The sequence below is a fragment of the Hydrogenophaga sp. OTU3427 genome (assembly GCF_038440225.1).
Lineage (GTDB): Bacteria > Pseudomonadota > Gammaproteobacteria > Burkholderiales > Burkholderiaceae_C > Hydrogenophaga.
In genome coordinates, this window is sequence record NZ_JASATI010000027.1 from 1 (window position 1) to 55163 (window position 55163).

The window sequence follows — 55163 nt, forward strand, 5'->3', positions numbered from 1 at the left end:
CCATCCCGAAAAGGCACTTGCGTGACCTCGTTCAGATCATGAACAGGCTCTGGACCGTTCTTGAAGCGCGATGGGCAGGGCCAGCAGCAGGAAGCCGAAGGACTTGCCGTGCGCATCGAGGTTGAGCGAGGCGTTGACGCCGCCCTCCAGCGCCTCGTGGAAGACGAAGTTGAGCCCGTGCAGCCCGGGCAGCTCGTGGCGTTCGATGGCGCCGTGCCACAGCGCGGGGTGGGCGGCCTTCAGGCGCTCCACCGTCAGGCCGGCCTTGACGTCCTCGTAGTCGCGCGGGTCGTAGACCCAGACCGAGACGTTGGAGATGTTGCCCTTGTCGCCCGAGCGGGCCGAGGCGATCTCGCGCAGGGTCACGGTGCGCGGTGGGTGGGTGGTGGTGTTCATGACAGCAGCAGCTCGGTGCGCACGGTGATGGTGTCGCGGTCCACGTAAATCGGTTGCGTGGTGACCGCGGGCGTGATGTGGCCGCGGTAGCCGCCGCCGCCGGCCGGGCCGCCCAGCCACAGGCTTTCCACTTCCTCCAGCAGGTTCTCGGCCATGTCGCGCGAGGGCGTGCGCAGCGCGGCGCGCAGACGCACGTCGGTGCACTGCTCGGCGTGGGCGGGCAGGCCGTGTGAGGCGGTGGCGTGCAGGGCGCTCAGGCCGATCAGGTCCAGCCGCAGCGCCTCGGTGTGACCGTGCACCTCGCGCATGCGCTCGCGCACGATCTCGGCCGCCAGCTGTGCGCGGCCGGCCGCACCGGGCCCGGCGTAGCTGATCTCGCCTTCGGCCAGGAAACCGCCGTCGAAGCCGACGATGGCCTTGAGCTGGGCCGGCCGCGCCCGGCCGACGATGCCCGCGATGGCGACCCGGTCGGGCCCCTGCTGAACCACCCGTGCCTGCGAAAAATCGGCGCTGACGTCGGGCGTGAGGTAGGCGCGCGGGTCGTGCACCTCGTACAGCAGCTGCTCCTTGACGGTCAGCTCGCTCACCAAGCCGCCGGTGCCGTCGAGTTTGGTGACCACGGCGCTGCCATCCGCCTGCACCTCGGCCAGCGGAAAACCCAGGTGGGCGATGCCGGGCACCACCTTGTGGGGCGGATCGGCGAAGTAGCCGCCCGTGACCTGCATGCTGCATTCGAGCAGGTGGCCCACGGCGGTGCCGGCGCCCAGCCGTGCCCAGTCGTCCTGGCGCCAGCCGAAGTGGTGCACCAGCGGCGCCAGGAACAGCGAGGGATCGGCCACCCGGCCGGTGATCACCAGGTGGGGTTGTTCGTCCAGCGCCGGCAGCAGGGCTTCGATCCCCAGGTAGGCGTTGGCGCCCACCACGCGCAGGCCATGCGCCTGCACCGTCTGGCCGATCTCGGGCAGCCAGGTGCCCGGGACCACGCTGGCGGTGATGTCGTCACCGGTGACCACGGCGATGCGCAGTTTCAGGCCCAGGCGCTGCGCCAGCGCCACGGCCGCGCGGCCGGCGGCGGCCGGGTTGGCCACGCCCATGTTGGTGACGATGGTGGTGCCGTTCTTCACGCAGGCCGCCAGCACCGCGCCCAGGCGCTTGTCCAGCAGCGGGTGAAAGCCCTTGTTCGGGTCGGCCGCGCGCTGCAGGTGGCCGTAGGCCAGGGTGCGCTCGGCCAGGCACTCGAAGGCAATGCAGTCCAGCCGGCCGCGTTCGGCCAGATCGCGGGCGGGGGCGATGCGGTCGCCGGCAAAGCCGGCGCCGGCGCCGATGCGCAAGGTCATGCCTGTGTCACCTGAGGTGGCGCTGAAGCGGTCAACCGTAACATTTTGCAGCGGCTTGTTGCATTTGGGGCCGTGTGCCTATGATGGCCGTTTGCCTTCAACCCGCTGACGCCCATCCGCCATGACGTCCCATCGCGCCCTGTTTTCGCGCGCCCCACGGCTGCTGCACCGGTGGTGCCTGTGGCTGCTGCTGTGCTGGGGCGTGCCGGCCTGGGTCGGCGCACAGGGTGCGCCGCTGTTGGTGCTGGGCACCGACGCGCGGGCGCAGGCCCTGTGGCCCCACCTGAGCCGCTTCGAGGGCGAGACCGTGCCCCGTGACTGGACCGAGGCGCGGCACCAGCGCGAGCGTTTTGTGCCGCTGGCCGGCCGCCACGCCACCCTGGGCCTGCAGGCCGAGCCGGTGTGGCTGCACCTGGACCTGCAGGTGGATTCGGCCGCCGCCGGCGCCCGGGTGCTGGACATCGACTACCCGCCGCTCAACGACGTGCGGCTCTACCTGACGCGCGATGGCGCCCTGGTGCAGCAGGCGCAGATGGGCAACCTGCTGCCGCCGGCGCAGCGCCCGCTCTACAGCCGCTCGCTGGCCACCGACCTGAACCTGCCCGCCGGTCGCTACGAGCTGTGGTTGCGGGTGCAGACCGCCGGTGCCATGGTCCTGCCCATCACCCTGAGTCCGCCCGCCGTGTTCCACGGGCGTTCGCTGGACGAACAACTGCTGCAGGGCCTGCTCACCGGCCTGGCCCTGTGCCTGCTGGTCTACAGCGTGGCGCAGTGGCTGACGCTGCGCGACAGCCTGTTCCTGAAATACGCGGTCCTGACCACCGGCAGCCTGTGGTTCTCGCTGCTGCTGTTCGGCCTGGGCAGCCGCTACCTGTGGCCAGGCTGGACCTGGATGGAGCAGCACGCGGGGGGCTTCGCGGCGCTGATGGCCGCCTGCGGTTCCTTCCTGTTCATCGAACATTCGCTGCGTGCCCCGGGCGTGGCCCGCTGGTGGAGCCGGCTCATGCGGGCCGGCGCCGCCCTGTGCGCCACGGTGGCCACCTTGTACGCGCTGGACCTGCTGGCCAGCCGCACCGTCACCGGCGTGATGACCCTGCTGGGCGTGGCCCCGGCCCTGCTGGGCATGCGCGGCGCCTACCGGCGTGCCCGCGCGGGTGACGAGATCGGCCTGACCTTCCTGGCCGCCTGGTTCGTCTACGCGGTGGCCACCGGCGTGGTGATCGGGGTCATACGCGGCTGGATGCCGGTGAACTTCTGGACCCTGCACGCCTTCCAGTTCGGCGCCACGCTGGACATGCTGCTCTTCATGCGGGTGCTGGGCCTGCGCACCCGAGCCGTCGAACGCGCGGCGCGCGAGCTGTCGCGCGAGCGCGATGTGTTGCAGTCGCTGGCCCACACCGATCCCCTGACCGGCCTGGCCAACCGCCGCGGCCTCAACGCCGCGCTGTCGGCCGCGCTGCCGCAGTGTGGCCCGCAGCGGCTGCTGGCGGTCTTCGCGCTCGACCTCGACGGCTTCAAGCCGGTCAACGACCGCCATGGCCACGACGTGGGGGACGAACTGCTGGTGGCGGTGGCCCAGCGCCTGCGTGCCCACATCCGCTCCAGCGACGTCGTGGCCCGTGTCGGCGGCGACGAGTTCGTGCTGATGGCCGAGGGCCTGCCCGACGAGTTGGCCGCCCACGAGCTGGGGCTCAAACTGCGCGATGCCTTCAACACGCCCTTCGAGGTGCAGGCGGCGCCGGTGCAGGTGGGGCTGACCCTGGGCTATGCGCTGGCCCCCACCGACGGCCGCGCCGCGGTCGACCTGCTCAAGCGCGCCGACGCCGCCATGTACGCGGGCAAGCAGGCCGGCAAACACCGCCTGGTGCGTGCGGGCGTCCCGGCCTGAGGGCCTGCTCCAAGCCTGTTGCGTTCTCCAACAAGGCCCTGAGCCGGTGCCAGGGCCGGACGATCGTTTTTCAAGGCTTTTATTCTTGCTATTTTAGAAATAGAACATTCGCCATGAGGTTGTTTATCTTGTGATTCAGACGGAATACAGTTCATCCCATCGATGAGACGAACCCAACACTGACTCACCGAAGACGGGCAGCAAGACGCAAGACTGGCGTTCCAAAGCCCGAAGGAACCACCCTACACCTTCAAGGAAACACCATGAACACGACTTCGAAACTGACCACCGCCATCGCCCTGACCTTCGCCGCCCTGGCCGCCGGCAACGCCGTTGCCGCCGAAGCCGGCGACCGTGGCCTGAACCTGGTCAACGACTTTGGCCACCCGGTCCAGGCCGCCGCCAGCAACACCAGCCGCGACGCCGTGCGCGCCGAGTACCTGCGTGCCGCCGCCGCCGGCGAAGTGGTCGCCAGCGGTGACCGCGCCAGCCGCCTGGCCGCGCCCACCGTGGCCCAGGCTTCGGGCACCACCCGCGAGCAGGTCCGCGCCGAATACTTCCGCGCCGTGCGCACGGGCGACATCGTGCAAAGCGGCGATGTGGGCAACAAGCTCAACGACATGTTCCCGACGCAGTACCAGCGTTTTGACCGCGCTGACCGCGTGGCCAGCACCGGCAACGCCGCCCAGCTGTAATCGCACCCCCTCGCTGACGGGGCGGGCGTGAACCGCCCACCGCCAGTCCACGCCCACGGCGCCGGCCACCCGGGCGCCGTGGGCGTTTGTGCGCCTGCCCTGCCGGGATGCCCAACCCGTCCGCAGCGCCGCTTCATGTGGGCGTTGTTGTCCCCAGCGCGGCCTGCAGCATGTCGATGAACACCCGCGTCTTGGCCGGCATGAGCTTGCGTCCGGGAAACACGGCCGATGCCGTCTGGCTCGGCAGGCACCAGTCGGGCAGCACCCGGCGCAGGTGGCCCTGGCGCACCTCGGGCTGGGCGAAGTGGTCGGCCACGGCGGCGATGCCCGTGCCGGCGCGCGCCAGCCGGATCAGCAGCTCGGGCGAGTTGGCCGTGACCCGCCCGGGCGGCAGGCCTTCCCAGCGCTGGTCGCCGTGGGCCAGCGTCCAGGGCATGGGCTCGCCGTTGCCGCCCAGCATGCGCACCGCCTGGTGCTGCATCAGCATCTCGGGGTGGCTGGGTTGGCCGAATTCCGCCAGGTACTGGGGCGAGGCGTAGAGGCCGGCGGACAGCTCGGTCAGGCGCCGCGCCGCCAGCAGGCCGTCGCTGGGCAGCGGGCCCATGCGCAGGGCGAGGTCGAAACCCTCGCCCAGCAGATCGACCCGGCGCGGCGACAGGTCGATGTCCAGCGTGATGCCGGGGAACATGGCCGCGAAGGCCGCCAGCGATTCGGCCAGCAGCACGTTGGCGATGTCGCTGGGCATGGACACCCGCAGCCGCCCGCTGGGCGCGGCCTGGCGGCGCTCGCTCAGGGCCGCCACCGCCTCCACCTCCAGGGCCACCTGGCGGGCGTGTTCCAGCAGTTCTCGGCCGAATTCGGTCAGCGTCTGGCGCCGCGTGGTGCGCAGCAGCAGCCGTTCGCCCAGGCGCTGCTCCAGCCCCGCCAGACGCCGCGACACGGTGGACTTGGGCCAGCCCAGTTTCTCGGCCGCGCGGCTGAAACTGCCCAGCTCGGCCACGCTGGCGAAGATGAGCAGGTCGTTGGGGTCGATGCCCACATCGTTTGATTGTTCCATGATGGCAACAATCATATCCAGATCAGGGGATTCTCAGGTGGATTGGTCCGTCATAAAGTACGTCCATCCCAACCACGTTTCAGGAGATTCACCATGAACAAGCCCACCCTCAACACCCTCGACCTCGTCGGCCGCCTGCTGCTGGTCGCCCTCTTCCTGCCGGCCGGCATCGGCAAGCTGACCGGTTTTTCCGGCACCGTGGGCTACATCGCCTCGGTCGGCCTGCCGCTGCCCACGCTGGGCGCCGCGTTGGCCGCCGTGGTCGAGATCGCCGGTGGCCTGGCCCTGCTGTTCGGCTTCGGCACCCGCATCGCCGCCCTGGTGCTGGCCGCCTTCACCCTGGTCGCGAGCTTCTTCTTCCACGCCTACTGGGCCGTGCCGGCCGACCAGGCCTTTGTCCAGCAGCTGCTGTTCTTCAAGAACATCGCGGTCGCCGGTGGCCTGTTGAGCCTGGCCGCCCACGGTGCCGGCGCCTGGAGCCTGGACGCCCGGCGGGCTTGAATTTGCACCCCCCGCGCCGCCTGCGGCGTCCCCGGCGGGGGCATCACATCGCACCGAACGCGGCGCCTTGAGGCGCCAATTGGTTTCACCCACAAGGAGATTCACATGAGCACACACACCGAACTCGGCCGCGTCACGTTGTCCCGCACGGTGGAGCGCCTGGTTGCCGGCCAGGCCACCTCGGACGGCGCGGGCGTCAAGCTCAACCGGGTGCTGACGCAGAACCTGCAGCGCCGGCTCGACCCCTTCCTGATGCTGGACGCCTTTGGCAGCGACAACCCGGACGACTACATCGCCGGCTTCCCCGACCACCCGCACCGCGGCTTCGAAACCGTCACCTACATGATCGCCGGGCGCATGCTGCACCGCGACAGCGCGGGCCACGAGGGCCTGCTGCAAAACGGCGGCGTGCAGTGGATGACGGCCGGCAAGGGCGTGATCCATTCGGAGATCCCGCAGCAGGAGGAAGGCGTGATGGAGGGTTTCCAGCTCTGGCTGAACCTGCACAGCAGCGAGAAGATGAACGCGCCCTGGTACCGCGACTTCCAGGCCGCCGAGCTGCCCCGGCTGACCACGGCCGAAGGCGTGGACGTGACGGTGATCGCCGGTGAAAGCCACGGCGTGGCGGGCGCGGTGACGCGCGACATCACGCGGCCGACCTACCTGGACCTGCACCTGCCGGCCGGCGCGCGCTTCGAGCAGGCGCTGCCGCCCACCCACAACGCCTTTGTCTACGTGTACCGGGGCGAGGTCACGGTGGCGGGCCAGGCGGTGCCGGCCGGGCGCATGGCCATCCTCGCCAACGACGCGCAAGCCGACGGCGTGGTGATCGAGGCCGGCGCCGACGCGAAACTGCTGCTGATCGCGGGCCAGCCGCTGAAGGAGCCGATCGCGCAGTACGGCCCGTTCGTGATGAACACGCAGCAGGAGATCTACCAGGCGGTGAGCGATTTCCGCGAAGGGCGCCTGGGCGAGTTCGCCCACTGATGCCCGGGCCGGGGCCTCAGCTGCCCCAGCGTGTCACGGCCAGGGCCACCATGCTGCCCACGGTGTCCAGCGCCAGCAGGCACCAGGCCGCTGCCCTGCCGCGTGGCTGGCCGGGTCGCAGCGCCTGCCGGCCGGCACCCACGTAGACCAGCAGGAGCAGCAGCTTGGCCGCCAGCCAGGGCTGCGCCGGGCCCGGGTACTGGCCGCTGGCCACCATCAAGGTCAGGCCGGCGGCGAGCAGCAAGCTGTCGTTCAGGTGCGGCAGCCAGCGCAGCACCGGCCAGCGCCTGCGCCAGTCCACCCCGCCCAGCCCGCAGCCGCCACGCAGCACGAACAGCGTGATGGACAGGGTCACGCAGGCGATGTGCAGATCGCGGATCAGGAGGTAGGGCAGGGCCATGGCGCGGAGACCTTTTCAGCGGTGGATGCGCATGCCCGGCAGCCGCCAGTCGCGCCACATGGCCAGCAGGCGCAGCGCGGTGGCGCCGGCCGCGCCCAGCGCCAGCGCGGCGGTCTCGGCCAGGCCCAGCCACTGCGCGCCCACCACCAGCCAGCCGCCCACAAAGGCACACACGGCGTAGGGCCGGTGGTCGCGGAAGGCCGAGGGGATTTCGTTGCACACGATGTCGCGCAGCACGCCGCCGAAAACGGCGGTCATCACCCCCATCAGCACCGCGATCAGGGGCGGCATGCCGGCCGCCAGCGCGATCTGCGTGCCGCTGGCGGCGAACAGGCCCAGGCCCAGCGCGTCGGGCCATTGCATGGCCTGCTGCGTGGGCGCCAGGTGGTGGCTGCGCAGCCAGGCACCCGTGCCCAGGCACAGCACCAGCACCGCCCACGCGTACCAGCTGTGCTCGACCCAGAAAAAGGGCCGGCGGTCCAGCAGAACGTCGCGCAGCGTGCCGCCGCCAAAGGCGGTGGCGAAGGCCACCACCGTCACCCCCACCACGTCCAGCCGCTTGCGCACCGCCTCGACGATGCCGGACAGGGCGAAGGCTGCCGTGGCCGCGATCTCGATGGCGGTCTGTGTCGTCGACAGCGTCTGGGTGACGAGCGGGTTCAGGGGCATGTCAGGCCGCAGCGCCGGGCTGCCCCCAAGCCAGGCCGTGCCCCTCGGTGGGCAGCGAACACGCGCAGCGAGGAGCGTGGGGGCCCATCTCAGACGACCATGGGGGTGAGTGCTCCGTCCATGGACAGGATGGCGCCCGTGACGTAGCTGGCGCGCGCCGACGCCAGGAACAGCACCGCGTCGGCCACTTCCTCGGGGCGCGCGATGCGGCCCAGCGGCAGGCGGGCGTTGATCTGGGCCAGCGCCTCGTCGGTGTCCACGCCCTTGAGCCGGGCCTCGGCTTCCAGGCCCTGCTGCAGGCGCGTGGTGTGGGTCTGGCCGGGGTTGACCGCGTTGACCCGCACGCCCCGGGCGCCATAGGCGTTGGCCAGGCCGGCGGTCACCAGCATCAGGGCGGCGTTGGCCGCGCCGCCGGGCAGGTGGATGGGGCTGGCCACCTTGCCGCCGGCGCCGACCACGTTGACGATGGCACCGCCCTCCCGCTGCGCCATGCGCTTGACCAGCACGTCCATGGCGTGGATGTAGGTGAAGTACTTGGCCTGCATGGCGTCGGCCCAGGCCTGGGGCGTGAGTTCGTCGGCCGGTGTGCGGCGGGCGGCGCCGGCCGAATTGACCAGCACCTGCACCGGTCCCAGCGCGGCCTCGGCGGCGTCGATCGCGGCCAGCGCCTGCGCCGGGTCGCGCAGGTCGGCGCCCTGGGTGCCCACCCGTTCGGGCGCCACGCCGCCGGCCAGCAGCATGGCACGGGCCGCCGCCAGGGCGCTCAGGTCGCGCGCCACCAGGGTGACACGCGCGCCTTCGGCCAGGAAACCCTGGGCGCAGGCCAGGCCGATGCCCTTGCTGCCGCCGGTGATGAGCACATGGTGGTCGCCGAGTTCGAGGTTCATGGGGCGCGATGGTAATCGGGGATGACCACGCCGGGGCTTTGTTGCCAGACGTGGAAGGGGATGTGGGTGTCCATGACGAAGCGGTCGCCCCGGTACCAGAAGCGGCCGGCCAGCACCACGCGGCCGTCGGTGTCGAGCACGTGGCGTGTCATGTGGGCGATGGGCGTGGCAAAGGGGCAGTCCAGTTCGGCCGCCAGGGTCAGGTCGGCCGGTGCCACGCTCAGCGTCTGCCGCACATCCTGCATGCGTTCGCCGGCGTGGCGGTTCAGCAGCCAGGCGATCTTGTGGCGGCGTTCGGCACCGCGCGGGAACAGGGCGCGGATCTCGCTGGCGACAAAAATCTCGACCAGGCAGAAGACCTCGCCCCCGTGCAGGTGGCGCTTGCGCACGAAGTCGTAGGCCGGGTAGACCGCGTGGCCCTGGCGCAGCGCCTCGGGCAGGGGCTCGCGGCGGCGTTGTGCCAGCAGCTCCATGCGCAGGTCCTCGCTGCCCGGGTCGTTGATGGCGGCGCGCAGCCGCGCGTCCACGGCCGGTCCGCGGCTGGCCACGCCCTCGGCGACGAAGGTGCCGCGCCCGCGCGCGCTGGTCACCAGGCCGTCGCGCGCCAACAGGCCATAGGTCTGGCGGGCGGTGATGCGGGCCACGCCGTGCTGGCTGGCGAGTTCGGCCACCGTGGGCAGGCGGTCGCCGGGGCGCAGCGTGCCGTGGGCGATCTGGTGGCGCAGCACGCTGGCCAGGCGCACGTACTGCGCCACGCCCACGTCCTGTTCGCGTTGCTGCATCACATCTCGATGTTGAGGCCACGCACGAAGGGCACCCAGCGCGCGCGTTCGGCCTGGCCGAAGCTGTCGGCCTGGGCCGGCGTGGTGGGGCCCAGCGCTTCGGACGCGCCCTGGGCCAGCCGCTCCTTCACACCGGGCTGGGCCAGGGCGTGGTTGAGCGCGGCGTTGAGCCGCTCCAGCGCCGCCGGCGGCGTGGCGGCGGGCGCGAACAGGTTGTTCCAGGTGTAGGCCTGGTAGTCGGGCAGGCCCGACTCGGCGAAGGTGGGGACCTGCGGCCCCATGGGGCTGCGCTGGGGCGAGGAGACCGCGAGGATCTGCGCCTTGCCCTGCTGTGACAGCGGGTTGGACGAGAGGAAGCCGTCGAACAGCAGGTCCACGTGGCCGCCGGCGAGATCGGCCAGCGCCGGACCGTTGCCCTTGTAGGGCACATGCAGCAGCGAGATGCCGGCGGCGCGCGCGAAGGCCTCGCCCACGATGTGGCTGATGGAGCCCGGGCCCCCCGAGCCGTAGGTGATCTTGCCGGGCTGCGACTTGGCCAGCGCGATCAGCTCGGCCAGGGTGCGTGGCATGCGGGTGCTGGCCACCAGCACCATGCCCGTGCGCGACACCAGGCCGATGTTGCGCAGGTCACGCTCGACGTCGAAGGGCAGGCTTTTGTAGAGGCCGATGTTCATCACCAGCTGCGAGCTGGTGCCCAGGCCGATGGTGTGGCCATCGGGTGCGGCCTTGGCCACCACGTCGGTGCCCACCGAGCCACCGCCGCCGGGCCGGTTCTCCACCACCACGGGCTGGCCCAGGGACTCGCTCATGTAGCGCGCCAGTTCGCGGGCGATGAGGTCGTTGCCGCTGCCGGGCCCGAAGGCCACGACCAGCCTGACGGGCTTGCTGGGAAAGGCCTGTGCCCAGGCGGCGGGGGCCAGGGTGGTGGCAAGCAGGGCGGCGAGGCTTTGACGGCGGTCCATGGTGTTGTCCTTTAGAGGAGATGGGGGGGCACACGAACGGGGATAGACAACAGGATCTGCGCCATGCCCTTGCCCAGCGGGTCGTTGCGCAGCGAGGCCATGCCGCCGCCGCCCAGCGCCTGTTCGCAGACGAAGTTGAAGGCGTGGATGCCGGGCACCTCGAAGCGTGTCACCGGCCCCTGCACCAGGTGGCCCAGCCACTGCGCCACGCGTTCGGCCGTGAGCTGGGCGCGCAACAGCGGCAGCAGCTCGGGGCGGCGGGCGATGACGCCGATGTTGGAGGTGTCGCCCTTGTCGCCGCTGCGGGCCCAGGCCAGGCGCACGAGCGGCAGCTCGACCGCGTCGGCGCCCACGGCCAGCAGGTCGGTACCGGGGACGGGCGCGGCGGGCGTGAACGCTTCACCGGCGGGCACGGTGATGCCCAGGGTCTGGCCGTCGACGTGCACCTGGGGCGCGACCCTGGCCTTGGGCATCAGGAAGGCGTACTGCCGGATCGAGGGCGAGACCGTGGGCCGGCCGCTGGCGCCGGTGGTGCCAGGCGCCCACGAGGTGCCGGCCGGCGCGATCTCGCGCGCGAACAGCTCCAGCGCCTCCTTGCGGGGGTGGGTCACGGTCAGGCGCAGCACCGCTTCGCGGGTGCCCTCGGCGCGGGCGTGTGGGCCGTAGCAGGACTCGGCGCCCAGCACCTCCAGGTGGTGGGCGGTGTAGGGGCCCAGGCCGGCGGCCGCCAGCATCTCGCCGGTGCGGATCAGCACCGCCTCGCCGGTGCGCCGCGCCTTGGCCACCGCGTCCAGGCCGACGATGGTGAGTTGGGCCGAGCAGCGGTGGCCGGCCATGTAGGTGGCGCTGACCTTGTAGTGGGGCGTGGGCGCGCGGCCGCGGGCGCCGCTCACGTGCACGCGGTGTTCACCGGCCTGCGCGATGCGCACCTGGCTGAAATCGCACACCACGTCGGGCAGCAGGTAGGCCGTGGGGTCGCCGATCTCGTAGAGCATCTGCTCGGCCACCACGGCCGGTGTGAGCAGGCCGCCGGTGCCGGCCGGCTTGGTGACGGTGAAATCGCCATTGGCCGCGCATTCGACGATGGGGTAGCCGATGTGCGCCCAGTCGGGCACGCGTTCCCAGTCGGTGTGCAGGCCGCCCGTGCCCTGGGCGCCACACTCGATGATGTGGCCGGCCAGCGAGCCAGCGGCCAGCAGGTCGTGCTGTTCGGGCGACCAGCCGAATGCATGCATCAACACGCCCAGCGTCACGGCAGAATCGACACAGCGACCGGTGATCACCACCTGCGCACCGGCGTCCAGCGCGGCCTTCACCGGCAACGCGCCCAGGTAGGCGTTGGCGGTCAGCAGCTTGTCGGGCAGCGGCGCGCCGCTTTGTATCTCGCGCACCGCGGGCACGGCCTCGCGCAGGGCGGGCAGCTGGGGCATGAGGTCGTCGCCGGTGACCACCGCGATCTTCAGCGCGATGCCCTGTTCCGCCGCCAGTGTGGCCAGCGCGTCGGCACAGCCCTGCGGGTTGACGCCACCGGCGTTGCTGACCACGCGGATGCCCTTTTCCACCACCTCGGCCAGCACCTGTTTCATGGCCACCGACACGAAGTCGGTGGCGTAGCCCAGCTCGGGTTTCTTGAGCCGCGCGCCGGCCAGCAGGGACATGGTCAGCTCGGCCAGGTAGTCGAACACCAGGTAATCGATCTGGCCGCTGCGCACCAACTGGGGCGCGCCCACGGCGCTGTCGCCCCAGAAGCCGGAGGCGCCGCCTATGCGTATGGTTGGGGTCATGAATGGTCTCCCGCCGGGCCGCCCCAAGGGAGGCCAGCGCCCCCCTGGGGGGCAGCGAATACACGAAGTGATGAGCGTGGGGGCAGATTCATCGATGGTCTCCCGCCGGGCCGCCCCCAGGGAGGCCAGCGCCCCCTGGGAGGGCAGCGAACACACGAAGTGATGAGCGTGGGGGCAGGTTCATTGGCCTGTCCAGTTGGGTTTGCGCTTTTCGCGGAAAGCGACCTGCCCCTCGGCCGCGTCCTCGCTCAGCGCGAACAGCGCGATCTGGCTTTCGGTGAAGGCGATCGATTGTTCGAAGGTCATGTGCTCGGTCTGTTTCATGGTGTAGAGGCCGCGGCGGATGGCGGCCGGCGACTTGTCCAGCAGCCGGTCGAGCAGCGCCTGCAGCGCCTCGTCCACGTCATCGGCCACGCCGTTGATCAGGCCCACGGCGTGCGCGCGCTCGGCGCTGACGGGCTCGCCGGTCAGGCACCACTCGGTCAGCACACGCCGGGGCAGCAGGTCGCCCAGCACGCTGAGCACCTGGGCCGGGAACACACCCACCTTCACCTCCGGCAGGCCAAAGATGGCGTGGCGCGCGGCCACCGCCATGTCGCACATGCCCATCAGGCCCATGCCGCCGGCCATGCAGGCGCCGTTGACGCGCGCGATCAGGGGCACGTGGCTGGCGCGGGCCTGGCGCAGCAGGTTGGCAAAGGTCTGCGTGGGCTCGGAATGGTCGAACTTGAACGACTGTCCGGTCTGCAGGTCGGCCCCGGCGCAGAAGGCCTTGCTGCCGGCGCCGGTGATGACGATGGCCTGGGCCTCGCGGGTCCGGTTGACGCGGGCGATGGCCGCGGCGATGCCGCTCAGCACGGCCGGGTTCATGGCGTTGCGGCGCTCCTCGCGCTGGATGGTCAGCCACAACACGGGGCCGCGTTGTTCTTCAAGCAGTTCGGGGGTGGTGCTCATGGTCGGGGGCTCGGGTTGGAAACAGGGGGCGCTCACTCGCGCACGGCGCCGGACGCGATCAGGGCGGCGATGCGGGCCTCGTCGTAGCCGGCCTCGCGCAAGACGCCTCGGCTGTGTTCGCCGGCGCGTGGCGCGGGGGTGGCGGGGCCGGGCGGCGTGCCCGACCACTCGCTGGGCACGGCGGTGTTGCGCACCGTGCCCACCTGCGGGTGCTGCAGCTCGTTGAAAAAGCCGATGTCCCGCAGGTGCGGGTCGTCCAGCACCGATTCGAAGGTGTGCATGGGGAAGACCGGGATGTCGGTGCCGGCCAGCAGCGCCTGCAGCTCGGCCGTGCTGCGCTGTGCGATCTCGTCCGAGACCCACTGGTACAGCTCGGAGATGTGGCGGGTGCGGGTGCCGATGTTGGCCAGACGCGGGTCGGTGGCGAAGGCGTCGGGCTGGCCGATGGCGCTGAGGAACTGGCGCCACTGTTGATCGGTGTAGATCAGGCAGCACACGTGGCCGTCACGGGTGGCGTAGGGCCGGCGTTCGGGCGAGAGCAGGCGTGGGTAGCCAAAGCCGCCTTGCGCCGGCACGAAGGTCTGGCCGTAGAGGTGGTCGCCCAGCACCTGGGGCAGCAGGGTCTCGAACATGGGCACGTCCACGCGCTGGCCACGGCCGGTCTTTTCGCGGGCGTAGAGCGCGGCGCAGATCACGCCAAAGGCGTGCTGGCCCACCAGACGGTCGGCCAGCGTGAAGGGCACGTAGCGCGGGATGTCGCCGCTGCCCTGGCCCACGGCCTGGGGCAGGGCGCAGGCGGCCTGGATCAGGTCGTCGAAGGCCGCCTGGCCGGCGTAGCGGCCGCGCTCGGAGAAGCCGAACATGCCGACGTAGATGAGGCGCGGGTGGAGGGCCGCCAGCGTCTCGAAGTCCAGCCCCAGCCGGCGCATGGCGGGTGGGCGCACGTTGTAGGCCAGGACGTCGGCGTCGGCCAGCAGGTCCAGCAGGGCCTGCCTGCCGTCGGCTGCCTTGACGTCGAGCACGATGCTGCGCTTGTTGCGGTTCAGCCCCAGGAACAGCGGCCCCAGGCCCTGCGCCCCTTGTGGGCCTATGCCCCGCACCACATCGCCGCCAGGCGCCTCGACCTTGATCACGTCCGCCCCCAGATCGGCCAGCATCTGTGTCGCCGACGGCCCCATGAACACGGCCGTCATGTCGATGACACGAACGCCTGCGAGCGGGCCGGAACGGGGTTTGTCTGTGGAGTTCAAGTTTGCACCTAAAAACCTATTGATAGGTTTAATGGGTGCATGGTAGGCCGACAGCGATGGTTGCGGGATGGGGTTTACCCTGGCGGCGTCAAGGTGCCGCCAGGGAACGGGCTCACCGCTCCGCGATGTAGTGCGACATCACCACGTTCTCGCCCTCGGCCAGAAAGGCGCGGACCTCGGCTTCGAGGGCGTGGTCGGCCACGGTGGTGCGGGCGCGCTGGTGCAGGTAGTCGGCCCAGGATTCGACGATGAAGCGTTCGACGTAGCGCGAGGGTTCGCCCAGGTCCTTGTAGACGCGCCAGAAGGTGGCACCGTCGCGCCGACGCGGGGCCTTCATCTGGCTGACCGCGTCGAGGAAGGCGGCGTCGCTGCCGGGGCGGATGCGGTAGCCCATCTCCACCGCCACCGGACCGGCCTCGGGGCTGGGTTCGGCCTCGATGAACAGCTCGTCCCAGGGCGTGCCCTGGGTCACCTCGTGGGCCTCGCCCACGCGCAGCGGAAAGGGCCGGGCCAGCAGCAGGCCGGCGGCCATCAGCACGGCGGCCGAGACCAGGGCCGCGCTCAGGCCGACCAGGTCGGACACCGCGCCCCAGAAGGCCGAACCCAGGGCGTAGGCACCCAGCGCCGCCACCATGTGCATGGCCACGGCGCGCGAGCGCACCCAGGGCGGCGCGCTGGCCTGGGTGGCGCTGTTGAAGATGGACATGGCCGTCATCCAGGCGCCGCCACCGCAACCCATGGCGATGTAGATCATCCAGGGCACCCGCACCGTGGCGGCCAGCAGCAGCACCAGCGCAAAGACGCCACAGGCGACGGCGACGATGGCGTCCAGCCCGAAACGCGCACGCACGCGTCCCACCACCAGGCCCGCGCACACCGCGCCGGTGCCCATGCAGCCCATGAGCAGGCCGAAGCCTTCGGCGCCCGAGCCCATGCGCTGGGCGATGGAGGGCAGCAACGCCCACAGGGCCGAGCCGGCCGCGCCGTAGGCCATCACCCGCACCAGCTGCGCCAGGATGATGCGCGAGTGCCAGGCGAAACGCAGCCCGCTCAAGGTGCCGCCCCACAGGCGTTCGGCCGGCAGGCGCGACGGCGGGTGGGCGCGTGGCGGCCAGCGGCGGGTTGACTGCCACATGACCACGGTGGTCAGCACGGTCACGGCAAATACCCAGCCCGCCCCCAGGCGCACGAACAGCAGGCCGGCCAGCGTGGGGCCGACGGCGCGCGCCGCGTTGTAGGCGATGCTGATGACGGTGATGGCCTGTGGCCATTCCTCGCGCGGCACGGGGTCGACCACGGACGAGTTCCAGGCCGGGGTGAGCACGGCGATGCAGCAGCCGCAGACGAAGACCAGGAACAGCACCGAGGCCGGCCCGCCCCAGCCGCCCAGCACCAGCAGCGCCAGCAGCACACAGGCGATCAGCTGGGCGATCAGCGCGCCCGAGATCAGGCGGCGGCGGTCGGTGGTGTCGGCCAGCACGCCGGCCGGCAGGGCCAGCACGAACATGGGCAGGAAGATGGCGGTCTGCACCAGCGCCGCCAGGAAGGACGAGCCGGTCAGCTCGACCATCAGCCAGGCCGCGGCCATCGCCTGCATGCCGTTGCCGATGAAGAAGGCGCCGCCGCAAAACCACAGCCCGCGGAAGGCGGGCTGTTTCAGGGGGCTCCAGATGGAGGGGGAGGGTGGCATGGGCACATTATTGCCCCACTGCCCGGCCCCTGCGCGGGGCGGGGTTCAGCGCTGGGCGGGCGCGACCGCCATGTGGGCCTGCTGCAGGTCCAGGATGGCCTCGGGGTCCTGCGACTCCTGTTGTGTCGGGTGGTCCAGACCCTGGTGCAGGCGCTGCATGTCAAGGTCGCCGGTCCACTTGGCCACCACCAGCGTGGCCACGCCGTTGCCCACCAGGTTGGTCAGCGCGCGGGCTTCCGACATGAAGCGGTCGATGCCCAGGATCAGGGCCAGGCCGGCCACCGGCACGCCGCCCACCGCCGACAGTGTGGCCGCCAGCACGATGAAGCCGCTGCCGGTGATGCCGGCCGCGCCCTTGGAGGTCAACAGCAGCACGGCCAGCAGGGTCAGCTGCTGGGTCAGCGACATGGGCGTGTCGGTGGCCTGGGCGATGAACACCGCCGCCATGGTCAGGTAGATGGAGGTGCCGTCGAGGTTGAAGGAGTAGCCGGTGGGAATGACCAGGCCGACCACCGACTTGCGCGCGCCCAGGTTTTCCAGCTTTTCCATCATGCGCGGCAGCACCGATTCGCTGGAGGAGGTGCCCAGCACGATCAGCAGCTCTTCCTTGATGTAGCGCACGAACTTGAACACGCTGAAGCCGTGCAGCCGGCTGATCAGGCCCAGCACCACGAACACGAACAGCAGGCAGGTCAGGTAGAACGCGCCCATCAGCTTGCCCAGCGAGAACAGCGAGTCGACGCCGTACTTGCCGATGGTGAAGGCCATGGCGCCGAAGGCGCCGATGGGGGCCACCTTCATGATGAAGCCGACGATGTCGAACAGCACGTGCGAGAACTTCTCGATGAAGTCGAACACCAGGGTGCCGCGGCCGCCGAACTTGTGCAGCGCGAAGCCGAACAGCACCGAGAACAGCAGCACCTGCAGGATCTCGCCCTTGGCGAAGGCGTCCACCACCGAGGTCGGGATGACGTTGAGCAGGAAGTCGGTCGTGCCCTGCATCTTGCCCGGCGCGGTGTAGGCGGCGATGCCCTTGGTGTCCAGCGTGGCCGGGTCCACGTGCATGCCGGTGCCGGGCTGCAGCAGGTTGACCACCACCAGGCCGATGATCAGCGCCAGGGTGGAGACGACCTCGAAGTACAGCAGCGCCAGGCCACCGGTCTTGCCGACCTTCTTCATGTCCTCCATGCCGGCGATGCCCACCACCACGGTGCAGAAGATGATGGGCGCGATGATCATCTTGATCAGTTTGATGAAGCCGTCGCCCAGGGGCTTCATCTGCGCGCCCAGCTCGGGCTGGAAATGGCCCAGCAGCACGCCGATGGTGACGGCGACCAGGACCTGGACGTAGAGGGACTTGTAAAGCGGCTTCTTGGCCGTTGCGGGGCTGGACATGGCGCTGTCTCCGTTGTCGTTCGAGGGGAGGGGCGAACGATACGCAGAGGCTCCCGCGCCGCCAACTGTGGCGTTCAACAGTAGGGAAAGTACTTAGATCCCCCCACGCTCCGCCGCTGCGCGGGTCGCTGCCCCCCGAGGGGGCTGGGCCGCCTTGGGAGCGGCCCGGCGACGGCCCGGCATCTCTCCACGGTCTGGGAGCAAGAGGGGCGGCCCCTTGTCCCGTGTCCGCCCGATCAGGGCGTCTGCGCCTTGGCGCGTTCCACGGCCCGCAGCAGATCGGCGCCCACGCGGCGCTCGAAATCGTCGTACACCGGCTGCACCGCCGCCCGCAGGGCGGCGCGTTGAGGGGCGTCGACACTGTGCAGACGCACGCCGGGCAACTGGCGCAGCGTCTCCAGCGCCTGGCGTTCGGTGTCTTCGGCCTGCCGGTGGCTCTCGTCGATGGCGTCGGCCAGCGCGCCGGCCAGCAGTTCGCGGTCGGGCGCGGCCAGCCGGCGCCAGAAGCGCTGGCTGGTGACCACCGCGTAGCCGAGGTAGCCGTGCCGCGTCAGCGTCAGGTCGCGCTGCAGTGGCGCCAGGCCTTGGGTGAGGAAGTTGGACAGCGGGTTCTCGGCGCCCTGCACCACGCCGGCGGCCAGCGCGCGCTGGGTCTCGCCAAAGGGCAGCACCACCGGCTGCGCCCCCAGCGCCCGCATCTGGCCGCTGAGCACGCGCGAGGCCTGCACCCGCAGGCGCAGCCCACGGAAATCGGCCGGCGTGCGCAGCGGCCGGCCGGCGCTCATGTGCTTGAAGCCGTTGTCCAGGTAGCCCAGGCCCACCATCTGCTGGCGGTCCAGGCGCAGCAGCAGCTCCTGGCCGATGGGGCCCTGCGTGACCCGGCGCACCTGCGCCAGGTCGTCGAACAGGAACGGCAGGTCGAAGACCTCGAAGGCCGGCACACCGACGTTGCCGAACTTGGACAGCGAGGGCGCCAGCAGCTCGACCGCGCCCAGCTGCAGCGCCTCCATCTCGTCGTCGTCGCCATAGAGCTGCGAGTCGGGGTAGATCTGCACCAGCACCCGGCCCCGGGAGCGCGCCTCGGCCAGGGCCTTGAAGCGCAAGGCCATGCGGCCCTTGGGCGTGTCGGGCGCCACCACGTGCGAGAAGCGCACCAGCACCGGGCTGGCGGGCGCCTGGGCCCTGGGCGCCGCGCACCAGGGCAGCGCCAGCAGGGCCAGGGCGTGGCGGCGTGGCAAGGGGGGCGGTGAGCGCATGTCGACTATGCTAATCCGCCCATGCCCACCGATCCCGCCACCGACTTCGCCCTGCTCGAACTCGAAGCCCGGCAGACCGCCGCGCTCAACCGGCGCGCCATGGCCTGGCTGCTGGGCCTGCTGGCCCTGGTGGCGGGCTGCCTGGTGCTGCTGGCGCTGTTCCTGCGCCAGGTCGAGGCCGAGGACGAGGCCCGCGCCCGCAGCGCCGATGCCCAGTGGCTGGACCAGACCCTGCGCTTTCACCTGCGCCGGCTCGAAGCCGACCTGGCCCTGCGCGCCCGGCAGGCCCGCCGCCCGGACGAGATGCCGGCCACGGCCGAACACGCCGGCCAGCTTTGGCGCACCGAAGGCGCCGTCACCTTCCACGCCTGGCTGCCGGTCGATCCGCGCGAGCCGGCCCAGCGCTGGCCGCTGCTGCAGCAGGTCCGGCCCCAGCACCCCGACAACGAAGGCGCCCTGGTCACGCTGCTGGCCACCACGCGCGGCCTGCAGCGCCCGGCCTACGCGGGCCCGCTGCCGGCCGCCGACGGCCGCCCCGGCGGGGCCCTCTGGCTGGCGGTGCCGCAGTTCGAGCAGGGGCGTTTCCTGGGCGACTACGTGGCCGCCGTCGACCTGGAGCGCGCGCTGGCCCAGCTCATCCCCAGCTGGTACCTGCAGGACCACAGCCTGACGCTGGCCGCCGACGACACCCGCCACGACCCGAGCGACGCCAGCCGCTTCGTGGCGCCCATCCACCTGCCGGGCGCGCAGCTGGCCCTGGTGGTGGTGCCCCACAACCCGCAGCCGGCACCCGCGCCCCGGGCCTTTTTTGGTGTCGCCCTGCTGTGCCTGGCCGGCATGGGCGTGGCCCTGGTGCTGCTGTGGCGCGACATCCAGCGCCGCCAAAGGGTGGAGGCGCGGCTGCAGACCCAGATGGCCCTGCGCACGGCGATGGAACGTTCGGTCACCCTGGGCCTGCGCGCCTGGGACCTCGACGGCCGGCTGCTGCACGTCAACCAGGCCTTTGGCCGCCTGGTCGGTCACCCGCCGTCGGCGCTGGTGGGGCTGCAGGGCGCCATGCCCTACTGGCCGCCCGGGCGCGGCGAGGAGTTCGCGCACCTGCGCGCCCACATGGCCCAGCCTGGCCTGCAGGAGCAGGGCCTGGAGGCGCAGCTGTGCCACCGCGACGGCCACTTGCTGGACGTGCTGCTGCACGGCGCGCCGCTGCTGCGGGCCGACGGCACGGTGATCGGCTGGATGGGGTCGGTGCTGGATGTCACCGAACGCAAGCGCACCGAACGCCTGGCCGCGCGCCAGCAGGAGCTGCTCGAGGCCTCGGGCCGGCTGATCGTGGTGGGCGAGGTCGCGTCCACCCTGGCGCACGAGCTCAACCAGCCGCTGGGCGCGCTCAGCAGCTTCGCCAACGGCCTGCTCAACCGCTTGCGCCAGGGCCGCTGCACGCTGGCCGACGTGGTGCCGGTGGTCGAGCGCATGGAGCGCCTGGCCGACAAGGCGGGTCGCGTGATCCAGCGGGTCAACGCCTTCGCACGGCGCCAGGAGATGAGCCGCCAGCCGCTGGAGATCACCCGCTTCGTGCGCCGGGTGGCGGGCCACGTGGCCCTGCCCGAGGGGGTGTGGCTGACCCTGGACCTGCCGGACCAGGAGCTGACCCTGCCGGCCGATGCCCTGCTGCTGGAACACGCGCTGCACAACGTGGTGCTCAACGCCGGCGAGTGGGCCGGTCGGGGGCTCGCCGGCAGCGCCGCCGTGGCCGTGGGTCTGGTGATCACAGACCAGGAGGCAGGCATCGTGGTCGAGGACAGCGGGCCGGGCGTGGCGCCGGACCAGGCGCAACAGATCTTCGACGCCTTCGCCAGCGGCAAGCCCGGTGGCATGGGCATGGGCCTGTCGATCTGCCGCTCCATCATCGAGGCCCACCACGGCCGCATCGAGGTGACACGCAGCACCCGCCTGGGCGGCGCACAATTCACGCTGTGGCTGCCGCTGACCCCCTGAACCCCCTGGTGCACGTCGTCGACGACGATGCCGATTTCCGCGAAGGCCTGGCCTGGTTGCTGGACTCGCGGGGCCTGGCCACGCGCTGCTGGGACAGCGGCGAGGCCTTCCTGCGATCCCTGCGCCCCGGGGACGACTGGCCCTGCTGTGTGGTCCTGCTCGACATCCGCATGGAGGGCCTGTCGGGCCTGGCCACCTTCGAGCGCCTCAAGGCCCTGGGCTGGCCCTGGCCGGTGCTGTTCCTCACCGGCCACGGCGACGTCGGCATGGCGGTGGCGGCGGTCAAGAACGGGGCCTGGGACTTTCTCGAAAAGCCGTTCCAGAACAACCGGCTGGTGGACCAGGTGCTGGCCGCGCGTCAGGTGGCGCTGAGCTGGCAGGACGACTCACGCGAGCGGCTGCGTTTCCGCCAGGCGCTGGCGGCCCTGAGCGCCCGCGAGCGCGAGGTGCTGGACCAGCTGCTGCAGGGCCACTACAACAAGAACATCGCCGACCACCTGGGCATCACCCAGCGCACGGTCGAGTTCCACCGCGCCAACATCTTCGAGAAGCTGCGGGTGAACTCGGCCGTGGAGCTGGCCCACCGCATGGGGCGTTACGCCGATCCACCCTCATAGGTCTTGCCCAGGGCCAGCAGCTCGGGCGTGCCGATCAGTACGTTGAGCTGGTCGAAGTCCAGCATCTCGTCCTTGAAGGGCGCGGTGGTGTGGTGCTGGTGCAGGCTGGCGTAGTAGCGCTGCAGCGTGTGGGCCACGGCGCGCGTGGTGCCACCCGGGAAGATGACGATGCGGTAGCCGATCTCGCCCAGCAGGTCCGAGCTTTGCACCGGCGTCTTGCCGCCCTCGACCATGTTGGCCAGCATGGGGATGCGGTGGGCAAAACGGGCGCAGGCGGCGTCCATCTGCTCGCGGCTGCGCACGGCCTCGATGAAGAGCGCGTCCACGCCGCAGTCCGCGTAGGCCTCGGCGCGGTCCAGCGCGGCCTCGAAACCCTCCACCGCGACCGCATCGGTGCGCGCCAGGATCAGGGTCTGCGGGCTGTGTCGCGCGTCCAGCGCGGCGCGCAGCTTGCCCTGCATTTCCGTCACCGGGACCACGCCCTTGCCGTCGAGGTGGCCGCAGCGTTTGGGAAAGGTCTGGTCTTCCAGCTGCACCATGGCGGCACCGGCGCGCTCGAAGGCGCGCACCGTGCGCTGGGTGTTGAGGGCGTTGCCGAAGCCGGTGTCGGCGTCCACGATGACCGGCGTGGACACCCGCTCGGTGATGCGGGCCAGGGTGTCGGCCACCTCGGTGGCGGTGGTCAGGCCAATGTCGGAGCGGCCCAGGCGCGTGTAGGCGATGGACGCGCCCGACAGGTAGAGCGCCTCGAAGCCGGCCTGCTCGGCCACCAGGGCGGTGAAGGCGTCGTAGATGCCCGGGGCCAGCACGGCGCGGGGCTGCTGCAGCCGGGTCTTGAAATCGGGTGTGGTCATGCGTGTGCCGCCTGTTGAAGTTGTTGTGCCACCGTGCCGGCCGCGATCCATCCGCCGCCGACGGCGCTGAGCAGTCCGTTGCCCGACATGTAGCCCCAGACCTCGTTGCCCGAGACACCGCGCGCGGCGCCGCCGGCGGCCACCAGGTTGGGCAGCGGTGCGCCGTCGGCCCGCAGCACGCGGCAGTGGGCGTCGATGTCCAGGCCGCCCTGGGTGTGGAACAGCGCGCCCGTGACCTTGACGGCGTAGAAGGGCGCCTGCAGTGCCCGCTTGAAGCGGCGGCCGAAGCCGTCCACCTGGTCGGGTGCGATGGCCGCCAGCGTGGTGTGCAGGGTGGCGGGGTCGCAGCCGATCAGGGCCGCCAGCGCGGCCTCGTCGCTGGCGCTGCGCAAGGCACCGGCCTTTTCGGCCTCGACAAAATCGGGGAAGGTGCGCGCCAGCGTCAGCAGTGGGCCGTCGAACACGTTCCAGGCGATGGCGCCGGGCTGTGCCAGCACATAGACGGCGGCCTCGGAGTAGCCCTGGGTTTCGTCGTGGAAACGCCGGCCTTCGGTGTTGATCTGCACGCCGCCTTCCATGATCACGGCCCAGCTCATGAGCGCGCCCTGCGGCGTGACCCAGGAGGCGTGGCCCTGGTAGCCGCCGAGGTCGGCCAGGCGCGCGCCCATGGCCTGGCCCCAGGCGATGGCGCTGCCGTCGTTGCCCACGTGGCCGCCAAAGGCCGCGCCGCGCATGGCGGGCAGCAGCTCGTTGACCATGGCGGTGTTGCCGCCAAAGCCGTTGCAGGCCAGCACCAGCGCGTCGCAGGCGATGTGCTCCCGGCTGCCGTCGGGCCGCACATAGCCGACGCCCAGCACGCGGTCGCCGGCGTCCAGCCAGAGCTCGCGCGCCACGGCTTCGGTCAGGGTGTCGGCGCCGTTGTCGCCGGCGATGCGGCCCATGGCGGCCAGCAGCGCGGCGCCGGTGTGTTCGGGCACGCTGTGCATGCGCCGCGCGCTGTGGCCGGGGTAGAGGAAGCCGTCCTGCAGCTCGAAGGTCACGCCCAGGCGCTCCAGCATGTCGATGGCCTGCGGCGCCGCCTCGACATAGGCGGTGACCAGGTGCGGCGCGGCCTGGCCGTGGGCCTTGCGGGTCACGTCGGCGGCGAACAGTTCGGTCGAGTCGGTGACGCCCAGGGACTTCTGCAGACGGGTGGCGGCCGCCGGGATCAGGCCCGAGGACAGCGCGGTGGAGCCGCTGGGCAGGGCGTCGCGCTCCAGCAGCACGCAGTCGACGCCCAGCTCGCGCAGCCGGATGGCGGCGGTCAGGCCACAGGCGCCGGAGCCGACGATGACCACCGGCACGTGGGGGGTGTCGGCCGGCATCTGCGTGGCCCGGACCACGGTCGGGGCGGGGAGGGGAGCGCTCATGCGGTGGCTTTCGTGCGCCGTTGGCGCAGTTGGTTGAGCAGGCCGCCGGCCTCGACCATGTCGAGCAGGAAGCCGGGGATGGGGTCGCAGGCCAGCACCTCGCCGCTGGCGCGGGTCAGGGTCAGGGCCTGCAGGTCCAGCGCGACGGTCTCGCCTTCGCTCAGTTGTGTCGCCTGCGGGCAGGTCAGCAGCAGCAGGCCGAGGTTGAAGGCGTTGCGGAAGAACAGGCCGCTGAACGAGGGCGCGATGACGGCCCGCACGCCCAGCTGCACCAGGGCGCCGGCGGCCTGCTCGCGCGAGGAGCCGATGCCGAAGTTGGGGCCGGCGGCGATCACGTCGCCCGGGCGCACCTGGGCCGCGAACTCGGGCCGCACCGCTTCCAGGCAATGGGGCGCGATGCCGTCGATGCCCAGCTTCATGTAGGCGCCGGGGGCCAACTGATCGGTGTCGATGTCGGCGCCGAGTTTCCAGACCTTGTGGGTGGGGTTCATGCGAAGACCTCGCGGGGATCGGCAATGCGCCCTTGCAGCGCGGACGCCGCCACGGTGTAGGGCGAGGCCAGGTAGACCTGGGCGGTGGCCGAACCCATGCGGCCCTTGAAGTTGCGCGCCGTGGTGGCGATGACGTTGGCGCCGTCGGGGATGCTGCCGCCGTAGCCCGAGCAGGCGCCACAGGCGGTGGGCAACAGCTCGGCGCCGGCCGCACGCAGCACCGCCATCACACCCTCGGCTTCGGCCTCGGCCTGGTCCTGCAGGCTGGCGGGCGCCACCATCAGGCGCACGCCCGGGGCCACGTGACGGCCCTGGAACACCGAGGCCGCCGCGCGCAGGTCGTCGAGCTTGGCGCCGGTGCAGGCGCCGATGTAGGCCACTTGCACGGGCACGTTCTGGAAGTGGTCGACCCCGTGGGTGTTGGCCGGGCTGTGGGGCGCGGCCACCTGGGGCGCCAGGGTGCGGGCGTCGAAACGGACGGTCCGGGCTGCGGCCTCGTCGACGCCCTCGTCGGTGAACCAGCCCTCGGTCTGTATGGCCTCGGCCGGCACGCCGGTGCCCAGCAGCCAGTCGCGTGTGGTGGCGTCGGGCGCGATCAGCCCGGCCTGGGCACCCATCTCGGCGCTCATGTTGGACAGGGTCATGCGCTCCTGCATGGACAGGGCGCGCACCGCGGGGCCGCAGAACTCCACCGCCTGGTAGTCGCCGCCGTTCATGCCGAAGCGGCCGATCATGTGCAGCACCATGTCCTTGGCGCTGACGCCGGCCGGCAGCACGCCGTCCCACCACATGCGTAGCGTCTGTGGCACCCGCACCCAGATCTCGCCGGTGACGACCACGCCCAGCATCTCGGTGCTGCCGATTCCGAACATGTAGGCCCCGAAAGCGCCGCCGGTGGGCGAGTGCGAATCGCCGCCGACGCAGAACATGCCCGGGCGCAGGTGGCCCTTCTGCGGCAGCACCACGTGGCAGATGCCCTGGCTGTCGTAGACGTGGGGCAGGCGCTGCTCGGCCGCCCAGTCGCGGGCGATGCGCACGATGCGGCGCGAGTCGTCGTCCTGCTCCGGCACGTAGTGGTCCATCACCAGCACCACCCGGTCCTTGTCCCAGATCTGCGCGCCCAGCTCCTCCAGCATGGGCTTGAGGCGGCGCGGGCCCGAGGAGTCGTGGAACATGGCCAGATCGACCTGGCAGCTCACGATCTCGCCCGGCGCCACGTGGGGGCGGCCACAGGCCTTGGCAATCAGCTTCTGCGCCAGCGTCTGGGCCGGTCGCTGCGGGGTGTTCATGGCGTGTCCCTCATGCGTGTCTCGGGTCGGGGTCAGGGAAGGATTTCCTTGGCGACGATGCGGGCATCGATGGCGCCAACCTGCGACAGCTCCATCTGGTATTCGTAGCGGTCGGGCCGGTACAGGCCGTGCAGCAGCTGCACCGGCCGGTCGTGGCTGTCGTAGACCAGGCGGCGCACCGACAGCAGGGCCGTGCCCACGGCCACCTGCAGCTCCGCGGCCACCTGGGCATCGGCCTGGCGGGCCGACACCGTCTGGCGCGCCCGGCCCAGCTCGATGCCGGACTCCTCCAGCAACTGCAGGATGGGTTTGTGCGCCAGCTCGCGCCGCCCGAAGCCCTGGACCAGGGCCTCGGGCACGTAGGTGGTGATGTGCGAGACCGGACCGGCGCTGGCGCTGCGTCGGCGCACCGCCTTGCGCAGCGGCGCGCCCTCGGGAATCTGCAGCGCCGCGGCGATCTCGGCCGAGGCGTGAATGAGCCGCCAGTCCAGCACCTTGACCGAGGTGCTGCGGCTGACGCTGACGATGTTTTCCAGCAGGCCGCTCAGGCGGGTGGTGGTGTGGGCGGCGTCGGCGCTGGCGGTGGGCTTGATGCCCTGTTCGGCGCGGGTGGTGGGGCGGGTGCCTCGGCCAGCCTCGCGCACGATCAGGCCCTCCTCCACCAGCTGTTCCAGCGCGCGCCGCACGGTCACGCGGCCGACGCCGAACTGGCGCGTCAGTTCCAGCTCGCCGGGCAGGCCATGGACGAAGCGGCCCTCCTGCAGTTGTTCGCGCAGCACCAGGTAGATCTGGTGGTATTTGGTCAGGGGCAATGAAGCCGGCATGGTGGTTTCCCTGGGTCTCAATGGAGCGTGGTGCCGGACAGGTCCTGGCAGGTGACAGGGAACAGATTCTGCAGGGGCGCGTCGGCCATCACGTGGTAGAGCACAAAACGGAAACTGTCGTGCGCGTCGACCTCGCTGGGGGTGAAGGCGAAGGCGAGGTTGCCGGCCGTGGTCAGCCGGCCCGGGTAGCCGTGGTGCAGCAGGTTCTGCTTGAACACCGCCGCCGCGGTGCGGGCCAGGCCGGCGTCGGGCGCGATGAATTCGATCACCAGGCCGGCCTCGTGGCTGCCGCGCAGGGCCGGTGGCAGCGGACGCACGGCGCCCTGGCCGTACACATGCGGCAGCACCTGCCAGCCGCCGGGCAGCAGGGCACGCACCTTGTGGGTCACGGCATCGAGCACCTCTGGCAGGCGGGCGATCAGGGTCGGGTCGGCCACGCCGGCGATCAGCAGCGCACGCGCGCCGACGCGGGCCGCGCCCTCGATCTTGAGCGTGGGCCGCGCGCGTGGCGTGAAGCGGGCGCCACTGACGCGGGTGCGGTGTTCGTCCAGCGCTTCGTAGCGGGCCTCGCGCAGGTCCAGCGTGCCGTCGGGCTCTTCGACCTCGAAGGGGTCGGCCTGCTCGTACAGCGCATGGGCCGCCACCGAGGCCGGCGTCGCATGGCAGTCGGGGTTCATGCTCTCCAGCGTGAAGCCGTCCCGGTCCAGCGTGGCCAGCATGGCGTCGCGTCCGCCGGGGCGGCAGCACAAGGAGGTGCATTCGATGATCTTGGCCATGTGCAGGGCCAGGCCAGCGGGGTAGCCCAGCCGCTGCGGGAAGGCGGCGAAGATGGCGGTGTCGCAGGCGCGCCCGACCAGCAGCACGTCGGGGTCGGTGTCCAGCGCGTGGACCAGCGTCTCGGTGCCACACTGGCCCACGATGTGGGTGCAGCCGCGCAGCGCGGCCTCGTCCGGCGGGGGCATGGGGCCGATGGGTTGCAGCCGGCCGTCGCGCAGGGCCTGCAGCACGGTGTCGGCCGGCACGTCGCTGGCGATGGTGGTCAGCCGCAGCGGGCGGCCCAGTTCCCGGGCGACCTCGCGCACCAGCGCGGCCGTGGCCTCCAGGTGGGGGCGGGCGCCCGCCGTGCCCGCGCTGCCGATGACCAGGGGCACACCGGCGCCCAGGGCGGCCTCCAGCACCAGCCGCAGGTCGCGCCGGACCATGTCCGGCGGGGCCGCCATCTGGCCCGAGCCCAGGTAGTAGGGGCCGGGGTCGATGGAGCCCATGTCGGCGCCGATCACGTGGGGCTGGCGGGCCATGCCCCGCGCGAAGGCCTCGGCCGGGATGCCGTAGCCGAGCTGGCCTGACGCGGCCAGCACCCGCAGGGGCTCGCCGCCCGCGCGGTGGTTTTGCAGCAGACGCTGGGTGGCGTGCATCACAAGCGCACCCCCAGCAGCGGGCCGTGCTGCTGTGCGCCGTAGACATCGCCATCGCCCGGGCTGCCGGCACAGACGCGCCGCGGCAGCGTGAACTTCATGGCCTGCAGGCTGGGCAGATCGAAGCGCCGCACCTCGCCATCGCCCAGACCGTACAGGCGTGCCACGGCATCGGCCCGCAGCGCCTCGCTGGCGATGGCCTGGGCAAAGTCGGCCGGGCCGCGGAAGAACAGGTCGATGGTGAGCAGGGTCGGTCCCGCGTTCTTGCTGCGGATGACCGTGACCAGGTCGGTGAGGTGCGTGTTCATGTCAGCGTGCGGTGAAGCCGCCGTCGGCGCAGACCAGCTGGCCGGTGATGAAGGACGACCGCGACGACAGCAGGAAGGCCACCAGCTCGGCGATCTCCTGCGGCAGTCCCAGGCGCCCCATGGGGATGCCGGACAACAGGGTCGCGAGCGCGGCCGGGTCGGCCTTGGCCGCGGCCACCATGGGGGTGTCCACCGGGCCCGGGCCCACCGCGTTGATGCGCAGGCCTTCGGCCGCCCATTCGAGCGCCAGCGAGCGCACCATGCCGTTGAGCCCGGCCTTGGAGGCGGCGTAGGCGGCCCCGCGCGCGTGTCCCACGTGGCCGATCTGGCTGCTGACCACCACCACGCTGGCGTTGGCCGCCCGGGCCGCGCGCATGTGGGCGATGGCCGCGCGGGTCAGGACGAAGGTGGCGCTGAGGTTGAGCTCCAGCGTCTGCCGCCACTCGTCCAGCGTGGTCTCGTCCGAGCCCTTCTTGTGGAAGATGCCCGCGCAGCAGGCCAGGCCATCCAGCCCGCCCATGGCCGCGGCGGCGTGGGCGGGCAGGGCGGCGGTGCCGGCGTCATCCATCAGGTCCTGCACCAGCACGGCCACGCCTGGCACGGCCTGCGCCATGGCGTCGCGCTGCGCGTCGTTCTGCACCACCGCCACCACCTGGGCGCCATGGGCACGTGCGGCGACCACGCAGGCCAGGCCGATGCCCGAGCCCGCGCCCGTCACCAGCACATGGCGGCCTTGCAGTTCGGGGGTGGTTGGCGATGTGATCATGGCAGCGCCTTTGAACGATGGGATGTCGGCATGCCCAGGTCACCTCCGGGGGGCACCGCAGATCCGGCTTTGCCGGTCGGCTGGTGCCGCCCCCTTGAGGGGGTGACGCGAAGCGGCGCGGGGGTGTGCCATCACAGACCAAGGTAGTTCTTGCGCAGGTCGGGGTCGCGCAGCAGGTCGGCCGCCGGGCCCTGCATGGCCACGTGGCCGTTCTCGATGATGTAGGCGCGGTGGGCGATGGCCAGCGTCTGCACCGCGTTCTGCTCCATCAGCAGGATGGACTGGCCTTCGCGGTTGATCTTCTGGATCAGCGCGAACATCTCCTCCACCAGCAGCGGCGACAGGCCCAGCGAAGGCTCGTCCATGATCAGCAGCTCGGGCTCGGACATCAGGCCCCGGCCGATGGCCAGCATCTGCTGTTCGCCACCCGACAGCGTGCCGGCGAGCTGGCTGAAGCGTTCCTTCAGGCGCGGGAAGATGCCCACCACGCGTTCGATGTTCTGGCGGCGCCGCGCGGTGCCACGCACCAGGCTGCCCAGCTCCAGGTTTTCCAGCACGTTGAGGTTGGGGAAGATGCGCCGGCCCTCGGGCACGTGGATCACGCCGCGCTTGACGATGTCGGTCGAGCTGTGGCCGACCAGCTCGTCGCCCTTGAAGCGGATGGAGCCGGAGAAGGGCCGGTACAGGGCCGAGATGTTGTTGTTCAGCGTCGACTTGCCGACGCCGTTGCTGCCCAGCACGGCCACGATCTCGCCCTGGCCGACATCGAGGTCGATGCCGCGCAGGATTTCGACCTTGCCATAACCGGCGCGCAGGCCACGGATCTCAAGCATGGGGGGCCTCCTCGGCGTGGCCCTGGGCCATCTTTTCGGCGGCGCCGCGGCCCAGGTAGGCCTCGATCACCGCGGGGTTGCTGACCACCTCGCGTGGCGCGCCTTCGGCAATGACCTTGCCGTAGGACAACACGTAGATGTGTTCGGACAGGCTCATCACCGCCTGCATCACGTGTTCGATCAGCAGCACGGTCACGCCGCTGGCGCGGATCTTCTGGATGATGGCGATGATCTCCACGATTTCCGATGGGTTCAGGCCCGCCATCACCTCGTCGAGCAGCAGCAGCTTGGGGCCGGTGGCCAGGGTGCGTGCCAGCTCCAGGCGCTTGCGGCCGGCCACGGTGAGGTCGGCCGCCGGCTGCTCGAGCAGGGCGCCCATGCCCACCTGCTCGCCCACGCGCCGCGCGTGTTCCCAGGCCGCGTCGCGGTCGGGGAACTTCTGGTAGGCGCCCACGGCGATGTTCTCGTGCACGCTGAGCTTGGCGAAAGGCTGGGTGATCTGGAAGGTGCGCACCATCCCCAGGCGCGCGATCTGGTGCACCGGCAGGCCGGTGATGTCGCGGCCCATCAGCGTGACCTGCCCGGCGTTGGGCTGGTGGAAGCCGGCGATGCAGGCGAACAGCGTGGTCTTGCCGGCGCCGTTGGGGCCGATCAGGGCCACGATGCGGCCTTCGGGCACCTCCAGCGAGGCGTTGTCGACGGCGCGCAGGCCGCCGAAGATCTTGGTCAGTCCCTGAACCTTGAGCATCACGCGCCCCCTTGTGTCTTGCCTGCCTGTGTGCGCGCGAACACGCGCTTGAACAGGTCGATCAGCCCGTTGGGCAGGAAGGCGATGATGATCACCAGCAGGGTGCCGTAGAGCACCAGCGACAGGCCCTGCACGTCGGTCAGCGCGCGCGTCACGTCGCTCACGCCGGCCAGCAGCACGGCGCCGATCAGCGGGCCATAGACGGTGCCGGCGCCGCCGATCATGCTGACCAGCAGCATCTCCACCGACTTGTCGACGCCGAAGACGATGGTCGGGTCGATGTAGAGGAAGTACTGCGCGAAGAAGGCGCCGCCGACGCCACACAGCGCACCTGAGAGCATCAGCACCTTGACCTTCTCATTGAAGACGTTGATGCCCAGGGCGCGCGCCGCGTCCTCGTTCTCGCGGATGGCCGCGAGCTGGGCGCCGAAGCGCGAGCGCTTGAGCCAGACCGCCACCGCCACCGACAGCACGGTGAGCGCGAGGATCACGAAGTAGAAGCCGATCCGTTCGGAGAACTGGAAGTTGGCCGCGCTGGGCTTGGCCGGGATCAGCATGCCCAGGCCGCCGCCGGTGATCTCGACCGAGTTGGCGACGATGCGCAGCACCTCGGCGAAGGCCAGGGTGATGAGGGCGAAGTAGGAGCCCTTGAGTCCGGCGCGGAAGGACAGGAAGGCGATCACGAAACCCACCACGCCGCCGGCGATGGCGCTGGCCGGCAGGCCCCACCAGGGGTTGAAGCCGAAACGCATCTGCAGGATGGTGGAGGCATAGGCGCCAGCGCCGAAGAAGACCACGTGGCCGAAGGACAGCTGGCCGGCGAAGCCGCCCGCGATGTTCCAGGACTGTCCGATGAAGGCATAGAACAGGGCCAACACGCCGAAGTTGACGGCAAAGGAGGTGGAGAAGACAAACGGGAACACCACGGCGATGGCCAGCAGGCCACCGTGCAGCGCCCAGGCCTGCCCTCGGCTGAGCGCGTTCATTGCTTGGCTCCAAACAGGCCCGAGGGCCGGAACAAGAGGATCAGGATGAAGATCAGCGAGATGCCGATCTGGCCCAGGCTCTCGCCCAGGAAGAGGCCGCCGAAGGATTCGGTCAGGCCCACGATCAGGCCGCCCACGACGGCGCCCAGGAAGCTGCCCATGCCACCGAGCACCACGACGGTGAAGGCCACCATCACGAACACGTGGCCGGTGGTCGGCGAGACGTAGAAGATGGGCATCAGCAGGCAGGCGGCCGCGCCCAGCGTGGCCAGGCCGATGCCGTAGGAGATGGCGAACACGCGGTCGACGTCGATGCCCACCAGGCGCGCGCCCACGCGCTCCTTGGCGACGGCGCGGATGGCCTTGCCGATGTCGGTGCGCTGGATCACCAGGCCCAGCACCGCGCACAGGGCCATGGCGGCGGCGAACGAGATCAGCTTGGGCAGGGACACCAGGTGGGGGCCCAGCTCGACCATGCTGTCCGAGTAGGACACCGAGATGGTGCGCGTGTCGCCCTTGAAGAACATCAGCGCCAGGTTCTCGATCAGGATGGACAGGCCCAGCGTGATCAGCAGGATGTTTTCATCCTTGCCGTGCGCGAGCCGGCCGATCAGCCCTTTGTAGAGCAGGAAACCCAGCAGGTACATCGCCGGCACCATGACCAGAAGCGACAGGTAGGGGTCCAGCCCGAACTTGGTCAGCAGGTAGTAGACGCCGAACATGGCCAGCATGAGCAGGCTGCCGTGGGCGAAGTTGATGATGTGCAGCACGCCATAGATCAGCGTGAGGCCTGAGGCGACGAGGGTGTAGATGCCCCCGATCAGCAGGCCGTTGAGGGTGGCTGCGCCAATGATGCTTGGATCCAAGATCGTGCTCCCTTGTGATGAGTGAATGGCCGGCGCACCGTTCCGCCACAACGCATGAAGCGTTGCCAACGGGGAGCACCGCCGGGCCGGCTTTGCCGGACGGCTGGTGCTGCCCCCTTTCAGGGGGTGACGCCGCAGGCGGCGCGGGGGTTAGCTGAATTTCGGGCGCGGGAAGACCGCCTTCGTGGCGGCGAACTCGTTGGGGAAGACGACTTCGATGTCGGTCTTGGAGGCCTGCAGCAGCACGGCGCGCCCGCCGGTGTTCTGGCCGTTGACGAACTGGGTCGCGCCGTAGGGCATGAAGTGGTCGGACCAGGTGCTCTTTTCCAGCGCGGCAATCACGGCGTCCTTCTCGGCCGACTTGGCGCGCTCGATGCCGTCCACGTAGCACTTGACCGCGTTGTAGCCGCAGTAGACCTCGAAGGTGAACAGGCCGCCCTTGGCCTCGACCGCCTTGCGCATTTCCAGCGCCTTGGGGTTGCGCGGGTTGTACCAGTGGTTGAAGTCCATCATGTACTGCGCCACGTCCGGCTGCTCCTTGATCAGGCGGTAGTTGAAGCCGCCCCCGAGCACCGAGAACATGCCGGCCACGTCCACCTTCTGCTGGTACATGGTGCGCGCCAGCAGCACGTACTCGTTCTGGTAGTTGCTCACGATCACGAGGTCGGGTTTGAGCGACTTGATGCGCAGCACCAGGTTGGAGAAGTCGCGTGTCGGCGTGGCGTGCTTGAGCACTTCCTTGACCTCCAGGCCGATGCCGGCGAGCTTGCCGGCCAGCAGCTTGGCGGTGCTGGTGCCGAACTCCGAGTCCTCGTGCACGATGACCGCGCTCTTGGCGATGCCGCCTGCGCCCTTGTTGATCTCGGCCAGGCCGGCGAAGGCGTCGTCCACGCACTTGGCGTTGCCAGGGGCGAGGCGGAACACGTTCTTGAGGCCGCGGCTGACGATGGCATCGGACACGCCGACGTCGATCATGAAGGGCGTGTTGTACTTGGCCGCGGCCTGGGTGGCCGGCAGCGCGATGGCGCTGGAGAAGCAGCCCACGTAGGCCGACACACCTTCGCCATGCAGGCGCTCGACCTCGGACACCCCCACCTCGGGGCGGCTCTGCGAGTCGCCCAGCGCGGCCTCCAGCTTGGCTCCGCCCAGCGCCTTGATGCCACCCGCCGCGTTGATCTCGTCGATGGCCATCTGGCAGCCCATGCGGCCCTGGCCGCCGCTGTAGGCGAGGGCGCCGCTGACCGGATGGATGAGGCCGACCTTGACCGGCTTGGGCTGCGCGAGCAGCAGGCCCGGCGCACCCAAAACGGTGCTGGCCGCACCAGCCTGGAGAATCAATCGACGAGACAGACGGGCGTTGGAAGTCATGGCGTGTCCTCGGGGAAAGTGGGGTTGGATTTAATTGTTCCAAACATAGAACAATTGGTCTAGACTATGAATCGTTGTTCACCGTGTGTCAATAGCCCCGCGAAAAAAAGCAGCCCACGCCGCGTTCTCCATGGACCATCCGCTGTATGCGTATTCGGCCTTGCCGACGCGCCCCACCGCCATCCCTGGCGCCCGGGCGGGCGTGTCGGCGTTTGTGGTCCTGTGCCTGGAGCACTGGGTGGCCGAGCCCGAAACCGGCAGCCTGCGCGACCCGCGCTTCGTCGGCGAGTTCGGCAGCTTCTCGCCCGACTACCGCAGCTGGACACAGCGCGAGTACGGCCTGCGCATCGGTGTCTACCGCGTCGTCGATGCGCTGCGCGAAGCCGGCCTGCGGCCGGCGGTGGCGGCCAATGCCCAGGTGCTGGAGCGCCTGCCCCGGCTCGTGCGGACCTTCAACGACTGGGGGTGTGAGTGGGTGGGCCATGGGCTGGCGGCCTCCAGCCTCATGCACGCGCGCATGCCGCTGGCCGAACAGCGCGCCCACATCGATGCCGCGCTGCAGACATTGCACACCCACACCGGCCATCGGCCCCACGGCTGGCTGAGCCAGGACTGGGGCAGCAGCCCCGACACCTACGCCCTGCTGGCCGAGGCCGGCCTGCGCTACACCCTGGACTGGAGCAACGACGACCAGCCCTATGCGATGTCGACCCGGCCGGCACTGACGGCGGTGCCGCTGTCGGCCGAATGGGACGACGTGCAGTGCCAGTGGCTGCGCCACCTGCCGCCGCGTGAACATGCGCGGCTGGCGCTGGCCGCGCTGGACCGCCTGCGCGCCGAGTGCGCGCAGCACCGGCGCCACGCGGTGTTCGGGCTGGCCCTGCACCCCTGGGTCTGTGGCATGTCCAGCCGCATCGGCGCGCTGCGCCAACTGCTGCTGGACCTGCGCGCCCGCGCCGACGTTCGCTGGACCACACCCGGCGACCTCGCCGACACCCCTTCCACCCTCCGCCCTGATTCCCCCTGACGCCCATGGACTACCTCGACACCTTTGCGGCCTTTGCCGCCGACCTGCGATTCGACGCCCTGCCTCCCGCCGTGCGTGCCCACACCGGCTGGGTGCTGGCCGACACCCTGGCCGCCATCGTGGCAGGGTCGGCGGAACCCGAGCTGCGCGCCTGGGCCCAGCGTCAGCCCACCGGTGGCGGTGCAACCCTGGTGGGCCTGGGGCGCGACACCCAGCCCATGGCCGCGGCCCTGGTCAACGGTGCGGCCGGCACCTTCCTGGAGATGGACGAGGGCAACCGCTTCTCGCGCGGCCACCCGGCCATCCACGTGCTGCCGGCGGTGCTGGCCCTGTGCGAGAGCGGCGGTGTGGCCGATGCCCACACCTTCCTGTCGGCGCTGGTGGCGGGTTACGAGGTCGGCTCGCGCCTGGGCGCCGCGTCCCAGCTGCGCGGCGCCATGCACCCCCACGGCACCTGGGGCACGGTGGGCGCGGCGGCGGCCAGCGCCCGCGTCGGCGGCATGGACGCGGGGGCGATGCGCGAGACGCTCAACATCGGTGCGTCCATGAGCATCGCCACCTCCAAGAAGACCATGCTGGAGGGGGGCCTGGTGCGCAATGTCTACGCCGGCCTGAGCAACCACAACGGTCTGCTGGCCGCGCAGCTGGCCCAATGTGGCTTCACCGGCGAGCGCGACGGCCTGGCCTCGCTGTTTGGCCAGATCGTGTCCAAGCGTTTCGACACCGCAGCGCTGATGCTGGACCTGGGCACGGACTGGCACCTGAGCCACAACTACTTCAAGCTGCATTCCTGCTGCCGCTACAACCACGGCACGCTGGACGCCATCGACGCGATGGCCGCACGCGGACCCTTGCCGGCGCCGCAGGACATTGCCCGTGTGTCGGTCCGCAGCTACCACCTCGCGGCCGAGTTGAAGGACCCGGCGCCGCGCAACACCCTGGCGGCGAAGTTCTCGGTGCCCTTCGCCGTGGCCACCCGGCTGGTCAACGGCAGCAGCGCCATGGACAGCTTCACCTGGAACGCGGTGCGCGACCCGCGCGTGCTGGCGCTGGCACAGAAGGTCGAGATCGCCGAAGACCCCGCCATGAGCGCGCGCCTGCCCCACGAGCGGCCGGCCCGGGTCGTGATCACCGACCACGCGGGCCGCCAGTGGGTGGGCGAGGCCGGCGTCAACCGGGGCGACGACGCCGCGCCCTACAGCCACGGCGAACTCAGGGCCAAGTTCATGGACCTCACCGGCCGCGTCTGGCCGTTGGCGCATGGCGAGGCCGTGCTGGCACAGACCCTGGCGCTGTGCGCCGGCGAGGTCGGGCTGCAGCAGTGGCTGGCGCTGCTGCGGTGCCCCCCTGTCTAAATGTTCTATTGACAGAACAAATGGACCGATGCAGTATTTGACCGTCCGCACCGGTGCCCATCTGTCCCGAATTTCCTGAAAGCGACCACGCATGCAAACCTCCGACAAGACCGCCCGCCAGCTCTATGCCGAGATCAAGGCCAACCCCACGCGCAAGCGGTTTGGCTTTGGCCGGGTGCCGGCGTTGATCAACGTGGACCCGCAGAAGGCCTACACCTGCGTGGGCGAATTCGCCACCGCCTACGAGACCGATCCGCGCCAGATGGAGTACATCAACACGCTGGCGGCCGAGTTCCGCGCGCGGGGTTTTCCAGTCGTCTGGACCTACGTCGCCTACATGGAATCGGGCGAGGACTGTGGTGTATGGGGCACGCGCAGCAACACGCCCGACTCGTTGCAGAACATCAAGGTCGGCAGCCGCCGCTCGGAGTTCGATGACCGCCTGGTGATCGACCGCGAGCGCGACATCATCATCAACAAGCGCATGGCCTCGGCCTTCTTCGAAACCAACCTCGGCTCCATCTTCAGCTTCCACGGCGTCGACACGGTGGTGGTGACCGGCGGCTCCACCTCGGGATGCGTGCGCGCCACGGTGGTCGACAGCCTGCAGCGCAGCTTCCGCACCATCGTGCCCGAGGAGTGTGTGGCCGACAAACACGAGAGCCCGCACTTCGCCAACCTCTACGACATGGCGCTCAAGTACGCCGACGTCTTGTCCATCGAGGAAACCCTGGCCCAGCTCAAACAGGTGCCAGCCCGCACCATCCCCCCGGGAGGTGTGCGTTGAAAAGCGATCCCGGCTTCTACGACCACCTGCCCTACGACCAGCGCCCCGTGATCCGCTGGCCCAATGGCGCGCGCGTGGCCTTCTGGGTCGCGCCCAACGTCGAGTTCTACGAACTCAATCCGCCGCGCAACCCGGCGCGTGCGCCCTGGGCGCGGCCGGCGCCCGACGTGCTCAACTACAGCTACCGCGACTACGGCAACCGCGTCGGCTTCTGGCGCATGCTGGAGGTGATGAAGCGCTGCAACATGCGCGGCAGCGTGTCGCTCAACGTGGCCATGTGCGAACACCACCCCGAGGTGATCGCCGCCTGCGCCGAGAACGGCTGGGAGTTCTACTCCCACGGCACCTACAACACGCGCTACCTGATGGGTATGGACGAGGCGCAGGAGCGCGCCGTGATCCAGGACTCCATCGACACCATCAAGAAACACACCGGCCAGAAGCTCGATGGCTGGCTGGCACCCGCGCTGACCTACACCGACCGCACCATGGACCTGGTGGCCGAGATGGGCCTGACCTACGTGTGTGACCTGTTCCACGACGACCAGCCCGGGCCGGTGAAGGTCAAGCGGGGCAAGCTCACCAGCATCCCCTACTCGCTGGAGATGAACGACACCATCGTCTACAACGTCAACCTGGTGTCGCCGCGCCGCTACGGCGACATCCTCAAGCGCCAGTTCGACCGCCTGTACGCCGAGGGTGAGCATTCGGGCACCGTGATGTGCATCCCGCTGCATCCCTTCCTGATCGGCCAGCCGTACCGCCTGGCCGCGTTCGAGGAGGCGCTGGCCTACATCACCGGCCACGACAAGGTCTGGCTGGCCACGGGCCGCGAGATCGCGGCCCACTTCAACGAGCACTACCACGACGCCTTTGCGGCCGCGGCCCAACCGATCGGGGAGGTGGCGGCATGAGCTTGCCCAAGGACTACCTGGAGTACCCGCTGCGCCGCTATGGCATGGACCACGAGCGCTACGACTGGTCCATGCTGCCGCAACGCGCGGGCGTGGCCTGGCCGGGTGGCGCGCGCATCGCGCTGTGGGTGGTGCCGGCGCTGGAGTGGTTCCCGCTGGACATGAAGGGCCAGCCCTTCAAGCCGCCGGGCGCCATGCAGACGGCCTACCCCGACTTCCGCCACTACACGCTGCGCGACTACGGCAACCGCGTCGGCATCTACCGCATCATGCAGGCGCTGGAGCGCCACGGCATACGCGCCACGGCGGCGGTCAACGCGGCGGTGGCCGTGCGTTACCCGCACCTGATCCAGGCCTGCCGCAAGCGGGGCTGGGAGATCGTGGCCAAGGGCCTGGACATGGACCACCTGCACCACGGCGGCCTGAGCGTCGACGAGGAACGCGCCTGGATCGCTCAGGCGCTGGGCATCCTGAACGATGCCACGGGCCAGAAGGTGCGCGGCTGGCTGTCGCCCGCCAAGTCCGAGTCCTTCCAGACCCTGGACCTGCTGGCCGAGGCCGGTCTGGACTACGTGTGCGACTGGGTCAACGACGACATGCCTTACGCGCTGCGCACCAGCCACGGGCCACTGCACGCGATGCCGCACCCGATCGACATCGACGACCACACCATCCTGGTCCAGAACCACCACACCGAGGACGACTTCCGCGACGCGCTGATCGACCAGTTCGACCTGCTGTACCGCGAGGCGACGCCCGACAATGGTCGGGTGATGGCGATCGCGCTGCACCCCTGGGTGATCGGCCAGCCCTACCGCATCGGCGCGCTCGAGCAAGCCCTGGCCCACATCATGTCGCACACCGGCGTTTGGACGGCCACGGGCAGCGAGATCCTCGACGCCTGGAAAAGCGGGGGGGCCTGAACATGCCGGTCATCGACATCACCCTGCTGCCCGGCTACGGCAGCGAGACCGAGACCCGGCTGGTGCAGCGCGTGGCCCTGGCCACGCGCTCGGTGATCGCCGCGCCCGCCGCCGGCACCACGGTCTACGTCAAACATGCCAGCACCTACCAGCGCGACAACCGCGTCATGACCCAGGGCGGCGGCCCCCTGCCCGAGGCCTCGGGCCTGGTGCGCGCGTTCCTGGGCCTGATGCAGGACCGCGACCTGGCGGGTGCGGCGCGCTTTCTGGCGCCCGGATTCGAGATGTATTTCCCGGGCGCCGCGCCCATGCAGCGCCTGGAGCAGCTGGTCGAATGGGGCCGTGGGCGCTACCAGCGTGTGGGCAAGACCTACGCCCGCTTCGACGAGAGCTGGGGCGACGGCGTCACGGTGGTGTACTGCTCGGGCACGCTGGACGGCGTCTGGCTCGACGGCTCGGCCTTTGAAGGCATACGCTTCATCGACCGCTTCGAGATCGCCGAAGGCCTGATCCGGCGCCAGGACGTCTGGAACGACCTGGCCGAGAGCATGCCTGGCCGCTGAGCCACCCGCCGTGATCGCCCTGCACGAGCGCCTCGACTATTCGGCCATGCCGGAGCGGGCGCCGCTGGCCTGGCCCGGGGGCGCGCGGCTGGCGTTGTGGGTCGCGCCCAACATCGAGCACTACGAGTACCTGCCGCAGCAGGTCCGCGTGCGCGACCCCTGGCCGCGAGTGCCTCACCCCGACATCCTGGGCTATGGGCTGCGCGACTACGGCAACCGCGTCGGTGTGTGGCGGCTGATGGAGGTCTTCGACCGCTACCGGCTGCCCTGCACCGTGTCGCTGTCCTTGGCCGTGCTGGACATGTACCCCGACATCGCCGAGGCCATGCTCAAGCGCGGCTGGGAGTTCATGTCCCACGGCCTCTACAACACGCGTTACCACTGGGGCATGGGCGAGGACGAGGAACGCGCGGCCATCGCCGAATGCCAGGCCATCCACCGGCGCCACACCGGGCGCTCGCTGACGGGCTGGTTCTCGCCGGCCGCGTCCAACACCGTGCGCACGCCCGACCTGGTGGCCGAGGCCGGCATGTCCTACCTGTGCGACCTCTACCACGACGACCAGCCCACGCCCATCCACGTGCGCCAGGGCGAACTGTTCTCACTGCCCTACAGCATGGAGATCAACGACAGCATCGCCTGGCGCCGGGGCATGGAGGCCGAGGCCTTCGCCCAGAAGATCCGCGACGAGTTCGACACGCTCTACGCCGAGGGCGGCCGGGTCATGAACATCGCGGTCCACCCCTTCATCATGGGCCAGCCACACCGCATCGAACACCTGGCCCAGGCCCTTGATTACATCCTCGGCCACAGCGGCGTGTGGTGCGCCACCGGCGCCGAGATCATCGACTGTTACCGCCAGCAGGCGGCCCACTGGACACATTCATGACCCAAGCTCCCGACTACATCCGTGCCTACATGGCCGACCGTCCGGTGGACGCCGCCCGCGCCGCCCTGTGCATCATCGACATGCAGTACGCCACCGGCTCGCGCCAGGGCGCGCTGGCGCGCAAGCTGCAGGCTGAGGGCTCTCGCACGGGCGACTACCGCTTCGACCGCATCGAGCGCTTTGTGCTGCCCAACACCTTGCGCCTGCGCGAGCACTTCAGCCGCCTGGGCCGCCCGGTGCTGCACGTCACGGTGGGCGCGGCCCTGCCCGACGCCAGCGACGCGCCCATCCACATGCGCAAGCTCTTCGTCGAGTTCCGCAACCACGTCGGCAGCCGGGAACACGAGATCGTCGACGAACTCAAACCCCGGCCGGGCGAACACGTGCTGCGCAAGACCACCATCGGCGCCTTCGCCTCGACCCACATCGACAGCCTGCTGCGCGCGCTGGGCTGCGAGCAGCTTTACCTGACCGGCGTCTCCACCAACATGTGCGTGGAGACCACCGCCCGCGAGGCGGCCGACCGCGGCTACGGCGTGACCCTGGTGGAGGACGCCTGTGGCACCACCCACGAGGACCTGCACGAGGTCACGATGCGCAATTTCCAGCGCCTGTTCGGCCGCGTGCGCGGCACGGCCGAGGTTCTGGCCGAACTGGAGCCCGTCCATGTCTGAGCCTCCCATCAAACGCGTGCTGGTGGTCGTGCCTTTCGCCATGTCGGCCGACAACCTGCTGCTGCGCCAGGCCCAGCTGCAAGGCCTGTCCTTCGGCGACGGCCTGCGCTTCGAATACCGCGCGGTGCGGGCCGGCCCGCTCAACTATTCCAGCCACCACGACTTCGTGCTGGCCGACGCCGCCAACTTCGAGGCCGGCTGCCGCGCGCAGGAAGAAGGCTTCGACGCCGTCTGCATCGACACCATGAGCGATTCTGGCGTGGCCGCGTTGCGCTCGGTGCTCGACATCCCCGTCTTCGGGCCGGGCAAGACGTCCATGCTGGCGGCGCTGATGCTGGGCGACCGCTTCTCCATCCTGACCATGGCCAGCCGCTGGAAGCCGCTGTACAAGAAGGCGCTGGACGAGCTGGGCCTGCACCACAAGTGCGCCTCGGTGCGGGCCATCGAGGTCACGCCCGACAACCAGAACCTGCTGTCGGGCAAGGAGGAGGACGTGTTCCCGTTGCTCGAAGCCGCGGGCCGGCGCGCCATCGAGGAGGACGGCGCCGAGGTGCTGATCCTGGGCTCGACCACCATGCACCAGTCGCACGCCTGGCTGAGCGCCCGCCTGCCGGTGCCCGTCATCAACCCCGGCCCGCTGAGCTACAAGATCGCCGAGTCCATGCTGGCGCTGGGCCTGGCCCACAGCGCCGTGGGTTACCCGCGGCCCATGCACCCGCGGCTGGACCTGTTGCAGACCATGCTGCGGGCGGGCGAACAAAGTCTGAAGGACCACCCATGACACGCCTGCTGACCGCCACACAGGTGGCCGCCTACGAAAGCGATGGCTATGTGTTCCCGGTCGATGTGCTGAGTGCCAGCGAGGTGTCCGGCCTGCGTGGCGAACTGCAGGCCTGGGAGGCGGCGCAGGGCGGGCCGATCGACTTCCCCGAAAAGTCCAAGTCCTACCTGCTGTTCAAATGGGCCGACCAGCTGGTGCACCACCCCCGGGTGCTGGACGCGGTGGAGGACCTGATCGGCCCCGACATCCTGGTCTACCACTCGACCCTTTTCCTCAAGGAAGCCCACACCGAGGCCCACGTGCGTTGGCACCAGGACAGCACCTATTTCTACCTGGAGCCGCACGAGCACGTGACGGCCTGGGTGGCCTTGTCCGACGCCACGGTGCTCGCGGGCTGCATGCGCGCGCTGCCGGGCAGCCACCGCTGGGGTGCCTTTGAACACGACGACCGGCCCGGGCCGGACAACATGATCCGCCGGGGGCAGGGCATCAGCGAGCGCTTCGACCACGAGACGGGCAGCTTCATGCCGGTGCTGGCAGGCCAGATGTCGCTGCACCACACGGACCTGGTCCACGCCTCGGGGCCCAACCACGGCAACGACCGCCGGATCGGCTTTGCCATCAGCTACATCCCGGCCCACGTGCGGCCCACCGGGCGGGTCCAGCCATCGGCCCTGTGTGTGCGGGGCCGCGACCACGGGCACTTCGTGCCCGAGCAGCGCCTGGACAGGCCGTTGTCGGGCGAGGCCAGGCAGGCGCACACCGATGCGCTGGCGCGCTTTCGGTCCTTGCAGGACACGGGCTTCGCACCAGCCTGATCAACCTCTTGTGGCGCTGCGCCGCCGTGGCGTCAACGTCAGCCGCGAGATCAGCTCGAACACGGCCTCGCGCAGCCAGCGGTAGGCCGGCTCGTCGTGCAGGCGCTGGTGCCAGTACTGCTTGATCTGGAAGGGCGCCAGTTCCAGGGGAGGCTCGAACAGTCGGATCGGCAGCAGCTCGCAGAACAGGGTGGCCAGGTCCTCGGGCACGGTGGTGATGAGGTCCGAGCCCGCGATCAGAAAAGGCAGGGCGGCCAAGCGGGGCACCGTCAGGGTCACGTCGCGTGTCAGGCTCAATTGGGCCAATGCCTGTTCGATGTTGTAGTGCTGCACGCCCCTGCCGGCATACACCGCGTGCTTGCATTGCAGGAACTGCTCCAGCGTCAGCCGCTTGCCCACCACGGGGTGGTTCTCGCGCGCGAGCGTGACATAGCGTGTTTTCCGGAGGTTCTGCTGCCGCGCCCAATTGGGCATGCCCAGGAAGTAGCCGATGGCCAGATCCACCTCGCCGCCGTCCAGCGCGTCCACGACCTCATCGGCGCGCAGGTCGATCACGGTCAGCCGCGACAGCGGCGCGTGCTCACGCAGGTAGGCCATCAACATGGGCATGAGCACGATGAGGCCGGTGTCGTTGATGTAGACGCGGTAATTGATCGTCGACGTGGCCGGCGAGAACTCCGAGGCCGAGTCCACGCCGCGCAGCAACTCCAGCACCTGGGCCACACGCGGGGCCATGTCGTCGGCGTAGGGCGTGGGCCGCATGCCGCGCGAGGTGCGCACGAACAGTGGGTTGTCGAAGTGGCCGCGCAGTCGCTTGAGGGCCGCGCTCACGGCCGGCTGGGTCAGGCCCAGCTCGTCGCCCGCGGCCGACAGGCTCTGGTGGCGGTGGATGGCGTCGAAGCACAGCAGCAGGTTGAGGTCGAAGCGCAACAGGTCCATGGCGGGGGTGTCCTGATATCAATTTGGTTGATATCGAAGATAAATCATTTTGTTAGGCGTTGATATCGCATCGGCATAGACTGCCGAAAACACCAACGATGGAGACAAGGTCTTGCACACCAACGAACCGTCGGTCGCGCCGGGAACCGACCTCGTGACGGCCCTGGCCCGCGCATCCGCGCAGCCGCTGTGGGACCGTTACCAGCGCATCACGCGTCGCCAGCCGCTGGGCCTGGGCGCGCCTGGCCACTGGCCCTGGGCGCGGATGGCGCCGCTGATAGCCCGCGCCGTGGCCGAGGTGTCCATGGCCGACGCCGAACGCCGCGTGCTGCTGCTCACCCATACCGATCTGCCGGGCGCGGCCACCACCGGCAACCTGCTCGCCGGCCTGCAGACCCTGCTGCCCGGCGAGGTGGCCCACCCGCACCGTCACACCATCGCCGCCCTGCGTTTCGTGATGGAGGGCGAGGGCGCGCGCACCACGGTCAACGACGAGGCCTGCGCGATGGTGGCCGGCGACCTGGTGCTCACGCCGGCCTGGACCTGGCACGGCCACACCCACGCGGGCACGGACCGCATGGTCTGGTTCGACGGCCTGGACCTGCCGCTGTGTGCCCACCTCGACACCATGTTCTTCGAGCCCGGCGTGCCTCCGCTGCGGCACGCCGACCCACCGCCCACGCGCCCTTCGCCGCCCCAGCCGGGTGTGGCCACGCTGGGGCCCGACGCGGTGGACGATCCGGCGGGCAGCCGCTTCCGCTACGCCGCCGCCCGCGCCCGCGCGGCCCTGGCCGCCGCGCCGGCATCGCCCGACGGCAGCCGCCGCCTGCGTTACGTCGATGGCCGCAGCGGCGGCCCGGTGCTGCCTTCGCTGGACTGCCACCTCACGGCCCTGGCACCCAGCCGCCGGGGGGCAGCCCACCGCAGCACCGCCAGCGTGGTGTGTGTGGTGGTCGCTGGCGAGGGCCGGAGCGAGATCGGTGACCAGACCCTGCACTGGACCCGCAACGATGTGTTGGTGCTGCCGCACTGGCAGTGGGTGCGCCACCAGGCCGGCCCTGACGGCGCCACCCTGTTCAGCATGAGCGACCGCGAGCTGCTGGACAGCCTGCACTACCTGCGAGAGGAAACACAAGCATGAAGCTCTGCCGCTTCAATGGCGGACGCCTGGGCGTGGTGCGTCCCGAGGGCATCGTCGATGTCACGCCGGTGCTCGACCTCCTGCCCGCACAGCGTTACCCGTTGCCGCGCCACGACCTGCTGATCGCCCACCTGCCCGCGCTGCTGCCGGCCATCGAAGCGGCCGCCGCCGTGGGCGAGCGCTTCGATCCCGTCCAGGTGTTTTACGACCCGCCGGTGGCCAACCCCGGCAAGATCATCGGCGCGCCCATCAACTACCAGGCCCACGCGCAGGAAAGCGCCAGCAACGCCCAGATCGGCCACGGGCGCGCCATCACCAGCATCGGCGACTGGGGCCTGTTCCTCAAGGCCGGCAGCGCCCTGGTGGGTGTGAGCGCGCCCATCACGCTGCGATTTCCCGAGCGCCGCAACGACCACGAGATCGAGCTCGCGGTGGTGATCGGCCGCCGCTGCCACCAGGTGGCGCAGGCCGATGCGCTCCAGCACGTGGCCGGCTACGCCACTGCGCTGGACATGACCTTGCGTGGCACCGAATTCCAGTGTTTCCGCAAGTCCATCGACAGCTACGCCGTGCTGGGCCCCTGGCTGGTGACCGCCGACGAGGTGCCCGACCCGGGCGCGCTCGACCTCTGGCTGAACGTCAACGGCGAGCCGCGCCAGCGCGCCAACACCCGCCAGCTGATCTACGACGTGCCGCGCCTGATCGCCTTCGCCTCGTCCTTCTACACGCTGGAGCCCGGCGACGTGATCATGACCGGCACGCCCGAGGGCGTGGGGCCGGTGCTGCCCGGCGACCTGATCGAGGCCGGCGTGCAAGGCCTGGGCGACCTGGCCATGCGCGTCGCGCCCGACTATGCATGACAACGGGCATCCCGCCCACACCGGAGACACCGTTTGAGCACCCTCAACATCCTGGGCATCTGCGGCAGCCTGCGCGCCGGCTCCTACAACCACATGGCGCTGGACGCCGCGCGCCAGCGCATGCCGGCCGGCATGGCGCTGTCGCTCGCCGACCTGGCCGACGTACCCTTTTACAACAAGGACGTGGAGGACGCCGGCCTGCCGCCGGCCGTGGCGCGCCTGCGTGACCAGGTGCTCGCCGCCGACGCGCTGCTGATCGCCAGCCCCGAATACAACTTCTCGGTCACCGGCGTGCTCAAGAACAGCATCGACTGGCTGTCGCGCTGCAGCCCGCAACCCTTCAAGGACAAGCCCGTGGCCATCCTCTCGGCCACCCAGGGGCCCGTGGGTGGAGCCCGAAACCAGTACGAGCTGCGCAAGATCTTGGGCTGCCTGGAGGCCCTGGTGCTGCACAAGCCCGAGCTTTTCATCAACTTCTGCCACACCAAGTTCGATGCCCACGGCCAGCTCACCGACGAGACCACGTCCAAGCTGCTGACCGACCAGCAGGCCGCGTTCGAACGCTGGATACGGCGCATGCGCCTGCCCGCCGCCTGAACAGCTCTCCTTTCCCCGCGCCCCACCCACAACACCTGGAGACAAGACGATGACAAGCCACACTTTCTCGCTGACCCGCATGAGCCGCCGATCGGTGCAGTTCGCCCTGGCCTGCGCAGCGCTGGCGGTGGTGCCCGCGCTGGCGCAGAACACCATCAAGATCGGCATGATCACCGACAAGGTGGGGCCGGCCAAGCCCTATGCCGAGCCGGTGGCGGCCGGTGCGATCTACGCCGTCAAGGAGCTCAACGCCAAGGGCGGCATCCTGGGCCGCCAGGTGGAGCTGATGGTCGAGGACGACCAGGGCCGGCCCGACATCTCGGCCACCGCCGCGCGCAAGCTGGTCGACGCCGGTGCCGCCTTCATCCTCTCGGTGTCGCTGACGCCGGCCACCCAGCAGGCCCAGACCGTGACGCTGGAGACCAAGACGCCGCACATCACGCCGTCCAACAGCGGCGACACCCTGACCACGCAGATCCAGAACCCCAACTTCTGGCAGACCGGCCCGCTGGGCTCGACCCAGATCGCCACCCTGCTGTCCTACGCCGCCAACAAGAACTACAAGCGCGTGGCCCTGATCACCGAGAACTCCGACCTCGGCCAGCTGACCAACCGCTTCTTCAAGGCCGGCATCGAGAAGGCCGGCATGCAGATCGTGGCCGAGGAGGTGGTGCCGCGCGGCTCCACCACCGCCGAACCGCAGATGCAGAAGCTGCGCGCCGCCAACCCCGAGGCCATCTTCCTGACCGGCGTGCTCACGCCCGAGAACGCGCTCATCCTGCGCGCCTACCGCCAGCTGGGCGTGAAGGCGCCGCTGCTGGGCAACTACAACTTCTCGGTGCCGCAGACGGCGGTGGTGGCCAAGGGCCTGCTCGACGGCGTGGTCTTCGTCGATGCCTTCGACCCCGCCAAGCCCGAGGTGCAACGTTTCATCGAAGGCTTCCGCAAGGACAGCGGCGTCGAGCCCTACAACCTCAACGGCTACGGCTACGACGGCATGATGCTGGTGGCCGACGCCATCAAGCGCGCCGGTGGCACCGACAAGGACAAAGTGCGCGAAGCCATGCAGGCGACCAAGGGCTTCAGCGGCGTGATGGGCGCGGTCGGTTCGTCCTACGGCTTCGCCGACGGCAAGCGCACCGGCTTCGACACCAACGGCATGGTGGTGCGGGTCTACGAAGGCGACAAGCAGGGCAAGGTCGTGCACGTGGGCGCGAGGTAAGACTCCCCCCGCGCCGCCTTCGGCGTCACCCCCCAGGGGGCGATGCCTACCGACCGGCGGAGCCGGAGCGGTGGCATCCCCGGATGAGGATGCCTCACCCGATGCGTGTGTGTTTTTTCGGTCTGGAACCTTGAACCCATGAACGATTTCCTTGAGCTGGTGGTGGGCGCCACGGCCAGCGGGTGTGTCTACGGCCTCGTGGCCCTGGGCTACCTGCTGATCACGCGGCCCACGGGCATCATCAACTTCGCCGTCGGCGAGTGGGCCATGGTGGCGGCCTTCGGTGCCTATGTGCTGCTGTCGCGTTTCGAGCTGCCCTATGCGCTGGGCATGGCCCTGGTGCTCGTGTTCATGTTCGCGCTGGGCTGGCTCACCGAGCGGCTCACGGTGCGGCCGCTGCTGAACAAGGGCGCGCCGCCGCTGGCGCCCATCCTGGTGCTGCTGGGCATGCTGGTCGTGTTCCGCGAGTCGGTCTCCATCGGCTTCGGGCCCGACCCGCAGCCGGTGCCGCCGTCGTTCGGTTTCGGCCGGCTGGAGCTGGGTCCCATCGCCGGCTCCTACCAGAGCTTCTTCATCATCGCCCTCACCGCGCTGGTGTTTGTGGCCGCCTGGTATTTCTTCGAACGCACGTTGGCGGGCAAGTCCTTCGAGGCCGTGGCCATCGACCGCCGCGCCGCCGCGCTGATGGGCATCAACCTGGGGCGTGTGACCTCGCTGTCCTTCGCCGCCGGCGCGGTCGTGGCCGGCTTGGCCGGCATGCTGGTGGCGCCCAATGTCTCGGCCCATTACCTCATGGGCATGCCGCTGGCCATACAAGGTTTCACGGCCCTGGTCATCGGTGGCGTGGGGCGGGTCGAGGGCGCCTTGCTGGGCGGCCTGATCCTGGCCTTCGCCGAGCAGTTCACCGTGCGTTACGCGCCGGTGCCGCCCGGCCTGGCCATGGGGGTGCCGCTGCTGTTGCTGATCGTTTTTCTGCTGGCACGCCCCACCGGCCTGCTGCGGGCGCGGGAGGCACGCGCATGAAAACCTGGCTGTACTACCTGCTCGCGGCCATCGTGCTGTCGGCCACGGCCTTCATGCTCGGTGCCTACCAGACCGACATCTACCGCAAGCTGCTGCTGTGGATCACGCTGGCGCTGAGCTACAACTTCCTGTTCGGCATCTCCGGCCAGGTGGCGTTCTCGCACTTCAGCTTCTACGGCATCGGTGCCTACGCCATCGTCATCCTGGTCACGCAGCTGGGCCTGCCGCTGCTGCTGGCTGTGCCGGCCACCGTGGCCATCTGCGTGCTGCTGGCCTTGCTGGTGGCCTTGCCGGCGACGCGGCTGGAAGGCTTTTACCTGGCCCTGGCCACGCTGGCCTTTGCCCAGCTGTTCATCGTCGCGCTCAACGAAGGCGGCAGCCTGACGGGTGGCACCGGTGGCCTGGCCAACTACCGCCTGCCCGACATCTTCGGCCTGCGCGTCACCGGCCCCTGGTACACGGTGGTGATCGTGTTGCTGATGCTGTCCACCCTGGCCACGCTGTGGCGGCTGGATCGCTCGTGGTTCGGCCGCGCCTGCCGCGCCGTGCGCGACAACGCCGAGGCCGCCGCCGCCATGGGCGTGAACGTGCGCCGCACCAAGGTGCTGGCCTATGCCATCACCAGCGCCATGGCCGGCGTGGCCGGCATGGTCTATGCCTTCGTCGACAACAACGTCAACCCGCACATCTTCGGCCTGGAGAACGCCTTCTTGCTGCTGTTCATGGTCATCGTGGGCGGCAGCGGCCAGCACGCGGGCGCCATCCTGGGCGCGGTGCTGCTCTACGTCATGCCCTTCGTGCTGTCGCCCCTGATCGGCCACCACCACGCGCTGGTGTTCGGCCTCTTCATGGTGCTGGCGGTGATGTTCCAGCCCAAGGGCCTGATCGGACTGTGGCTGCGCTGGGGCTGGCGCCCGCGCACCCAGGCCGCCTCGGCCGCACCGCCGGCGGCGCCCGCGGCCGTGACACCTTCCAAGGGGGCCGCATGAACACCAGCACTCCCGCCCTGCTCAGCGTGCGTGGCCTGGGCATGCGCTTCGGTGGCCTGCAGGCCGTGGCCGACCTCGACCTGGACGTGCATGCCGGCGAGATCCTGGGCGTGATCGGCCCCAACGGCGCCGGCAAGAGCACCACCTTCAACATGATCGCCGGCGCCTTGCCGCCCAGCACCGGCGAGGTGGTGTTCGATGGCCGCTCCATGGCCGGCGTGCCCACCCACGGCTTCGCGCCGCGTGGCATCGTGCGCACCTTCCAGCACAACAAGGCCTTCGACAGCCTGTCGGTGCGCGAGAACGTGATGGTGGGCATGCACACCCGCATGCCGGCCACGCTGTGGCAGGTGCTGGCTGGCACGACCGCGGCCCGTGCCGCCGAGGACCAGGCCCAGCGCCGCGCCGACGAGCTGGTGGCCTTCGTGGGCCTGGGCGAATGGCGCGACGCCGAGGTGGCCACGTTGTCCTTTGGCCAGGGCCGGCTGCTGGAGATCGCCCGAGGCCTGGCCGCCCAGCCGCGCCTGATGTTGTTCGACGAACCCGCCGCCGGCTTGACGCCGGCCGAATGCGAACGACTGGGCGGGATCATCCGCGGCATCGCGGCCCAGGGCATCGCGGTGCTGCTGATCGAACACGACATGCGTTTCCTGATGGCGCTGGCCGACAGGGTGGTGGTGCTCAACTTCGGCCGCAAGATCGCCGAGGGCACGCCCGAGTCGGTGCAGGCCGACCGCGCGGTGGTGGCCGCCTACCTCGGCGATGTCGGAGGGCTGGCCCATGCTTGAACTGCAGAACGTCAGTGCGGGCTACGGCCATGGGCCGGTGGTGCAGGGCGTGTCGCTGACGGTGGCCAAGGGCGAGACCGTGGCCCTGCTGGGGCCCAACGGGGCCGGCAAGTCCACCCTGCTCAACGCCTTGTCGGGCACCCTGGTGCAGCGCGGCGGCGCGATGCGGCTGGACGGTGCCGATCTGGCGCGGATGCCCAGCCACCAGATCGTCGAACACGGCTTGGTGCAGGTGCCCGAGGGCCGCCACGTGTTTGCCCCCATGTCGGTGGCCGACAACCTGCGCCTGGGCTCGGTGAGCCTGGTGCGGCGTGACCGCCATGCCGTGGCCCGGCAGTTCGACTTCGTCTACCACCTGTTCCCGCGCCTGGCCGAGCGCCGCGCGCAGCTGGCCGGCACGCTGTCGGGTGGCGAACAGCAGATGGTGGCCATCGGCCGCGCTCTGATGGCCCAGCCCCGGCTGCTGCTGCTCGACGAGCCTTTCCTGGGCCTGGCGCCGCTGGTGGTGGAGGAAATCCGCTCCGCCCTCAAGCGCCTGCGCGAGGGGGGCCTGACCATGCTGCTGGTGGAGCAGAAGCTGGACATCGCGCTGCCCTTCACCGAACGCGCCTATGTCATGGTCAAGGGCCAGATCGCCCTGGCCGAGGACAGCGCCGTGCTGGCCCGCCGCGATGACCTGTCGCAGCTGTATTTCAAACTCGCCCAGCAAAACTGAGGACGACGACATGCCTGCTCCCATGCGCGCACGCCACAGCCAGTCGCCGGCCAGCCGCGGAGTGCATCACCTCGCGCTCAACACCGAGGACATGAAGCTCACCATCGACTTCTACACCCGGGTGCTGGGCATGCCCCTGGTGCACGCGCTGCGTGTGCCACCGGGCGTGGGCACCGGTGCCGGCAACCGCGGCAACCCGCCGTTCGAGAACCTGCGCCACTACTTCTTCGACGCCGGTGGCGATTGCCTGGTGGCTTTTTTCGAGCTGCCCGCAGGCGCCAAGCCGCAGGCCGACCGCAACGCCGTGGCCGCCATGCAGCACTGCTCCTTCGCCACCACCGAAGCGCAGTTCCAGGTGCTGCACCAGCGGCTGCTGGACGAAGGTGTGCCGGTGATCGGCCCCATCCCGGTGGGCGCGCAGACGTGGTCGATCTACTTCTTCGACCCCAACGGCATACGCCTCGAATACTCGTGGCAGGAGCTCGACGGCGAGGACGTCCAGGTGGTGCAGCGCTGGACCCAGACCGCCGAGGAGGCCCTGGCCGAACTGCGCACCCTCAGCGACGACCCGGCCTGGCTGGATGCCGTCACCCGCCACCTGCCCACCCACCGCTAGGAGCCCCGACATGAGTGCCTTCATCCCCATCCGTGGTCTGCACCACTTTGCCTACCGCTGCCGCGACGCCGAGGAGACGCGCCGCTTCTACGAAGACCTGCTGGGCCTGCCGCTGACCCACATCGTGCGCGCCGACACCATCCCCAGCACCGGCGAACACTGTCCCTACGTGCACCTGTTTTTCGAGATGACCGATGGCAGCTCGGTGGCCTTCTTCGACCTAGGCGACAACGAGGCCAGCGAGCCCTCGCCCAACACGCCACGCTGGGCCAACCACCTGGCGCTGCGGGTGGACTCCACCGACGCCGTGCGCCAGGCCCAGGCCCGGCTGGTGGCGGCCGGTGTCGACGTGATCGGCCCGGTGGACCACGACGGTTTTGTGTTGTCCATCTACTTCTTCGACCCCAACGGCGTGCGCCTGGAGCTGACCACCAACACCGCCAGCGCCGAGGAACTGGCCACTTTCCGGGCAGAGGCGCGCGCCAAGTGCGACGCCTGGACGCGTGAGAAGACCGAACGCCTGACAACCTGATGCATCCCATGACCACCCAGACCTACGAAGTGTTGCCCGAATGGGTGCACATCTCCTTTGCCGAGCAGGCCGCCTTCAAGTCGGTCTATGGTTTTGCCGGATCGCTGGGCACGGTGCACCTCGAAGGCATACGCTACATCCCCCAGGGCGTGCCGGCCCAGACGCTGCTGATCTACATGCACCCGGCCACCACCCTGCAGCTGCTGCCCATGCCGCGCGCCATGGCCGAGCGCGGCATGCACGTGTTGTGCGCAGGCAGCCGCTACGCCCGCAACGACAGCGCCCTCATCATGGAAAACGTGGTGGTGGACCTGGGCGCCTACATGCGCCATGCGCGCGAGGTCTGGGGCTACCAGAAGGTGGTGCTGGTGGGCTGGTCCGGCGGTGGCTCGCTGGCCCTGTTCTACCAGCAGCAGGCCGAACGCCCCAGCATCACCCACACGCCGGCCGGCGACCCCTGCCACATCATGAGCGCGGGCCTCATGCCGGCAGACGCCTTCATCTTCCAGGCAGCCCACGTGTCGCGTGCCGTCACCTTCGCCGACTGGATAGACCCCAGCGTGCTCGACGAGAACGACCCCGACCGCCGCGATCCCGAACTCGACCTCTACCACCCCGACATCCGGCCCCCCTACAGCGCCGAGTTCCTGGCGCGTTTCCGCGCCGCGCAACTGGCCCGCATCCGCCGGCGCACCGCCTGGGTCAAGGAAACGCTGGCCACGCTGCAGCGCCGTGGCGGCAAAGAGATGGAGCGCGGTTTCGTGACCCACCGCACCCTGGCCGAGCCGCGTTTCCTCGATGCGAGCATCGAACCCAACGACCGCCCCATCGGCACCTGCTTCATGGGCGTGCCCGAGACCGCCAACAGCGGTCCCATCGGCCTGGCGCGTTTCTCCACACTGCGCTCCTGGCTGTCCCAGTGGTCGCCCGATGACACCCACTGCCACGGCGAGACCTGCGCCGCCGGCATCAGCGTGCCCATGCTGGCCATCGAACACTCGGCCGACGACGCCGTGCCACAACCCCACACGCAGCGCATCTTTGACGCCGCGGCCAGTGCCGACAAGACCAAGGCCGTGATCCAGGGCGGCAACCACTACTTCGTGGGCCAGCCCGAACTGCTGCAGCAGGCGGTGGACCTGTGCCAGACCTGGCTGCGCGAGCGCCACCTGGTCGACTGAACCGCGGGACAGCGCGTGGGTGGCATCCGGGTTGCAGCGCTTGCGCAGGCACCTGGAAACTCTTATACTTAGTGATCTAAGTAAATTGAAGGCGAGCGCTGTCATCCCCACGCTCGCATCCACCGCAGGAGAGCCGCCATGATCACCCCCGAAGAAAACGACCTCTTGTGCCGCGTGGTCGGCGACGCGCCCATGGGCCAGCTGATGCGCCGTCACTGGACGCCGGTCTGCCTGACCGAGGAGGTGCCCGAGGCCGACGGCACGCCGGTCAAGGCGCGCGTGTTCGGCGAGGACCTGGTGGTCTTTCGCGACAGCGACGGCCGCGTCGGCGTGCTCGACGAAAAATGCCCGCACCGCCGCGCCTCGCTGGTCTACGGCCGCAACGAGGAGGGTGGCCTGCGCTGCCTCTACCACGGCTGGAAGATGGACATCGAGGGCACGGTGCTGGAGATGGTGTCCGAGCCGGCGGCCAGCGGCTTTGCCGACAAGGTGAAACACAAGGCCTACCCGGCCAAGGAATGGGGCGGTTTTGTGTGGGCCTGGTTCGGTCCGGCCGACGCCGTGCCGGCGTTCGTGCCGCCACCCTGGGCACCCACCGAAGACGCGCGTGTGGCCATCGCCAAGGTGCTGCTGCCCTGCAACTGGGCGCAGATCCTGGAGGGCGCGATCGACTCGGCCCACAGCTCCAGCCTGCATTCGTCGGACATGGTGCCGGCGCGTGTGGACGGTGCCAAGGCCACCGCGAACAACTGGCTGCGCCCCTCCACCGACAAGGCGCCGCGCATGCAGGTGCAAAAAGGGGGCTACGGCTTCCGCTACGCCGCCATCCGCCGGCCGATCCAGAACGCGGCCACCCACGACTACATCCGCTCCACCGTCTTCCTGGCGCCGATCTCGGTGCTGATTCCGCCCAACAACCTCTACAACGTGGCCAACGTGAACGTGCCCATGGACGACACGAACACGGCTTTCTACTTCATCGCCTGGGGCCATCCCAGCCAGACGCCCGAGACCGAGACCTGGCGCAAGTTCCTGCGTCAGACCGTGGGCGTGGACCTCGACGCCGACTACCGCCCGCTGCGCAACGAGGCCAACCGCTTCTGGCAGGACCGCCAGGCCATGAAGGCGGGCAACTTCACCGGCATCACCGGCTTTCCCAACCAGGACGTGGCCATGTGGCTGACCATGGGGCCGATCGCCGACCGCACCCACGACCGCCTCGGCGCCAGCGACCTGGCCATCGTCGAATTCCGCAAGCAGATGCTGGAGGCCGTGCGCGCCTTCCAGGCCGGCGCGCCTGCCATCGGCACCGGCGACGACGCCATCCCGCCCAGCGTCTGCGCCTACCAGGCCGTCGTGCCCAAGACCACCGACTGGCGCGCCTTCGAGACGCGTTACGTCTGGCCCGGTGACGGTGTCGACCGCAGCGCGTACGAATCTTCCTACAACGTCTGAAGCCGCCCATGTCCCAACTCCAGCTCTCCGTCGCCATGGGCGACTACGACCGCACCCGCGCCCTGCTCGACGGCCGGGTCCAGATCGATGGCGTCGACCCGGTCTTCATGAACCTCTATCCGGAGGAGATGTTCTTCCGCGCCATGCGCAGCCAGGAGTTCGACATCTCCGAGCTGTCTCTCTCCAGCTACTGCGTCAAGACGGCCAGGGGCGACTGCCCCTACGTGGCGGTGCCGGTGTTCCTCTCGCGCGCCTTCCGCCACACGTCCATCTACGTGCGCAAGGACCGCATCAGGAAGCCCGAGGACCTCAAGGGCAAACGCATCGGCCTGCCCGAGTACCAGCTCAGCGCCAACGTCTGGGCGCGCGCCATCCTGCAAGATGATTACGGCGTGGCGCCCGAGGACGTGACCTGGGTGCGCGGCGGCATCGAGACCCCGGGCCGGCCCGAGAAGATCGCGCTGCAGCTGCCGCCCGGCGTGAAGCTGGAAAGCGCGCCCGAAGGCGTGACGATTTCGGACCTGCTGGACCGCGGCGAGATCGACGGCTTCATGGCGCCGCGCCCGCCCAGCGCCCACGTGATGGCCAACCCCCACGTGGGCTGGCTGTTCGACGACCCGACCGCCACCGCCAAGGACTACTACCGCCGCACCGGCATCTTCCCCATCATGCACGTGGTGGGCGTGCGCAAGACCCTGGTCGAGCGGCACCCCTG

The 55163-nt window shown here is 70.0% G+C and carries 57 protein-coding genes (1 of these 57 running past the window's edge); 29 read left to right on the forward strand and 28 right to left on the reverse strand.

The window, feature by feature from the left end; genetic code table 11:
- Window positions 1-36: 36 nt before the first annotated feature.
- Entirely contained in the window at window positions 37-396 is a 360-nt protein-coding gene (locus tag AAHB17_RS15600) for an AtuA-related protein (RefSeq protein ID WP_342131555.1), read from the reverse strand.
- Window positions 393-1733, reverse strand: a complete 1341-nt coding sequence (locus tag AAHB17_RS15605; RefSeq protein ID WP_342131556.1) for an acyclic terpene utilization AtuA family protein — start codon at window positions 1731-1733, stop codon at window positions 393-395. The genes AAHB17_RS15600 and AAHB17_RS15605 overlap by 4 nt, the downstream gene beginning before the upstream one ends.
- Window positions 1734-1854: 121 nt before the next feature.
- Here AAHB17_RS15605 and AAHB17_RS15610 point away from each other — a divergent pair, with 121 nt between their 5' ends.
- Window positions 1855-3621, forward strand: coding sequence for a diguanylate cyclase (locus tag AAHB17_RS15610; protein ID WP_342131557.1), 1767 nt, complete (start codon window positions 1855-1857; stop codon window positions 3619-3621).
- A gap of 263 nt (window positions 3622-3884) precedes the next feature.
- Window positions 3885-4316 (forward strand): hypothetical protein, encoded by a 432-nt coding sequence (locus AAHB17_RS15615; RefSeq protein WP_342131558.1) that lies wholly within the window; start codon window positions 3885-3887, stop codon window positions 4314-4316.
- 133 nt (window positions 4317-4449) lie between these two features.
- Here the strand turns inward: AAHB17_RS15615 and AAHB17_RS15620 are convergent, their stop codons facing one another.
- Complete coding sequence (locus AAHB17_RS15620; RefSeq protein ID WP_342131559.1) at window positions 4450-5373, reverse strand: LysR family transcriptional regulator; 924 nt, start codon at window positions 5371-5373, stop codon at window positions 4450-4452.
- Between the two features lie 93 nt (window positions 5374-5466).
- Here AAHB17_RS15620 and AAHB17_RS15625 point away from each other — a divergent pair, with 93 nt between their 5' ends.
- Both AAHB17_RS15625 and AAHB17_RS15630 read left to right on the forward strand, forming a co-directional pair.
- Window positions 5467-5874, forward strand: a complete 408-nt coding sequence (locus tag AAHB17_RS15625; protein ID WP_342131560.1) for a DoxX family protein — start codon at window positions 5467-5469, stop codon at window positions 5872-5874.
- A gap of 105 nt (window positions 5875-5979) precedes the next feature.
- A complete protein-coding gene (locus AAHB17_RS15630; protein WP_342131561.1) occupies window positions 5980-6861 on the forward strand; it encodes a pirin family protein in 882 nt (293 codons plus the stop codon).
- Window positions 6862-6877: 16 nt separating this feature from the next.
- Here the strand turns inward: AAHB17_RS15630 and AAHB17_RS15635 are convergent, their stop codons facing one another.
- The 11 genes from AAHB17_RS15635 to AAHB17_RS15685 all read right to left on the reverse strand — a co-directional run bounded on the left by AAHB17_RS15635 (window position 6878) and on the right by AAHB17_RS15685 (window position 18890).
- Window positions 6878-7261 (reverse strand): SirB2 family protein, encoded by a 384-nt coding sequence (locus AAHB17_RS15635; RefSeq protein WP_342131562.1) that lies wholly within the window; start codon window positions 7259-7261, stop codon window positions 6878-6880.
- Window positions 7262-7276: 15 nt separating this feature from the next.
- Complete coding sequence (locus AAHB17_RS15640) at window positions 7277-7930, reverse strand: trimeric intracellular cation channel family protein (protein ID WP_342131563.1); 654 nt, start codon at window positions 7928-7930, stop codon at window positions 7277-7279.
- Between the two features lie 89 nt (window positions 7931-8019).
- A complete protein-coding gene (locus AAHB17_RS15645; RefSeq protein WP_342131564.1) occupies window positions 8020-8817 on the reverse strand; it encodes an SDR family oxidoreductase in 798 nt (265 codons plus the stop codon).
- On the reverse strand, window positions 8814-9599 hold the full coding sequence (locus AAHB17_RS15650) for a GntR family transcriptional regulator (protein ID WP_342131565.1): 786 nt from the start codon (window positions 9597-9599) through the stop codon (window positions 8814-8816). Before AAHB17_RS15650 ends, AAHB17_RS15645 begins: the two co-directional genes overlap by 4 nt.
- Window positions 9599-10561 (reverse strand): Bug family tripartite tricarboxylate transporter substrate binding protein, encoded by a 963-nt coding sequence (locus tag AAHB17_RS15655; protein WP_342131566.1) that lies wholly within the window; start codon window positions 10559-10561, stop codon window positions 9599-9601. The genes AAHB17_RS15650 and AAHB17_RS15655 overlap by 1 nt, the downstream gene beginning before the upstream one ends.
- An 11-nt stretch (window positions 10562-10572) precedes the next feature.
- Window positions 10573-12345 (reverse strand): acyclic terpene utilization AtuA family protein, encoded by a 1773-nt coding sequence (locus AAHB17_RS15660; RefSeq protein WP_342131567.1) that lies wholly within the window; start codon window positions 12343-12345, stop codon window positions 10573-10575.
- A 180-nt stretch (window positions 12346-12525) separates the two neighbouring features.
- Complete coding sequence (locus tag AAHB17_RS15665; RefSeq protein WP_342131568.1) at window positions 12526-13299, reverse strand: enoyl-CoA hydratase-related protein; 774 nt, start codon at window positions 13297-13299, stop codon at window positions 12526-12528.
- A 32-nt stretch (window positions 13300-13331) separates the two neighbouring features.
- Window positions 13332-14549, reverse strand: a complete 1218-nt coding sequence (locus tag AAHB17_RS15670; protein ID WP_342131569.1) for a CaiB/BaiF CoA transferase family protein — start codon at window positions 14547-14549, stop codon at window positions 13332-13334.
- A 112-nt stretch (window positions 14550-14661) separates the two neighbouring features.
- On the reverse strand, window positions 14662-16239 hold the full coding sequence (locus AAHB17_RS15675; RefSeq protein ID WP_342131570.1) for an MFS transporter: 1578 nt from the start codon (window positions 16237-16239) through the stop codon (window positions 14662-14664).
- A 45-nt stretch (window positions 16240-16284) separates the two neighbouring features.
- A complete protein-coding gene (locus AAHB17_RS15680) occupies window positions 16285-17634 on the reverse strand; it encodes a dicarboxylate/amino acid:cation symporter (RefSeq protein ID WP_342131571.1) in 1350 nt (449 codons plus the stop codon).
- A 236-nt stretch (window positions 17635-17870) separates the two neighbouring features.
- Complete coding sequence (locus AAHB17_RS15685; protein WP_342131572.1) at window positions 17871-18890, reverse strand: DctP family TRAP transporter solute-binding subunit; 1020 nt, start codon at window positions 18888-18890, stop codon at window positions 17871-17873.
- Between the two features lie 21 nt (window positions 18891-18911).
- Here AAHB17_RS15685 and AAHB17_RS15690 point away from each other — a divergent pair, with 21 nt between their 5' ends.
- Together AAHB17_RS15690 and AAHB17_RS15695 are read left to right on the forward strand one after the other, a co-directional pair.
- Entirely contained in the window at window positions 18912-20885 is a 1974-nt protein-coding gene (locus AAHB17_RS15690) for a sensor histidine kinase (RefSeq protein WP_342131573.1), read from the forward strand.
- Window positions 20864-21502 (forward strand): response regulator transcription factor, encoded by a 639-nt coding sequence (locus tag AAHB17_RS15695; RefSeq protein WP_342131574.1) that lies wholly within the window; start codon window positions 20864-20866, stop codon window positions 21500-21502. The genes AAHB17_RS15690 and AAHB17_RS15695 overlap by 22 nt, the downstream gene beginning before the upstream one ends.
- On the opposite strand, the gene AAHB17_RS15700 is transcribed toward AAHB17_RS15695, so the two are convergent.
- The 13 genes from AAHB17_RS15700 to AAHB17_RS15760 all read right to left on the reverse strand — a co-directional run bounded on the left by AAHB17_RS15700 (window position 21481) and on the right by AAHB17_RS15760 (window position 33659).
- Window positions 21481-22356 (reverse strand): isocitrate lyase/PEP mutase family protein, encoded by an 876-nt coding sequence (locus tag AAHB17_RS15700; protein WP_342131575.1) that lies wholly within the window; start codon window positions 22354-22356, stop codon window positions 21481-21483. The two genes, AAHB17_RS15695 and AAHB17_RS15700, sit on opposite strands and share 22 nt — an antisense overlap.
- A complete protein-coding gene (locus tag AAHB17_RS15705) occupies window positions 22353-23765 on the reverse strand; it encodes an FAD-dependent oxidoreductase (RefSeq protein ID WP_342131576.1) in 1413 nt (470 codons plus the stop codon). The genes AAHB17_RS15700 and AAHB17_RS15705 overlap by 4 nt, the downstream gene beginning before the upstream one ends.
- Complete coding sequence (locus AAHB17_RS15710) at window positions 23762-24256, reverse strand: LeuD/DmdB family oxidoreductase small subunit (RefSeq protein WP_342131577.1); 495 nt, start codon at window positions 24254-24256, stop codon at window positions 23762-23764. The genes AAHB17_RS15705 and AAHB17_RS15710 overlap by 4 nt, the downstream gene beginning before the upstream one ends.
- Window positions 24253-25545: a 3-isopropylmalate dehydratase large subunit gene (locus AAHB17_RS15715; RefSeq protein WP_342131578.1), complete on the reverse strand. Its 1293-nt coding sequence runs from the start codon at window positions 25543-25545 to the stop codon at window positions 24253-24255. The genes AAHB17_RS15710 and AAHB17_RS15715 overlap by 4 nt, the downstream gene beginning before the upstream one ends.
- A gap of 32 nt (window positions 25546-25577) precedes the next feature.
- Window positions 25578-26369 carry a GntR family transcriptional regulator gene (locus tag AAHB17_RS15720; protein WP_342131579.1) on the reverse strand — a complete coding sequence of 264 codons (792 nt, stop codon included), beginning with the start codon at window positions 26367-26369 and terminating at the stop codon, window positions 25578-25580.
- A gap of 17 nt (window positions 26370-26386) precedes the next feature.
- A complete protein-coding gene (locus AAHB17_RS15725) occupies window positions 26387-27784 on the reverse strand; it encodes an acyclic terpene utilization AtuA family protein (protein WP_342131580.1) in 1398 nt (465 codons plus the stop codon).
- On the reverse strand, window positions 27784-28092 hold the full coding sequence (locus AAHB17_RS15730) for a DUF4387 domain-containing protein (protein WP_342131581.1): 309 nt from the start codon (window positions 28090-28092) through the stop codon (window positions 27784-27786). Before AAHB17_RS15730 ends, AAHB17_RS15725 begins: the two co-directional genes overlap by 1 nt.
- Before the next feature lies 1 nt (window position 28093).
- Complete coding sequence (locus AAHB17_RS15735) at window positions 28094-28858, reverse strand: SDR family NAD(P)-dependent oxidoreductase (protein ID WP_342131582.1); 765 nt, start codon at window positions 28856-28858, stop codon at window positions 28094-28096.
- A gap of 131 nt (window positions 28859-28989) precedes the next feature.
- Window positions 28990-29691, reverse strand: coding sequence for an ABC transporter ATP-binding protein (locus AAHB17_RS15740; RefSeq protein WP_342131583.1), 702 nt, complete (start codon window positions 29689-29691; stop codon window positions 28990-28992).
- Window positions 29684-30439: an ABC transporter ATP-binding protein gene (locus tag AAHB17_RS15745; protein WP_342131584.1), complete on the reverse strand. Its 756-nt coding sequence runs from the start codon at window positions 30437-30439 to the stop codon at window positions 29684-29686. Before AAHB17_RS15745 ends, AAHB17_RS15740 begins: the two co-directional genes overlap by 8 nt.
- Entirely contained in the window at window positions 30439-31425 is a 987-nt protein-coding gene (locus AAHB17_RS15750; protein ID WP_342131585.1) for a branched-chain amino acid ABC transporter permease, read from the reverse strand. The genes AAHB17_RS15745 and AAHB17_RS15750 overlap by 1 nt, the downstream gene beginning before the upstream one ends.
- A complete protein-coding gene (locus tag AAHB17_RS15755) occupies window positions 31422-32294 on the reverse strand; it encodes a branched-chain amino acid ABC transporter permease (protein WP_342131622.1) in 873 nt (290 codons plus the stop codon). The genes AAHB17_RS15750 and AAHB17_RS15755 overlap by 4 nt, the downstream gene beginning before the upstream one ends.
- Before the next feature lie 147 nt (window positions 32295-32441).
- Entirely contained in the window at window positions 32442-33659 is a 1218-nt protein-coding gene (locus tag AAHB17_RS15760; protein WP_342131586.1) for an ABC transporter substrate-binding protein, read from the reverse strand.
- Between the two features lie 130 nt (window positions 33660-33789).
- Between AAHB17_RS15760 and AAHB17_RS15765 the strand changes: the two genes are divergently transcribed.
- The 10 genes from AAHB17_RS15765 to AAHB17_RS15810 all read left to right on the forward strand — a co-directional run bounded on the left by AAHB17_RS15765 (window position 33790) and on the right by AAHB17_RS15810 (window position 42390).
- Window positions 33790-34686 carry a hypothetical protein gene (locus tag AAHB17_RS15765; RefSeq protein ID WP_342131587.1) on the forward strand — a complete coding sequence of 299 codons (897 nt, stop codon included), beginning with the start codon at window positions 33790-33792 and terminating at the stop codon, window positions 34684-34686.
- 5 nt (window positions 34687-34691) lie between these two features.
- Window positions 34692-36041, forward strand: coding sequence for an MmgE/PrpD family protein (locus tag AAHB17_RS15770; RefSeq protein WP_342131588.1), 1350 nt, complete (start codon window positions 34692-34694; stop codon window positions 36039-36041).
- Between the two features lie 91 nt (window positions 36042-36132).
- The gene (locus AAHB17_RS15775; protein WP_342131589.1) at window positions 36133-36828 is read left to right on the forward strand and encodes an isochorismatase family protein; all 696 of its coding nucleotides are present in this window, start codon (window positions 36133-36135) and stop codon (window positions 36826-36828) included.
- On the forward strand, window positions 36825-37742 hold the full coding sequence (locus AAHB17_RS15780) for a polysaccharide deacetylase family protein (protein WP_342131590.1): 918 nt from the start codon (window positions 36825-36827) through the stop codon (window positions 37740-37742). The genes AAHB17_RS15775 and AAHB17_RS15780 overlap by 4 nt, the downstream gene beginning before the upstream one ends.
- Window positions 37739-38665: a polysaccharide deacetylase family protein gene (locus AAHB17_RS15785; RefSeq protein ID WP_342131591.1), complete on the forward strand. Its 927-nt coding sequence runs from the start codon at window positions 37739-37741 to the stop codon at window positions 38663-38665. Before AAHB17_RS15780 ends, AAHB17_RS15785 begins: the two co-directional genes overlap by 4 nt.
- A 2-nt stretch (window positions 38666-38667) precedes the next feature.
- Window positions 38668-39228, forward strand: a complete 561-nt coding sequence (locus AAHB17_RS15790) for a nuclear transport factor 2 family protein (RefSeq protein WP_342131592.1) — start codon at window positions 38668-38670, stop codon at window positions 39226-39228.
- A 10-nt stretch (window positions 39229-39238) separates the two neighbouring features.
- Complete coding sequence (locus tag AAHB17_RS15795) at window positions 39239-40117, forward strand: polysaccharide deacetylase family protein (protein ID WP_342131593.1); 879 nt, start codon at window positions 39239-39241, stop codon at window positions 40115-40117.
- A complete protein-coding gene (locus AAHB17_RS15800; RefSeq protein WP_342131594.1) occupies window positions 40114-40791 on the forward strand; it encodes a cysteine hydrolase family protein in 678 nt (225 codons plus the stop codon). Before AAHB17_RS15795 ends, AAHB17_RS15800 begins: the two co-directional genes overlap by 4 nt.
- A complete protein-coding gene (locus tag AAHB17_RS15805; RefSeq protein WP_342131595.1) occupies window positions 40784-41572 on the forward strand; it encodes an aspartate/glutamate racemase family protein in 789 nt (262 codons plus the stop codon). The genes AAHB17_RS15800 and AAHB17_RS15805 overlap by 8 nt, the downstream gene beginning before the upstream one ends.
- The gene (locus AAHB17_RS15810; RefSeq protein ID WP_342131596.1) at window positions 41569-42390 is read left to right on the forward strand and encodes a phytanoyl-CoA dioxygenase family protein; all 822 of its coding nucleotides are present in this window, start codon (window positions 41569-41571) and stop codon (window positions 42388-42390) included. The genes AAHB17_RS15805 and AAHB17_RS15810 overlap by 4 nt, the downstream gene beginning before the upstream one ends.
- On the opposite strand, the gene AAHB17_RS15815 is transcribed toward AAHB17_RS15810, so the two are convergent.
- On the reverse strand, window positions 42391-43329 hold the full coding sequence (locus tag AAHB17_RS15815; RefSeq protein ID WP_342131597.1) for a LysR family transcriptional regulator: 939 nt from the start codon (window positions 43327-43329) through the stop codon (window positions 42391-42393).
- 112 nt (window positions 43330-43441) lie between these two features.
- Between AAHB17_RS15815 and AAHB17_RS15820 the strand changes: the two genes are divergently transcribed.
- The 13 genes from AAHB17_RS15820 to AAHB17_RS15880 form a co-directional block, all read left to right on the forward strand.
- Window positions 43442-44470 carry a cupin domain-containing protein gene (locus tag AAHB17_RS15820; RefSeq protein WP_342131598.1) on the forward strand — a complete coding sequence of 343 codons (1029 nt, stop codon included), beginning with the start codon at window positions 43442-43444 and terminating at the stop codon, window positions 44468-44470.
- Window positions 44467-45330: a fumarylacetoacetate hydrolase family protein gene (locus AAHB17_RS15825; protein WP_342131599.1), complete on the forward strand. Its 864-nt coding sequence runs from the start codon at window positions 44467-44469 to the stop codon at window positions 45328-45330. The genes AAHB17_RS15820 and AAHB17_RS15825 overlap by 4 nt, the downstream gene beginning before the upstream one ends.
- A 33-nt stretch (window positions 45331-45363) precedes the next feature.
- Window positions 45364-45927: an NADPH-dependent FMN reductase gene (locus AAHB17_RS15830; RefSeq protein ID WP_342131600.1), complete on the forward strand. Its 564-nt coding sequence runs from the start codon at window positions 45364-45366 to the stop codon at window positions 45925-45927.
- Between the two features lie 49 nt (window positions 45928-45976).
- Window positions 45977-47149: an ABC transporter substrate-binding protein gene (locus AAHB17_RS15835; RefSeq protein WP_342131601.1), complete on the forward strand. Its 1173-nt coding sequence runs from the start codon at window positions 45977-45979 to the stop codon at window positions 47147-47149.
- A 138-nt stretch (window positions 47150-47287) separates the two neighbouring features.
- On the forward strand, window positions 47288-48172 hold the full coding sequence (locus AAHB17_RS15840; protein ID WP_342131602.1) for a branched-chain amino acid ABC transporter permease: 885 nt from the start codon (window positions 47288-47290) through the stop codon (window positions 48170-48172).
- A complete protein-coding gene (locus AAHB17_RS15845; RefSeq protein WP_342131603.1) occupies window positions 48169-49161 on the forward strand; it encodes a branched-chain amino acid ABC transporter permease in 993 nt (330 codons plus the stop codon). Before AAHB17_RS15840 ends, AAHB17_RS15845 begins: the two co-directional genes overlap by 4 nt.
- Window positions 49158-49949 carry an ABC transporter ATP-binding protein gene (locus AAHB17_RS15850; protein WP_342131604.1) on the forward strand — a complete coding sequence of 264 codons (792 nt, stop codon included), beginning with the start codon at window positions 49158-49160 and terminating at the stop codon, window positions 49947-49949. The genes AAHB17_RS15845 and AAHB17_RS15850 overlap by 4 nt, the downstream gene beginning before the upstream one ends.
- Window positions 49942-50664, forward strand: coding sequence for an ABC transporter ATP-binding protein (locus tag AAHB17_RS15855; protein ID WP_342131605.1), 723 nt, complete (start codon window positions 49942-49944; stop codon window positions 50662-50664). The genes AAHB17_RS15850 and AAHB17_RS15855 overlap by 8 nt, the downstream gene beginning before the upstream one ends.
- A gap of 10 nt (window positions 50665-50674) precedes the next feature.
- Window positions 50675-51280, forward strand: a complete 606-nt coding sequence (locus tag AAHB17_RS15860) for a VOC family protein (RefSeq protein ID WP_342131606.1) — start codon at window positions 50675-50677, stop codon at window positions 51278-51280.
- Between the two features lie 10 nt (window positions 51281-51290).
- Window positions 51291-51812 (forward strand): VOC family protein, encoded by a 522-nt coding sequence (locus tag AAHB17_RS15865; protein ID WP_342131607.1) that lies wholly within the window; start codon window positions 51291-51293, stop codon window positions 51810-51812.
- An 8-nt stretch (window positions 51813-51820) separates the two neighbouring features.
- A complete protein-coding gene (locus AAHB17_RS15870; RefSeq protein ID WP_342131608.1) occupies window positions 51821-52993 on the forward strand; it encodes an alpha/beta hydrolase family protein in 1173 nt (390 codons plus the stop codon).
- A 138-nt stretch (window positions 52994-53131) separates the two neighbouring features.
- A complete protein-coding gene (locus tag AAHB17_RS15875; RefSeq protein ID WP_342131609.1) occupies window positions 53132-54448 on the forward strand; it encodes a Rieske 2Fe-2S domain-containing protein in 1317 nt (438 codons plus the stop codon).
- An 8-nt stretch (window positions 54449-54456) separates the two neighbouring features.
- Window positions 54457-55163 carry the 5' portion of a PhnD/SsuA/transferrin family substrate-binding protein gene (locus tag AAHB17_RS15880; protein WP_342131610.1) on the forward strand. 283 nt of this gene lie beyond the right edge of the window, so the window shows 707 of its 990 coding nt (coding positions 1-707); its start codon is at window positions 54457-54459; the stop codon falls past the right edge of the window.

Coding starts and splice junctions, on each gene's coding strand:
- AAHB17_RS15600 (WP_342131555.1), bottom strand. CDS start 396: ATGAACACCACCACCCACCCACCGCGCACCGTGACCCTGCGCGAGATC.
- AAHB17_RS15605 (WP_342131556.1), bottom strand. CDS start 1,733: ATGACCTTGCGCATCGGCGCCGGCGCCGGCTTTGCCGGCGACCGCATC.
- AAHB17_RS15610 (WP_342131557.1), top strand. CDS start 1,855: ATGACGTCCCATCGCGCCCTGTTTTCGCGCGCCCCACGGCTGCTGCAC.
- AAHB17_RS15615 (WP_342131558.1), top strand. CDS start 3,885: ATGAACACGACTTCGAAACTGACCACCGCCATCGCCCTGACCTTCGCC.
- AAHB17_RS15620 (WP_342131559.1), bottom strand. CDS start 5,373: ATGGAACAATCAAACGATGTGGGCATCGACCCCAACGACCTGCTCATC.
- AAHB17_RS15625 (WP_342131560.1), top strand. CDS start 5,467: ATGAACAAGCCCACCCTCAACACCCTCGACCTCGTCGGCCGCCTGCTG.
- AAHB17_RS15630 (WP_342131561.1), top strand. CDS start 5,980: ATGAGCACACACACCGAACTCGGCCGCGTCACGTTGTCCCGCACGGTG.
- AAHB17_RS15635 (WP_342131562.1), bottom strand. CDS start 7,261: ATGGCCCTGCCCTACCTCCTGATCCGCGATCTGCACATCGCCTGCGTG.
- AAHB17_RS15640 (WP_342131563.1), bottom strand. CDS start 7,930: ATGCCCCTGAACCCGCTCGTCACCCAGACGCTGTCGACGACACAGACC.
- AAHB17_RS15645 (WP_342131564.1), bottom strand. CDS start 8,817: ATGAACCTCGAACTCGGCGACCACCATGTGCTCATCACCGGCGGCAGC.
- AAHB17_RS15650 (WP_342131565.1), bottom strand. CDS start 9,599: ATGCAGCAACGCGAACAGGACGTGGGCGTGGCGCAGTACGTGCGCCTG.
- AAHB17_RS15655 (WP_342131566.1), bottom strand. CDS start 10,561: ATGGACCGCCGTCAAAGCCTCGCCGCCCTGCTTGCCACCACCCTGGCC.
- AAHB17_RS15660 (WP_342131567.1), bottom strand. CDS start 12,345: ATGACCCCAACCATACGCATAGGCGGCGCCTCCGGCTTCTGGGGCGAC.
- AAHB17_RS15665 (WP_342131568.1), bottom strand. CDS start 13,299: ATGAGCACCACCCCCGAACTGCTTGAAGAACAACGCGGCCCCGTGTTG.
- AAHB17_RS15675 (WP_342131570.1), bottom strand. CDS start 16,239: ATGCCACCCTCCCCCTCCATCTGGAGCCCCCTGAAACAGCCCGCCTTC.
- AAHB17_RS15680 (WP_342131571.1), bottom strand. CDS start 17,634: ATGTCCAGCCCCGCAACGGCCAAGAAGCCGCTTTACAAGTCCCTCTAC.
- AAHB17_RS15685 (WP_342131572.1), bottom strand. CDS start 18,890: ATGCGCTCACCGCCCCCCTTGCCACGCCGCCACGCCCTGGCCCTGCTG.
- AAHB17_RS15690 (WP_342131573.1), top strand. CDS start 18,912: ATGCCCACCGATCCCGCCACCGACTTCGCCCTGCTCGAACTCGAAGCC.
- AAHB17_RS15700 (WP_342131575.1), bottom strand. CDS start 22,356: ATGACCACACCCGATTTCAAGACCCGGCTGCAGCAGCCCCGCGCCGTG.
- AAHB17_RS15705 (WP_342131576.1), bottom strand. CDS start 23,765: ATGAGCGCTCCCCTCCCCGCCCCGACCGTGGTCCGGGCCACGCAGATG.
- AAHB17_RS15710 (WP_342131577.1), bottom strand. CDS start 24,256: ATGAACCCCACCCACAAGGTCTGGAAACTCGGCGCCGACATCGACACC.
- AAHB17_RS15715 (WP_342131578.1), bottom strand. CDS start 25,545: ATGAACACCCCGCAGCGACCGGCCCAGACGCTGGCGCAGAAGCTGATT.
- AAHB17_RS15720 (WP_342131579.1), bottom strand. CDS start 26,369: ATGCCGGCTTCATTGCCCCTGACCAAATACCACCAGATCTACCTGGTG.
- AAHB17_RS15725 (WP_342131580.1), bottom strand. CDS start 27,784: ATGCACGCCACCCAGCGTCTGCTGCAAAACCACCGCGCGGGCGGCGAG.
- AAHB17_RS15730 (WP_342131581.1), bottom strand. CDS start 28,092: ATGAACACGCACCTCACCGACCTGGTCACGGTCATCCGCAGCAAGAAC.
- AAHB17_RS15735 (WP_342131582.1), bottom strand. CDS start 28,858: ATGATCACATCGCCAACCACCCCCGAACTGCAAGGCCGCCATGTGCTG.
- AAHB17_RS15740 (WP_342131583.1), bottom strand. CDS start 29,691: ATGCTTGAGATCCGTGGCCTGCGCGCCGGTTATGGCAAGGTCGAAATC.
- AAHB17_RS15745 (WP_342131584.1), bottom strand. CDS start 30,439: ATGCTCAAGGTTCAGGGACTGACCAAGATCTTCGGCGGCCTGCGCGCC.
- AAHB17_RS15750 (WP_342131585.1), bottom strand. CDS start 31,425: ATGAACGCGCTCAGCCGAGGGCAGGCCTGGGCGCTGCACGGTGGCCTG.
- AAHB17_RS15760 (WP_342131586.1), bottom strand. CDS start 33,659: ATGACTTCCAACGCCCGTCTGTCTCGTCGATTGATTCTCCAGGCTGGT.
- AAHB17_RS15765 (WP_342131587.1), top strand. CDS start 33,790: ATGGACCATCCGCTGTATGCGTATTCGGCCTTGCCGACGCGCCCCACC.
- AAHB17_RS15770 (WP_342131588.1), top strand. CDS start 34,692: ATGGACTACCTCGACACCTTTGCGGCCTTTGCCGCCGACCTGCGATTC.
- AAHB17_RS15775 (WP_342131589.1), top strand. CDS start 36,133: ATGCAAACCTCCGACAAGACCGCCCGCCAGCTCTATGCCGAGATCAAG.
- AAHB17_RS15785 (WP_342131591.1), top strand. CDS start 37,739: ATGAGCTTGCCCAAGGACTACCTGGAGTACCCGCTGCGCCGCTATGGC.
- AAHB17_RS15790 (WP_342131592.1), top strand. CDS start 38,668: ATGCCGGTCATCGACATCACCCTGCTGCCCGGCTACGGCAGCGAGACC.
- AAHB17_RS15800 (WP_342131594.1), top strand. CDS start 40,114: ATGACCCAAGCTCCCGACTACATCCGTGCCTACATGGCCGACCGTCCG.
- AAHB17_RS15805 (WP_342131595.1), top strand. CDS start 40,784: ATGTCTGAGCCTCCCATCAAACGCGTGCTGGTGGTCGTGCCTTTCGCC.
- AAHB17_RS15810 (WP_342131596.1), top strand. CDS start 41,569: ATGACACGCCTGCTGACCGCCACACAGGTGGCCGCCTACGAAAGCGAT.
- AAHB17_RS15815 (WP_342131597.1), bottom strand. CDS start 43,329: ATGGACCTGTTGCGCTTCGACCTCAACCTGCTGCTGTGCTTCGACGCC.
- AAHB17_RS15825 (WP_342131599.1), top strand. CDS start 44,467: ATGAAGCTCTGCCGCTTCAATGGCGGACGCCTGGGCGTGGTGCGTCCC.
- AAHB17_RS15835 (WP_342131601.1), top strand. CDS start 45,977: ATGACAAGCCACACTTTCTCGCTGACCCGCATGAGCCGCCGATCGGTG.
- AAHB17_RS15840 (WP_342131602.1), top strand. CDS start 47,288: ATGAACGATTTCCTTGAGCTGGTGGTGGGCGCCACGGCCAGCGGGTGT.
- AAHB17_RS15845 (WP_342131603.1), top strand. CDS start 48,169: ATGAAAACCTGGCTGTACTACCTGCTCGCGGCCATCGTGCTGTCGGCC.
- AAHB17_RS15850 (WP_342131604.1), top strand. CDS start 49,158: ATGAACACCAGCACTCCCGCCCTGCTCAGCGTGCGTGGCCTGGGCATG.
- AAHB17_RS15855 (WP_342131605.1), top strand. CDS start 49,942: ATGCTTGAACTGCAGAACGTCAGTGCGGGCTACGGCCATGGGCCGGTG.
- AAHB17_RS15860 (WP_342131606.1), top strand. CDS start 50,675: ATGCCTGCTCCCATGCGCGCACGCCACAGCCAGTCGCCGGCCAGCCGC.
- AAHB17_RS15865 (WP_342131607.1), top strand. CDS start 51,291: ATGAGTGCCTTCATCCCCATCCGTGGTCTGCACCACTTTGCCTACCGC.
- AAHB17_RS15870 (WP_342131608.1), top strand. CDS start 51,821: ATGACCACCCAGACCTACGAAGTGTTGCCCGAATGGGTGCACATCTCC.
- AAHB17_RS15875 (WP_342131609.1), top strand. CDS start 53,132: ATGATCACCCCCGAAGAAAACGACCTCTTGTGCCGCGTGGTCGGCGAC.